General features: G+C 51.9%; 36 protein-coding genes (1 of these 36 cut by a window edge). 1 reads left to right on the top strand and 35 read right to left on the bottom strand.

The annotated features are described in order from the left end of the window. Positions 1 to 159: 159 nt before the first annotated feature. The 33 genes from BLR08_RS26295 to BLR08_RS26135 form a co-directional block, all read right to left on the bottom strand. Positions 160 to 729, bottom strand: coding sequence for a DUF6470 family protein (locus tag BLR08_RS26295; protein WP_072337216.1), 570 nt, complete (start codon positions 727 to 729; stop codon positions 160 to 162). A 12-nt stretch (positions 730 to 741) separates the two neighbouring features. Further along, a complete protein-coding gene (flgL, locus tag BLR08_RS26290; RefSeq protein WP_072337214.1) occupies positions 742 to 1,635 on the bottom strand; it encodes a flagellar hook-associated protein FlgL in 894 nt (297 codons plus the stop codon). A 32-nt stretch (positions 1,636 to 1,667) separates the two neighbouring features. Next, a complete protein-coding gene (flgK, locus tag BLR08_RS26285) occupies positions 1,668 to 3,125 on the bottom strand; it encodes a flagellar hook-associated protein FlgK (protein WP_072337212.1) in 1,458 nt (485 codons plus the stop codon). Positions 3,126 to 3,150: 25 nt separating this feature from the next. Continuing rightward, complete coding sequence (locus BLR08_RS26280; protein ID WP_072337210.1) at positions 3,151 to 3,654, bottom strand: flagellar protein FlgN; 504 nt, start codon at positions 3,652 to 3,654, stop codon at positions 3,151 to 3,153. A gap of 23 nt (positions 3,655 to 3,677) precedes the next feature. After that, on the bottom strand, positions 3,678 to 3,947 hold the full coding sequence (gene flgM / locus BLR08_RS26275) for a flagellar biosynthesis anti-sigma factor FlgM (protein WP_072337208.1): 270 nt from the start codon (positions 3,945 to 3,947) through the stop codon (positions 3,678 to 3,680). 93 nt (positions 3,948 to 4,040) lie between these two features. Continuing rightward, a complete protein-coding gene (locus BLR08_RS26270) occupies positions 4,041 to 4,466 on the bottom strand; it encodes a TIGR03826 family flagellar region protein (RefSeq protein WP_072337206.1) in 426 nt (141 codons plus the stop codon). Positions 4,467 to 4,676: 210 nt separating this feature from the next. Further along, positions 4,677 to 5,480 (bottom strand): ComF family protein, encoded by an 804-nt coding sequence (locus BLR08_RS26265; RefSeq protein ID WP_072337204.1) that lies wholly within the window; start codon positions 5,478 to 5,480, stop codon positions 4,677 to 4,679. After that, positions 5,453 to 7,438, bottom strand: a complete 1,986-nt coding sequence (locus BLR08_RS26260) for an ATP-dependent helicase ComFA (protein ID WP_072337202.1) — start codon at positions 7,436 to 7,438, stop codon at positions 5,453 to 5,455. The genes BLR08_RS26265 and BLR08_RS26260 overlap by 28 nt, the downstream gene beginning before the upstream one ends. Before the next feature lie 22 nt (positions 7,439 to 7,460). Beyond that, positions 7,461 to 7,859 carry a hypothetical protein gene (locus BLR08_RS26255; RefSeq protein WP_072337200.1) on the bottom strand — a complete coding sequence of 133 codons (399 nt, stop codon included), beginning with the start codon at positions 7,857 to 7,859 and terminating at the stop codon, positions 7,461 to 7,463. Between the two features lie 87 nt (positions 7,860 to 7,946). Further along, on the bottom strand, positions 7,947 to 8,672 hold the full coding sequence (locus BLR08_RS26250; RefSeq protein ID WP_072337198.1) for a response regulator: 726 nt from the start codon (positions 8,670 to 8,672) through the stop codon (positions 7,947 to 7,949). A gap of 4 nt (positions 8,673 to 8,676) precedes the next feature. After that, complete coding sequence (locus BLR08_RS26245) at positions 8,677 to 9,831, bottom strand: sensor histidine kinase (RefSeq protein ID WP_072337196.1); 1,155 nt, start codon at positions 9,829 to 9,831, stop codon at positions 8,677 to 8,679. 86 nt (positions 9,832 to 9,917) lie between these two features. Further along, a complete protein-coding gene (locus BLR08_RS26240) occupies positions 9,918 to 12,539 on the bottom strand; it encodes a stalk domain-containing protein (RefSeq protein WP_072337193.1) in 2,622 nt (873 codons plus the stop codon). A 220-nt stretch (positions 12,540 to 12,759) separates the two neighbouring features. Next, positions 12,760 to 13,965 carry a methionine adenosyltransferase gene (metK, locus tag BLR08_RS26235; protein WP_072337190.1) on the bottom strand — a complete coding sequence of 402 codons (1,206 nt, stop codon included), beginning with the start codon at positions 13,963 to 13,965 and terminating at the stop codon, positions 12,760 to 12,762. A gap of 257 nt (positions 13,966 to 14,222) precedes the next feature. Beyond that, on the bottom strand, positions 14,223 to 14,492 hold the full coding sequence (locus BLR08_RS26230) for an alpha/beta-type small acid-soluble spore protein (RefSeq protein ID WP_072337188.1): 270 nt from the start codon (positions 14,490 to 14,492) through the stop codon (positions 14,223 to 14,225). Between the two features lie 89 nt (positions 14,493 to 14,581). Further along, a complete protein-coding gene (locus BLR08_RS26225) occupies positions 14,582 to 15,094 on the bottom strand; it encodes a hypothetical protein (RefSeq protein ID WP_072337185.1) in 513 nt (170 codons plus the stop codon). A gap of 71 nt (positions 15,095 to 15,165) precedes the next feature. After that, positions 15,166 to 18,264: an S-layer homology domain-containing protein gene (locus BLR08_RS26220; protein ID WP_072337183.1), complete on the bottom strand. Its 3,099-nt coding sequence runs from the start codon at positions 18,262 to 18,264 to the stop codon at positions 15,166 to 15,168. 522 nt (positions 18,265 to 18,786) lie between these two features. After that, on the bottom strand, positions 18,787 to 22,665 hold the full coding sequence (locus tag BLR08_RS26215) for an S-layer homology domain-containing protein (RefSeq protein ID WP_072337181.1): 3,879 nt from the start codon (positions 22,663 to 22,665) through the stop codon (positions 18,787 to 18,789). Between the two features lie 253 nt (positions 22,666 to 22,918). Then, the gene (locus tag BLR08_RS26210; RefSeq protein WP_072337179.1) at positions 22,919 to 24,034 is read right to left on the bottom strand and encodes a glycosyltransferase family 4 protein; all 1,116 of its coding nucleotides are present in this window, start codon (positions 24,032 to 24,034) and stop codon (positions 22,919 to 22,921) included. A 261-nt stretch (positions 24,035 to 24,295) separates the two neighbouring features. Beyond that, positions 24,296 to 25,423: a polysaccharide pyruvyl transferase CsaB gene (gene csaB / locus BLR08_RS26205; protein WP_072337177.1), complete on the bottom strand. Its 1,128-nt coding sequence runs from the start codon at positions 25,421 to 25,423 to the stop codon at positions 24,296 to 24,298. After that, a complete protein-coding gene (locus BLR08_RS26200) occupies positions 25,396 to 27,459 on the bottom strand; it encodes a DUF5693 family protein (RefSeq protein ID WP_072337175.1) in 2,064 nt (687 codons plus the stop codon). The genes csaB and BLR08_RS26200 overlap by 28 nt, the downstream gene beginning before the upstream one ends. 18 nt (positions 27,460 to 27,477) lie before the next feature. Continuing rightward, positions 27,478 to 29,187, bottom strand: a complete 1,710-nt coding sequence (locus BLR08_RS26195; protein ID WP_072337172.1) for a phospho-sugar mutase — start codon at positions 29,185 to 29,187, stop codon at positions 27,478 to 27,480. A 72-nt stretch (positions 29,188 to 29,259) separates the two neighbouring features. Further along, positions 29,260 to 29,691: a 3-hydroxyacyl-ACP dehydratase FabZ gene (fabZ, locus tag BLR08_RS26190; RefSeq protein ID WP_072337170.1), complete on the bottom strand. Its 432-nt coding sequence runs from the start codon at positions 29,689 to 29,691 to the stop codon at positions 29,260 to 29,262. Between the two features lie 164 nt (positions 29,692 to 29,855). Beyond that, positions 29,856 to 30,377: a CDP-alcohol phosphatidyltransferase family protein gene (locus BLR08_RS26185; RefSeq protein WP_072337168.1), complete on the bottom strand. Its 522-nt coding sequence runs from the start codon at positions 30,375 to 30,377 to the stop codon at positions 29,856 to 29,858. A 90-nt stretch (positions 30,378 to 30,467) separates the two neighbouring features. Further along, positions 30,468 to 30,686: a DNA-directed RNA polymerase subunit beta gene (locus BLR08_RS26180; RefSeq protein ID WP_256257782.1), complete on the bottom strand. Its 219-nt coding sequence runs from the start codon at positions 30,684 to 30,686 to the stop codon at positions 30,468 to 30,470. Between the two features lie 28 nt (positions 30,687 to 30,714). Next, the gene (locus tag BLR08_RS26175; RefSeq protein ID WP_072337164.1) at positions 30,715 to 31,587 is read right to left on the bottom strand and encodes a flagellar hook-basal body protein; all 873 of its coding nucleotides are present in this window, start codon (positions 31,585 to 31,587) and stop codon (positions 30,715 to 30,717) included. 54 nt (positions 31,588 to 31,641) lie between these two features. Beyond that, positions 31,642 to 32,541 (bottom strand): flagellar hook-basal body protein, encoded by a 900-nt coding sequence (locus BLR08_RS26170; RefSeq protein WP_072337162.1) that lies wholly within the window; start codon positions 32,539 to 32,541, stop codon positions 31,642 to 31,644. A gap of 15 nt (positions 32,542 to 32,556) precedes the next feature. Next, positions 32,557 to 33,555 (bottom strand): rod shape-determining protein, encoded by a 999-nt coding sequence (locus tag BLR08_RS26165; protein ID WP_072337160.1) that lies wholly within the window; start codon positions 33,553 to 33,555, stop codon positions 32,557 to 32,559. 392 nt (positions 33,556 to 33,947) lie between these two features. After that, positions 33,948 to 34,235, bottom strand: a complete 288-nt coding sequence (spoIIID, locus tag BLR08_RS26160; RefSeq protein WP_072337158.1) for a sporulation transcriptional regulator SpoIIID — start codon at positions 34,233 to 34,235, stop codon at positions 33,948 to 33,950. A gap of 210 nt (positions 34,236 to 34,445) precedes the next feature. Continuing rightward, a complete protein-coding gene (locus BLR08_RS26155; protein ID WP_072337155.1) occupies positions 34,446 to 35,180 on the bottom strand; it encodes a M23 family metallopeptidase in 735 nt (244 codons plus the stop codon). Positions 35,181 to 35,244: 64 nt separating this feature from the next. Continuing rightward, the gene (spoIID, locus tag BLR08_RS26150) at positions 35,245 to 36,303 is read right to left on the bottom strand and encodes a stage II sporulation protein D (protein ID WP_072337152.1); all 1,059 of its coding nucleotides are present in this window, start codon (positions 36,301 to 36,303) and stop codon (positions 35,245 to 35,247) included. A gap of 448 nt (positions 36,304 to 36,751) precedes the next feature. Further along, positions 36,752 to 38,074, bottom strand: coding sequence for a UDP-N-acetylglucosamine 1-carboxyvinyltransferase (gene murA, locus BLR08_RS26145; RefSeq protein WP_072337150.1), 1,323 nt, complete (start codon positions 38,072 to 38,074; stop codon positions 36,752 to 36,754). A 127-nt stretch (positions 38,075 to 38,201) separates the two neighbouring features. After that, positions 38,202 to 38,540 carry a DUF1146 family protein gene (locus BLR08_RS26140; RefSeq protein WP_256257781.1) on the bottom strand — a complete coding sequence of 113 codons (339 nt, stop codon included), beginning with the start codon at positions 38,538 to 38,540 and terminating at the stop codon, positions 38,202 to 38,204. 66 nt (positions 38,541 to 38,606) lie between these two features. Then, positions 38,607 to 41,132: a S8 family peptidase gene (locus tag BLR08_RS26135; RefSeq protein WP_256328368.1), complete on the bottom strand. Its 2,526-nt coding sequence runs from the start codon at positions 41,130 to 41,132 to the stop codon at positions 38,607 to 38,609. Positions 41,133 to 41,495: 363 nt separating this feature from the next. On the opposite strand from BLR08_RS26135, the gene BLR08_RS26130 reads away from it, so the two are divergent. Further along, the gene (locus tag BLR08_RS26130) at positions 41,496 to 41,966 is read left to right on the top strand and encodes a hypothetical protein (RefSeq protein ID WP_072337147.1); all 471 of its coding nucleotides are present in this window, start codon (positions 41,496 to 41,498) and stop codon (positions 41,964 to 41,966) included. Positions 41,967 to 42,028: 62 nt separating this feature from the next. Here the strand turns inward: BLR08_RS26130 and BLR08_RS26125 are convergent, their stop codons facing one another. Then, positions 42,029 to 43,546: an NADH-quinone oxidoreductase subunit N gene (locus BLR08_RS26125; protein ID WP_072337145.1), complete on the bottom strand. Its 1,518-nt coding sequence runs from the start codon at positions 43,544 to 43,546 to the stop codon at positions 42,029 to 42,031. A gap of 13 nt (positions 43,547 to 43,559) precedes the next feature. Further along, a protein-coding gene (locus BLR08_RS26120; RefSeq protein ID WP_072337143.1) for a complex I subunit 4 family protein crosses the window boundary here: on the bottom strand, positions 43,560 to 44,078 show its 3' portion. 1,107 nt of this gene lie beyond the right edge of the window; 519 of the gene's 1,626 nt are visible here — the last part of the coding sequence; the start codon falls outside the window, past its right edge; its stop codon occupies positions 43,560 to 43,562.

Raw genomic sequence — 44,078 nt, 5'->3', positions numbered from 1 at the left:
TGGGATTTGTTCTTTGGACGGAACGTTTCCCAGTATACAAGAGGTGCTTTTTTCGTTCAAAGCTCAAATTACTTCATTACAGGAATGGCTCCTTATTGACAAAATTCATGGACAAGCCAAAAAGCCGTATCTCAGCTAAGATAGCTTCATTATACAGCTTTAGGCTTTATAATCAATTTGCGGCACGGATATTTCGACCTGCGGGTACTGCTGCATGTAGATGTCGAGCTTCCCGCGGATGTATTCGTATTCGGGAGCGTTCGGATGCGTAGTCAGATTGACCCTGCCGTCCGTCACCTGAATCTCGGGTTTCCTCGCCGTGTACCTAATGTCGACATTATCATAAGCGGCTTCCCCGACATAATTAAATTCGAAGAAATCAAATGTTAATTGCTCCGCTATATCTGCTATCGGATTCGTTTTCAGATGGATTTGGGCCATCCTGTTGCCATTCTCGACAATCCGCGCGATGCCTTGAAGAGCTACTTCCCTCGCTTGGGAATAAATCCGGTTAAAAGTTTCCAGAGCGGGCCCTTTGCCAAGCGCATCCCAAGCACGGGACTGATCAATGACAAGCTCACCCGCCGGCTGCCTAATCTCCTGCTGCGGCCTCTCGACGGACATTTCAAAAGTTGCCCTTGGCTGCTTGATATCCTGCCTGCCAAGGTCCGCATCAATCCCGATAAGTCCTGGAGTCTGACGGATCTGAATCTGAGGAACGGAGATCATCTCTCATTCCCCCTATCGCAGAAAATCAATGAGCGTAGGCTGAATAAGTTTCGAGCCTGCAGACAATGAGGCCTGATACACATTTTCATTCATTTTGAGATTGGTAATGACTATGGACATATCGGCATCTTCGGTTTTGGACTGCAAGCTCTGCAGGTTAATCCCAATATCCTTAAGCCGATCTTCCGCCAGTTGGATCCGGTTGGTCTTCGCGCCAATATCCGCACGCATCGCCAGCAGATTATTCATCGACTCGTCGATTTTGCCGATGGATGCTTGAATCGCCGAATAATTCTTCTTGCCCAGAGACTCGGACATATCGCTCAGAATCTTGAATATACTCGTGTCTCCCTCTCCGAACACTTCGTCCCCCGTCTTATTGATCGTCAGCTTGACCCCAACGCCGATTTCGAATTGAATCGGACCCTTATTGACCTCGACATCTGCTGCGGTAGCCAGCTCAGGATAAGGTTTAACATCGGTTTTTTGTCCGTTAAACACATACTTGCCATTGAAATTACTATTAGCAATAGTAAACATTTGATCTGCAAGTTGATCGATCTCAATCTTGACAGAATTCAGCGATTCCTCCGAGTTAGTGCCATTGGAGCCCAACACCGCCAGCTCCCGGGCACGCTGCATGACCTGACCAACCTGATCGAGCATCGTGTCCGTATAATCGAGCCAGGAAACGGAGCTGTCCACATTTCTTTGATACTGGTCATTGGCTGCAAGTTCACTGCGATATCTCAATGAAAAGCTGATACCGACAGGATCATCCGACGGCTTATTGATTCTGCGTCCCGTAGCCAGCTGATTCTGCAGATTATCCATCCGGTTCATGTTGGAGTTCAGATTGCGAAGCAGCTGCGTATTCAGCATGGATTGGGTTACTCTCTGTGTCATAAGCTACCTCCTCCTTTCCTTATCCGGCCCGATTAACGACCGACTACTCCCATTGAGTTAATCACTTTATCGAGTGCCTCGTCGAAAGTAGTTAAAGACCGTGCCGCTGCGTTATAAGCATGTTGGAATTTGATCATATTGGCCATTTCCTCATCCAAGGAAACTCCGCTGACCGACTGGCGGCGCGATTCCACTTGATCGACCAGTATCTTTTGGTTCTCTGTTTGTCTCGTAGCTTCCTGCGTCTGTACGCCGATCGTTCCGACAACGGCGCGGAGAAACTCGTCGAAGGTACCGCCGTTCAATATAATTTTTTGCAGACCCGATCCGTCAAAGTTGAACTTTACATTTTTCAGTCCAGCAATTTGCAGCGCAAGCTCGTTGTTGCCGCGCACTACCTTGTCAAAACCGCTTGCCGCATCCGTGAATATAGCTTTGGAGGCGGCAATGTTCTCGACGTCCTCTGTGATGGTCGAACTCACATTCATCAGCTCAGCCGCTCTACCGGCGTCCGCTTCGGCAATGGGATTAAAGAAAACGCCGCCCCTGGTTGCCTCTGGTCCCTTCAGGGTGTAGCCTTGGCTGTGGATCGCATTAACTTCCTTGATGATAGTTGAGGCCAGGGAGTTCATTTGATTTTTATATTCATTCACGTACTGCGTCGTCGACAGCTTTAGCGCATACAGTTCACCGCTGTTAAGATCGCTCGGGTAGGTAGTGTCGATAGTGTCCAGATTGAATTCGTTAGCCGTTTGTCCGGTGACAAGAACCGCGTTGCCCATTTGGACCGTATAGCCGGTCGGATCCTCGTTAACAGTTATATTAACAATTTTGGACAAGTCATCGAGAAGGACATCCCTCTGATCTCTCAGATCGTTGGCATCATTCCCAAGCCCCTCGACACGGAATATTTCCACATTGAGTGCTGCAATCTGCTTTAAGGTAGAATTAACCTGAGTTGCTTTGACGCTAATATTGTCGTTTAGATCCGTATTCAAGTCATTGAGCTTTGTAGCTATACTATTGAAAGCATCGGTAAGCGCTAATGCGCTTTCTTTGACCACCGCGCGGGTTTCCAGATTATCCGGCTGCTTGGTGAGCTCCTGCCAAGAGTTCCAGAAGTTATTCATAACCTGACTGAGTCCCGTATCAGAAGGCTCATTGATAATCGCTTCCAGCTTCTCCAGCGTGTCTTTGCGAATGCTCCAATCTCCGTACGATTTATTCTCGTTATAGTATTGCCTGTCCAAGAAGCCTTCCCGAATTCGGTTAATGGATGTAAATTCCACACCTTGTCCCATCTGGCCCGGAATATCGCTTCGCATCAAACCTACTGCTTCAATCGGTCTGGAAGCGACCATATTTACGACCTGCCGGGTATATCCGCGAGTATTCGCATTTGAAATGTTATGTCCCGTAGTCGTCAAAGCCGCTTGTTGTGTGAACAAGCTTCGTTTCGCAATTTCTATTCCACCGAATGTCGAGCGCATATGTCCTCCCCTTTACTCATCCAAATTAAGCGCGTGTGTCGAAAACACCCATCCGCTTTGAAGCCGATGACTGCTGCTGCTGAGGATTGTGGTAGAATACTTCGTCCTCCGGCGGACCTACCATCAGATCCAGGGAGTAGTCAATGAATGACAGAGAATGTTCGATCAACTGCTGATTCAGCTGATTTAATTCCCGAAGATCTCTGATTTTTGCCAGAAGCCGCTTCTGCTGATCGATCAGTTCTTTCTTATCCTCTATCGTAAAAATGATTTTAGCCAAGTCGCTGACGGTTACCCGAGGATTGGGCTTGTATCCCTTCTCCATCAGAAATGCTCCCGTAGCCTCGATCCGCTCCGCATCAATCTCTTCCAGGCGCCTTAGAAGCTTGTTCTCCTTCGTCACAATCTGCATAATCCGATCAACTTCATTATGGACCAGCGCATGTCTCTTCTTCTCAGCCATATCCAGCAAAGTGTCATGTATGTGATTTAACTCTGTCATGATGCCAAGTATGGCTTCCAAGGACATGACGGCCACCTCGATTCAGTCGATTATTTTAGAAATGGGAATAGCTTCTCCGCGAGCTTTCGAGAGTCAACCTGATAAGTTCCGGACTGAACGGAATGCTTGAGCTCATCGATTCGCTCTTTGCTGTTCAGGGCATGAGTCCCGCCCAAGCTGCTGAGCAGTTCCTTGGCCTCGCTGGAAATTTCCACTTGGTCCTTAGCCCTTTTTTTATTCGGGCCAGGCGTGTTAATGGCCTCTTGCGCTTTCTTGTATGGATTAACTGACCCTACCTGATCCGTACGATTAATTTTCATCGAATTCTCACCTCGAATTTCGGCAAAGTTAAACCCACCGAATCTGCTTTATTACTTTTATCGGTGGGTTAAATATAAAAGTTTAGTTGAAAATCAATTGGACCAGTCCTTAAAGCGGTCTTTAATGTTATAGGTGATGTTTTTCTCTTTTGCTTCCCGTTCCCTTTTCTTCTGCTCATCCTCCGCCAGCCCGGCTGTTTCCTTCTGAAATCTGGTCCTGCAAGGCTCACACAAATTCCCCTCTCGGATCGGAGCCGAACAAGATTCACAATTATAAGCCATATTCGGATTATTTTTAATCGATATGCGTCCCTCGCGAATAAACTTCATAATCTGCTTGACGCTTACGCCCGTTTCTTCGCTCAGCTCCTGGATCGTGCACTGACGGTGCTCGCGCAGAAACTTCAGGCATTTTTCATACTCCGCTTCAAGATCTCGTATACACGCAGGGCAGAGTCCATAATTATTCTTCATATATACTTTCCCGCAACGGTTACAGTTTGCCACATTCAGGCTCATCTCATACACTCCTTGCCCTGAAATGAAATAGTTATCCTTAGTGTAGCTTATAAACCGGGACAATGCACATGGTTTTTTCTTCGTATAGGGCCATTAGGCTTAATATGGCTGTTTGAGTTTCATCCAGCTGACCGGATAGCCTTCGCTTGGAGCCGCAAGTACCGTATATACTTCGGATTGCTCCTGTCCAGCTGTATTCTCCACTCTCGTTCACCTCGCCCAAGTAATTCCATATACCTCCACCGGCAACGCCTCCCGAATCACCCGGGAACAGGCCTGCATCGTGCTGCCTGTCGTATACACATCATCGATTACATACAGCTTCACCCGAGCACTCTGAGCTGCAGTCCGCAGCGTGTCCGCTCCGGTTCCGCCCAGCTCGAACAGTCCCTTCATATTCTCGAACCGTTCATTGCGGCTTTTGGAACTCTGCTTCTCCGTATGCCGGGTGCGGCGCAGCAGCGGAAGCACCGGAGCGTCGGTCAGACGACTCAGCTCTACGGCCATCTGCTCAGCTTGATTAAAGCCGCGGAGAGCGCAGCGCTCAGCACTCAGCGGCACGAACGTTAGGTACTCCCGCACTGAAGTCGGCCCCATGTGCGGCGCGTCGTCAAGCGCTCTATGCAGGTGGTACGCATGCAGCAGCATTCCGCCCATAACCGGGCGGAGCGATTCCTTGCGCTGGTATTTGTAAGCGGCAAGCCATTCCTTCATGCGTTCATTATAACGAACGGCGCTGCGGCTCTGGACAAAATCCGAGGCATGCCCTATCCGTTCGCAGTCCGGACAATACTCGTATCTCCCGCAGCGCAGACAGCGGATATGAGACGCGCCGATCCAAGGAATCCCCTCCGAACATTCCCCGCACAAGCGCAGCGAACCGAGTCCTTGCTTGCCGGCCATCAAACGCCCCCCGCATACCTGGCAGCTCTGCTCACCTCGCGACAACAGGCTTTCGCTTGACCGGAGCCATCCGATCATGCCGGTCATCCACGCTTCCAATCGTTTAGCCATCTTAGGAATAAAGGCATCCTCCTTGCCGGTTGCTGAATATATCCCCGCTGCCTCGCCAGCTTATTCATCGACTTGATCTGACGGATCGCCTCCGACTGTGAGCGGGTTTTCTCCTCGGAGGCAAAATAGACGAAGCCGTTCGGGTCCTGCGCTGATCTTCCCGCTCGCCCGGCCATCTGTACGAGCGCTGCCGCATCAAACAACACTGAACCCGCATCCACAATGAAAACATCGGATTTGGGGATAGTGACTCCGCGTTCGAGGATAGTCGTTGTGACCAAAATCCGGATATCTGCCGCGCGAAAGGACGCAACCTTCCGCGTTCGCTCCGCATCCTTGGAGGAAGTGCCTTCTATGACATACTCGCCATAATTGGAACGCAGCAGAGAAACAAATGGTTCAACGGATCGAATATTCGGGACGAAAATGAATACTTGTGCTCCCCGCTCGAGCGATTGCTTGATTGCACTTAAGATAACCCCGGGAAGCTTACCGGTCCTCAGCAGCTTGTTCAGAGGCTGGCATCGCAGCCATCGCGGCTCCGGGAGCGGATGCCGATGATACCTCGCCGGGACGCGCACATGAGCCAGCTTTCCCGCTCGAACCTCCCGCTGAAGCTGAACAGGCGGGGTAGCCGATAATAGAATGAAGGCTCCGCCCGGCTTGCATACCTGGTCCACGGCATACATCAGCATCGGATTATTGTGATACGGATAAGCATCGATCTCATCCACGATTACCAAATCGAATGCCTGGTGGAATCGCAGCATCTGATGCGTTGTCGCCAAGGTAAGCTGACCCTGCTCCCAGCGCTGCTCGCTGCCTCCGTAGAGGGTTACCCGCGATATATTCGGGAATGCCTTTGCCAGCCGGGGCTGAAGCTCCAGCACCACGTCTTTGCGGGGCGTGACCACCGCTACCCGCCCGCCTGTCTCCACCATGAACTGAATCATGGGAAAGATCATCTCCGTCTTGCCTGCGCCGGTTACAGCCCATATGAGAAACTTGCCTACAGGTTTTCCCCTTGTAAGGAGGAAATTTGCTTTCAAAAATTGCAATGCAGCATCTGATGCCGCCTCCTGTACGTCACTAAGTCCCCAAGCTTTCAGATAGCTGGAGTTGTCTTGGCCTGTGGCCGCTATGGGTGGCGTACCCACAGCCCGATACGATCCACCCTTCCTGCTGATCAGCGGGCTGCAGAACCTCACTCTACCCATGGTCAGGCAAGCCTCACAGTACGGACACAGCTCGCCGCAATCCGGACAATCTGTCCAGCGGATCCCCGTTTCTCCTCCCGCCGAGCTATTAGATATAGCGGCGGCGTCTGGAGTTGTTCCCCTGCTCCCGCAGCGCAGGCAGGCGGCTTGAACCGCCTGAACCGTACTTCCCGGCGCTCCGGACCCTTTGGAACGAAACTTCCAGCCCGCTCTTGCCGCTCGGAGCTCCACACCGGCATCCAGTGTGAGAGCACCGGACAACCACGCTCTCTGGATGAGGTAGCTCCTCGGCGGGGCTTGGGCTTGTCCTGTACCCGAGCTTCTGTCGGCTTCAGACAGCGACTCAAGCTCCTCCAACAGCAGCCTTCGTCCCTCCAGCGTCTGGAGCATGCTAACGCAGGATTCACGGATACCCTCTTCTCTTCGGTCATCCAGCCCTTCTCCGCCCCCGGGCGACCATTCCCATAACTTCCAGGCCTTATCGTCTACTTTCCGAATCCCGGCTCTTACGGCTGCATCCAGCAGGAGGGTACGATCCAAGCGAGCCAGGGCGGGTCCGGTTTCCTCAAGTACTCTCGCCATTCTGATAGCTTGTCCGAATGACAAAGACGGTTCCAGCACACCCAGTCGAAAGGCATGACCGTGTACCCGAACCCAGTGATCCCGATCCGCACTCAACTCTACCGACACATGCCAGGAAACGCCTGACGGTGTGTAAAGCGCATAGACATATGCTCTCATGATACTCCTTATCAGCTTAGATTCAAATCAACTTGTAAGCGGTTTCTAATTCCTGTTCCTGGTTAAGCCGAACGATCACAAGCTGCTCATTCTCATGCTGTCTGGCCCCTTGCTCCCAGCTGTTATCCGCATGCGTATAAATAGTCAAGTGATGTTCTTGGCTTAACCTCTCCGCGATGGCCACCGTATCATCGGTAGAGCCTTCGTCGGCTATCGTTACGGCGATGGCACGGCCTCTCATCCAGGAGAAGAAGTGAAGCGAACGCAGAACCCATTCGATCTGATGGCCGTTATTCCTTGTCTGGAGAATATAATGCATCATGCGGGCACCCGCTTGACGTTTCCTGCGCCAATGAAGGATATGAATGATCGCGATTCCCGCAGCATAGCAGCCCAAGATCCAAACCAAGCCTAGTATCATAGCGGCTCCCTCCCTTAAGAGCAGTATATGCCGCTCTCATCGGGATGGTGTCTGAAGATGCTTAAAATATGCGGACCCGCATTCCGGCTATAAAGTCACCCAGCCATTTTTGATCGCAATAATAACGGCTTGCGTGCGGTCATCGACTTCCATCTTCTGCAGAATGCTGCTGACGTGGTTTTTAACGGTTTTCTCGCTTATGTATAAAAACTCGCCGATCATCTTGTTGCTCTTGCCTTCGGCCATCAGCCTGAGCACTTCTGCCTCGCGGCGCGTCAGCGGGCTATTGTCCATATGTACATACTTGACGCCGGCTTCCTTGGTCGAGTTGCTGGCTCCCGAGACGCCTTGTTCATCCAGATATGTCATTCTGCGCAGCTGATTGATCAGCTTGCCCGTCACCTTCGGATGAATGTAGGCATGCCCGGCAACGACGGAGCGTATAGCGTTAATCAGCGACTCCGCCTCCATGTCCTTAAGAAGGTAACCGGATGCTCCTTTACGCAGCGTTTCGAATACATAGCTCTCATCATCGTGAATGGACAGAATGATGACTTTAATATCCGGGAAAATATCCTTTAACTTCTCGGTCGCCACCACGCCGTTTTCAACCGGCATATTAATATCCATCAGGACGATGTCCGGATGGAGTGAGTTGCACAATTCAAGGACCTGAATACCGTCGCCGCACTCCCCGACAACCTCCAGATCGCTTTCCATGTTAAGAATGCGTTTTACGCCTTCGCGAAACAGCTGGTGATCATCCGCCAGCACCAGCTTGATAGGTCGTTTGACATTGCCCATGATGTCCATAATGTTATTCCTCCTTGTTATCGGATTTGATGGGGATCACCATGGAAAATTTCGTGCCTGCTCCCAGAGCCGATTGAATGTCGAGTCTGCCTTCAAGCAGCTCCACCCTCTCTCGCATCCCCATAATCCCGTAATGACTGCCTCGGGTTATCTTTTTGTCTATGGTGTCCGCGGCGAAGCCAACCCCGTTGTCGCTGACCGTGAGCTTGATCATCTGCTGTTGAAAGGTCAGCTCCAGCGTAACATGAGTGGCCTGTGCGTGTTTCAGAACGTTGGAAAAAGCCTCCTGGACAAGCCGGTATACGGCAACCTCCATCCCGGAAGGCAGCCGGATTTCTTTCCCTACCATCTCGAACTTCGTACTGATCTTGGCTTTCTCCTCGAAGTCTTGAACAAACTTACGCAAGGTTGGCACAAGCCCCAGATCGTCCAGTGCCATTGGGCGGAGATTGAAGATAATTTTACGCACCTCTTCAATCCCGCTCCGCACACTGAACTTTAGATCATTTAGCTCTTCTTTGACAGCGGAATATGCCTCTTTGGCCAGCATACGTTCCGTGATTTCTGTTCGCAGCACCATGTTGGCCATATTCTGAGCTAGTCCATCATGAATTTCCCGGGCAATGCGCTTTCGTTCTTCTTCCTGGGCAAGGATAATCTTAAGCCCCAGCAGTTGACGGTTTTTGGCCGACTCCAACAGTCGGGTCACCTGGTTGAGGTCCCCGGATAAATACTCCAGCACCACATTGAATTGGGATACCAGCGTCTCCGCGCGCTCAAGCTGCCGGTCTACATTCTTGATCCGCTTCTGCAGATCATCCCGGCGATGCTTCAGATGTAGTTCTTTTTCCCTATGAATAGCCAGCTGCGCCTGGAGCTGAGTAGCCGCCTCATAGGCGGTTCTAATATCTTCCTCGTTAAATCTCTTAAAATCCCGGCTTACTTCCGTCAGACGGACTCGGGAACGCCGGTATTCGACCTCGAACCGGTCGACCGTATCGATCATGCGTTTCGTTTCTTCAATTACGAGCTGGAGTTCTTTATTAAGCGCTTCGCGCTCCGTCCGGACACTCTCGCATATCTCGAAGACCTGGTATTTGCTGTTCTCCATCACATCAATGGCATTCTTGATGACGCGGTCAAAGACATCGACTTGCATCCGGACAGTGCTCCTTCGCCATTTTTCTCATTTACTAGCAATATAGTACCATATTTTCGGAAGAATGTGAGAGCTACAAGAACTAATTATTGAAGCGTAATTTGTCTTGTTTTCGCATCCCAAGTCACTTTCCACCCCAAATTCTCCGATAAAATCCGCAGCGGCACCATAGTCAAGTCGCCTTTGATGACGGGAGCCACCTCTGCCGTCACCCGCTTGCCGTTCGCGACTAAGTCTTTATGATCAATCCATAGGTCGATCATCTTCGTTCCCCGGATAATGGTAACCTTGCGCTCCTTGTCATCCCAACGAACCGTCCCGCCCAGCGCGTCCGTTACGAACCGGATCGGAAGCAGCGTATTGCCTTCGTAAATGTACGGGGCTTGCTCCAACGTCATCGCCTTGCCGTTCACCGCAACCGATTTTTTATCGACTGTCAGCTCCACGGTGTTCAGCGCCGGCTGCTGGACAGCTCCCCGATACGTAAATACAATATCGTCAATACCGATACTTCCCTGTGCGGCACGCTCATCTTGTCCTATTTCCTCATTGACGAGATAAATGCTCTTCAAGCGAATGGGATAAGTGATAGCATACTCGGACAGATCTGCCGTCAGCTGCTTCCAACCTTTCCAGTTGACATTGCGGGCCAGATCGACACGGATTGTTTCACCCTTGTTGTCGACAAGCTCGGCGCGCAACCAGTTCAAGCTTTCATCCCCATTGACCTTCAGCTTCAGCGTCTGCGGCTGGCCCTCTACCAGCACACCGGTATCAAGCGTGGCGAATGCCCATTTATTACCTGTACCGCCGGTGAAGTCATACTTCAGCTCCAAATATTTATTCCCCGTATTGGACGGCTTGATGTATACCGCGGCTGTCACTTCAGCAGGCTTGTGGTCGGACATCGTCATGACTGCGGTGTTGTCCAGATCGTACCAGACTTTATCCACTCCTACAGGGATCGTCGTCATTGTGCTGTACCCATCATACCGAGCGATCAGTTGGGCACTCTGACTGCCCTTCAGACTGTTCACTGTCAGTTTGCCGTTAGCAGCGGTACCCTCTACCCCAATCAGCTCCCACTGGATCAGCTCAGGCGGAACTTCCCTTGTCTTGCCTGACACGGTAGTAGCCGTGACCGGAACTTTGTACGTCTCGCCTTCGGACAAAGCCATGCTGTCAGCCATAATCTTCAGACTGGCAATCTGATCCCGGCCTATGATCTCCAAATCGGTCGTATAGCTTGCGCCGTCTGCCGCTGCCGTAATCTTTGCCGTCCCCGCCTTCGCAGCAGTGAAAATATTGTCTTGGAATGTTCCGAACCCTCCGGCTACGCTCCACTGTGCTTTCACAGTACCCGCTGCGATAGGGTTATAGAACTCGTCATAGCCTCCTGTGCTAAGAGCAGCTGCTTCTCCGATAAAAACGGCCGAGGGAGCCTGCACGATCAACGCCTTGGGCTTGCCTGGAGGCGCGGTGGAAAATACCCCTACCCCGTTGACCACTTTACGCTGAATGCCGGTCTCCGTCTTGTTTGCCAGCACGGGCTCAAATTCACCGAGCGGCCGGGCGACCATCTGGGTGGAGCCTCCGCCGTCGAGATTCAATCCTTTCCACACGCCCACCTGGATCATAAACTGCTGCAGCTCTGCCATCGTCAGACCCTTGCTCTCGCCGCTGTAATCCGCCGTGATGATATAAGCATATCTCTCGTCCTTGGAATAGCCCAGCGCCGTCCTGGAGCGCGTGCAGCACAAGCTGGCAACCTCTCGTGAGAAAGCCGCAGGCTGTCCGCCGTCTACCAGAATCGTATGCCCTCCGATCATCATTTTAAACTTCGAGACGTCGTACTTCTTATTGGGGTCTTGCGCCATTACGCTATAATCCGCTTTAAGCGGGTCCCCCACCTTAAAGTGCGTACGCACAAAATCGGCCGCCTTCCCGGAAGCCCGAAGGATGTAACCGTCTGTCGGAGCGATCATTCGTATAATGCCGTTATCTGCAATCTGCTTGATGATGCCGTTTTGTACGAGGACCTCTGTAGGCACAGTAACTCCGTCATTGGAGCGGTCCTCTTGTCCCCAAGCGTTCGTATACATAAACATGCCGTCGATATGGCTGTGGATGCTGTCCGGCTCTGACCAATAATACGTTTTATTAATGCCTCCCAGCGGATAGGCAGCTCCGTCTTTTGCTATAATATTGCCCTGGAATGTGAACAGGTCCACAATGGGCTTGTTGTTCTGATCGAGCGCAAACGTATAAAAGCCAGGCAAATACGGGGGGGTTGCCATAAGCTGTCCGTTTGATATTTGCGGCCCCATCGGGACGCCTTCTGCTTGGGTGTTGTAAAAATCTCCATTTACGCCGCCTACGGCCTTTGTTTCCTTAGCCATCTGAAGAACGGTCTGCTTCTTGGTAAATTGATTGTTCGTACCAGTCATTACATCAAGCTTAACATATGGGTTCGTCAAGTCTACTTCAATGACATTGGCATTCACCTTAATATCCTTTTTGCTTCTTACTGTCTCCCAAGTATAGCGCTTCAGGATCGCGCCGGACGTCAAAATTTCTTCGCTCACCTTCGTCAAGACAGGCGCGGAATCAGCCGCTTGTACGGCTGGGGCTGGTGACCAAGCGGACAAAAACACCGTTGCTGCGAGTACTGCGCACGATAGCTTCTTCCAGTTTTTTTGCACAATCACGTAAGCTTTGCTCCTCTCTAGTTCTCTCTCCTCTACTATAGACTCTAGTGCGGCCGGAAAAGTTACGGAAAATTTCGGGTAAATCATGAACAAAACGCGAAAAGACGACCCGAATGCATCTTCGGATCGTCTTGCTTAGACAGATCATGGGTTATAGCTAATTTATTTGCTTTGCTGTAAATCTAATACGCTTGTGGGTACGCGTTTGCACACTTTTCGTTTAGAGCTGCGCGTCCGCTTTAAGCTGCTCGGCTTTATCCGTGCGCTCCCAAGGCAGATCGATGTCGGTACGGCCGAAATGTCCGTACGCTGCTGTCTGCTTGTAGATCGGGCGACGCAGGTCCAGCATTTTGATAATGCCTGCAGGACGCAGGTCGAAGTTATTACGGACAATTTCCACCAGCTTTTCTTCGCTGACTTTGCCTGTCCCAAATGTATCGACAGAGATCGAAACCGGCTTGGCCACACCGATCGCATAGGCGAGCTGAACCTCACACTTATCGGCAAGACCCGCTGCTACGATGTTCTTCGCAACATAACGTGCAGCATAAGCTCCGGAACGGTCAACCTTCGTCGGATCCTTACCCGAGAAAGCGCCGCCGCCATGGCGGGCGTAACCGCCATACGTATCAACGATAATCTTACGGCCTGTCAGCCCGGCATCCCCTTGCGGTCCGCCGATTACGAAGCGTCCTGTCGGGTTGATGAAGTATTTCGTATCCGCGTCGATCAAGTGATCCGGAACAACCGGCTTGATGACATGTTCTTTAATGTCAGCCTGGATTTGCTCCAGTGTAATTTCTTCCGCATGCTGCGTGGAAATAACGATCGTATCCACACGAACCGGCTTATTGCCTTCGTATTCTACCGTCACTTGAGTTTTGCCGTCAGGACGCAAGTATTCCAACGTACCGTTCTTGCGAACCTCGGACAAACGACGGGAAAGCTGGTGAGACAAGGAAATGGGCAGAGGCATTAGCTCAGGCGTTTCATTTACTGCAAAGCCGAACATCATCCCTTGGTCGCCTGCTCCGATAGCCTCGATCTGATCATCGGACATCTGGCCCTCACGAGCTTCCAGCGCTTGGTTAACCCCTTGAGCGATGTCAGGCGACTGCTCATTGAGCGAAACGAGAACTGCGCATGTCGAGGAATCAAAGCCATATTTCGCACGTGTGTAGCCGATATCTTTAACCGTCTGGCGTGCGATCGATTGAATATCTACGTACTCGGAGCGGCTGGAGATCTCACCGATTACCAATACAAGACCCGTAGCAACAGATACTTCACAAGCTACACGGGCATTGGGGTCATTAGCCAGAAACGCATCAAGCACAGAATCGGAAATCTGGTCACAGATCTTGTCAGGGTGACCTTCAGTAACGGACTCGGATGTAAACAAACGACGACCGGTTGGAATAGACATTAGTAATAACCTCCTACTGCTAGTATAGATAAATGAAACAAAATTATATCGAAGCCCTCACCGGGACGTGCGACCAAATACAGGATGTTCACATACAAAAAAATCAACCTTTTCCGAGTGGAAAAGGTTTCTTTAATGTTTACCTTCATTTTTTATGTTACTGGATTTGTCCCATAGTGTCAATGGATTGGAGGGCTGACGCGGAAAATTAACATAGAATAAACCTATTTTTTGAAATAAGGCCTTTGCTTGGTTTACTACAAGCTAAACAACGTTTCTTCCGCTTTTCTTATCAGCCTTGCCGTGATAGTCCCGCCCACAGCACCGGTATCCCTAGAAGCGATATGTCCCCAGTAGTCTTCTTTCACTGATTGGGAAGGGATCGCCCCCAGCTCTGTAGCAAATTCCACGTTTAAATTGGCCACTTGCTTCCCTACCGGCAATCCAAGCTCGGCGGCAATTTCATATTTGAGGATATCCAGCGCTTTACCACTTTCCGGTACGACTTTCTTGTTATTCTTGGCCATGTCAGAAGCCTCCTCGTGGATGATGTGGGCTTATTATCTCTTGTTATGGAGACACTAACACGTATGAACTTTTGGTCGTACGGGTAAAATTATGGAGTAACTTTTTTGCCATCTGCATCAACAATCGAATAGCTCCCGCGAACCATAACAAATATGTCCTGCTTGTTCTTGGGGTCTGGCTTAATGCCTCGTCCCTCACGCGGAACGATAAGTAAGTGGTTTAGCTCGACAGGCATGCCTGCCGTTATGTCTTTGCCGATAGTCACATCGGCCATACCGCTTTCATCCGAGCTTACGGCGAGAACCTTGCCGCTGCGTACGATGATTTCGGAGCCGGAACCTCCGTAGAGGGTTTGGTTTTGTTTCAATTCTACGATAGTTAAATTATTGCTTGAAACTTCGGTTTCGGTTGACGTTGATTTATCGACTTGTGATTTGTTCGATAGGATATCATTTAATTTTTGCTCTAAGTAACTCTTTGTCACCAATGGATCATCTACAGAACCTGGCTCACTGGTAGTCCCGCCACTTGCCTGTCCAAAAGCCGTAAACGAAATCAAGGATAAAAAAACAAAAAGCATAACAAAATGCTTAGTTTTCATTTAAGTCCTCCGAAAATTGTTCTTTTAATAAAAAGAAGACCCTTGCGGGTCTCCTCTTTAACTTAAGTTAATTATTTTACAGGGACGCTTACGGATTGACCAAGCGTGTTAGCTACGATGTCAAAGGAAGCAACATCAGTACCTGTGTAGGAGATAACGCCGTACTTATCGATCGTTACAGTTCCTGTTGCTTGCTCACCAGCTGCATTTCTTACGTTAGTTACAGTGAATACAACGCCGAGCAGGTAGTTGTACTTTTGAGCATCAGCTTTCTCATAAGTTACATCGTAGTTATCTGTAACTTTAATTTCTGCAGCCACGAATACGTTGGCGCCTTGTGGAAGATCAGACTTCTTAACGGAAGATTTAGCTGTAATTTTGGTAGTCTTGATAGCTTCGTCTTTAACATTGACCGAAACAGTTCTCAAAAGCGTTTCGCCCTTGTTGTTTTTAAAGCCAATGTTCAGAGTCGAAGTACCTTTCTTATAACCAATTACAAAGCCTTTGTTATCTTTTACGCCAGTTTTAACCACAGAGGAGTCACCGGTAATCGAAGTAACTGTTTTTGGAATAGCAACCTTGTTACCTGCTGCATCCGTAGCTACAACCTTCACTTCTCTTGCCAGTTTGCTTTCTGTTGCTTCTCTTTGTGTTTCACGAGAGATATCTTGGCCTGGACCATAAGTCGAAGCTACTACGGTACCATTGTCGACTGCATTGAACAGATCTTTCACTGCTTCAACCGAGTAGTTCAAAGACTCGTTAGCGGTGATTGCTTCGATCTTACGGCTAATTTTGGAGATTTCTACGTTGTTCTTAAGAATTTGCATAGTGATTTCAATGGCATCTGCTGTATTGCCTGCACCATTGTATTTGAACTTGTGCTCTTTGTTCAATTGCTCAACTTCAGCACCCGTTACAGTAAAGCTGTTACCACGGCTTTCGAACGCATCAGCATCAGTATGATAGTCGATCGACATACCACTGCCATAAGTTGCAGTTGTTACAGCAACTGTATAAGAAGCACCAGAGCTGGATACGTTGCCGTTTTGGTCAACATTTTTCAGTACTTTCAGTTCTTTACCGTATTGGTCAAGAACTTGAATCTTGAACGCGCTGTCCGCACCGGAAACGATCTTTCTAGCAGGATCAGTTACAACTTTGAAGCTATCTGGATAACGAGCAGGTTGTACAGTTACTTGCTTCCATTTGTTGTCGAACACGCCTGGCTCTGCGATTTGTGCGCTAACTGTAAATACAGTTTTCGAATTTGTCGGCAGTTCGCTCAGTCTGATTTTACCTCTGTTTTCACCTGCAGTTTCGATTGCAGCTTTACCAAAGGAGGAGGAAACTTTGATGCGTTTCAGGTTCTCATCGTTAGTCACGTCTTCAAGGCTCAGCTTGTTGCCATCTGCATCATAAGCAACGAGGTCCATGAACGCTTCTGTGTCACCAGCAGCTACGTTGGAATCTTTCAGTTCGCCCAGTTCAATCTTAGTAGCAACTTTAGTCGACTTGATTTGAACTGTACCTGTTACCCGACCTGCTTGGTTGTGTACGGAGAACGTGTATTCGCCAGCTTTGTCAACATTTTGGCTGAGGTACAACTTAACTTCGAGAATTTCGTCGCTGTTATAGTCGCCAACTTCCGATTTAAGATTTGGCTCATAACCGATAATTTGAACGTTTGTGTTGCTTTTCTCTGCTTCTGTGTTGTTGAAAGGTACGATGTTACCGTATTGATCGTAGTTAACTACGTCGTAGTATACGGACTCGCCTTTAGTTGCCAAGGAATCTTTATTGTTGGAGTATCTTGCATTGCCCAGTTCAATTTTGCTGATGAACGGAGAAGTACCAACTTTAAAGTTTTTAGTAGCATTGATACGGGAATCGTTCTCGTAGATGTTAACAGGAACGATACCGTAGCCGGATTGATACGAATCCTTGTCGATATCAAGAGTCAGAAGCAGTTCGCCTGCAGTGTTCTTTACAAGCTTCACGTATGCATCATTGTTGTTACCTGCATACACTGTGTAGCTGCCTGCGGACAAGGAAGCATTCTCACCGTATTGGTTGGAAGCTTTGATCTTAACAACCGCTTTTTTGGATTTAGCAAGTGTTTCGTTGCTGTTCAAGAAGTCGATTTTAACAAGCTTCTCGTTTTCGCCTTTGAACTCAGCAACTGTTTTGCCAACTGCCGCAGCATCGTAACCGGACAGAGTTACTGTGTAGTCGCCTTCGCGAATCTTCAGGTTGTCCTTCAGTGTCAAAGTTGCGGATTTTTTGTCATCAGCAAATTTAACATCAGTTGCCACAACGCTGGAACCAGCTTTCAGCTCGAGCTTAGCTTTATCAGTATCAACCGGTTTGTTGAAAGTTACTTCAACTTTTTGAACGCCAACTGCTTTAGCTTCAGTTACGTTCACTACGCCTTGTGGTACATAAGCCTTGTCAGCAGCGTAGGAGGAAAGAACCAAGATGTCACGAGTTGCTGCGGAAGTACCACCGAAAGTGCCGTCTTCGCCGCTAGTCATGATTTTCTTTTCGATCGCTACAGCTACATAGCCTTTAGCCCAGTCAGAAACTGTTTTGTCGCTTACGCCTGCGCTTGCTTTAGCGTCAGCTTCCCAGCCAAGACCGCGAACCAAGAAAGTTGCGAGTTCTTGCTTAGTAACTTCGCCAGCAGGGTTGTATTGTCCAGGAGCGTAGCCGTCAGTCAGGCCAGCTGCTTTCAGAGCTTCGATGTAAGGAAGAGCGTAGCCGTTAGCTGGATCTTCTGCTTTAACATCGGAGAAGCTGGAAGTTTTAACAGACGCGTCAACTTCAAGGTCGAAGATCAAAGCTGCAACCTTTGCGAATTGAGCGCGGTTCATTTTGTCCTTCAGGCCGAACTCTTTTTCAGCTACGCCGTCAAATACGCCAGCGCCGATCAGTTCGTCGAAGATTACTTTTTGTTCTGCAGTAAGATCTTTCAGATCGTCGAAGTCAGCGGACGATTTCTTAGCTGCAGCGTCTTCCGCACCAAATGCAACGGAAGAAAACATCGAGAATGCCATAGCCAGAGACAGGATTGCGGATAAACTTTTTTTCATAACCTTTTTTTCTCCTCCTCGAATATCTTTCGGTTGTTGAGAGTTTTCTTTAGATAAATTATAGCTCGATTCCCTCATTAGCCGATTCACCCCCTTCCCAGAGTTGAGCGAGCAAAATGAATTTAACTTAGTTAAGTCTGCAATGTATAAGATTGCAGAAACTAGTAAACACTAATAATGGACAAACCCAGGACTTGCATACCATTGAACATTATACACCGACTTGACAGCAAAGGTAAAGAGCGGATTTTGTGAATATTATCCAAACCTTACTCTTTCCTCGCGTTTTCCTCGCGCCCTGTGTTTCACTGTATTAAACGCAAGGTTCTTTGAAAAGTTGCGCTCTTTGAAAAAAACTTTTTTTATTTTTATCATCGGCGCTTTGCAAGCTCGGCCTCACTTTTTCCTATCTTTTCGTGCGCCGCTCGCTTACGAAACCTAGTATACACCTGATATATCAACTGCGTCATTACTAAGTATTTTCCATATGCCATACTCATCGTATAGATTCAGCTTGGCCCAGTCCTAATTATATCTCAACAGAAAAAAGACATCCGAAACGGCGAATGACTGCTCCGGATGTCTTTTCTTTGCGCCTTGTTATTTAGGGAATTTCTTTTGCTGTTGAAGGACACGATAAGCGATAGCGGCAGCTTGAGCTCTCGTAATGTTGGAGCCGCCGTCGAATCTAACCGTAGTCTTCGTCTGCCCTTCAAGCAGATCATTTGGAATGCCATCCATCAGCTTCGCTTTGGTGACCGCCTCGATAGCAGGAACGAACTCAGGATCAGTGATCGTCACGCCATCCGTAAATGCCTTCTGAAGAGCCTGCGAAGCCTTATTTACATCTGTAATAAGCTTTAAGTCAGACGCGCGGGCAATCATCAGCGCCGCTTGGGAGCGCGTCAACGTCTGGTCATGGCCGAAAATATTGCCAGCCGTCCCTCTCACGATACCTGCGCGGGCAGCCGCCTCAATATGCTTGAAGTCGTACAAGCCGAAGCCATCCCGCAGGTCACTGCCCCGCGGTACATCGAAAAACATACCATTATAGGTACGATCGCTTGTATCAACCCGCGTATCCGGGTTTTCCAAAGGCAGATCGAAGATGCTGACCAGCATTTGCACGAATTCGCCTCGGGTTATATATTCATCCGGAAGGAAGCGGTTAGGCTCCGTATCCTTGCTGCGCATAATCCCTTTGGAATACAAAGCTTCTATATAAAGCTTCGCCCAGTGCTTGTTGGAGGCTGTATCGAGATCGCCGAAGCCGTTATCCATGTACATGACCTGGAAGTAGCCAAACGAGTCGATGGACACCGTAATGGAATTATCCTTCGTATTCACGACACCCCCGAGGTTCTTCCACTCTCCATTAGGATAACGCGGCATCAAACCGCCATTCGGATTCTCAAATACATTGTATTGGAACACACTGAGATATCTCCAGGCTTCATCCCGAATTATCGAGTCAAATTTCAAGGTCAACGTCCCCGGCTTGCTGGGAACGACCAGGTACTTGATGTCGCGGTTATGGAATTGACCCAGCGCCGAGTTAATATCCGATCTTTCCGTCGGCAGCCGGCCGCCGCCCTTGACGAGCGCTTGCGTCATCAGATTCTCACGTTCGGGGTCCACATCGGAGATATCCTCGATTGTTCCCGCGTCGATCCAGTACCGCTTGCTCGCAGGGCGGAATCTACCCGTTTTTTCGACCAGGAAGTCCTTAAAAGCCGGGGTCTCGCTTTTCTCAACGCGACCATCCACCGTGCTGGCAATACCAAACAGCAAACTTCTCTCCGAAGTGATAAATTTATCGTTGCGGTCATTGCGAATAAGCTTCGTATCCTTAGGGAACGTCAGCTTGATATCGCCGCTGAATACATTGAAGGAATTCGCCATCTTGGCTTTATACTGCAAGCCTTCGATAGCCGTATTCGTATTATTCAGCACGATCGAACCCGCCTGCTGATTATCGCCTCGTACAATTGTGAATTTGATTTCATTAGCGCCGGCCTTCAGATTTTTTACATCATACCGGAACAAACCCGGGTAAGCCTTTTGCTCTGCCGCTTCTTCTTTGCCGACAAGAACCTTGGTCGCCTTCTCGGCATAGATGTAAAGCGTCATATAGTTTTTATTGATATTCAACTGGCTTTTACCCGCCGAGTTCTTCACCAATACAAGATCCTGCAGCGTCAGACCAACTGACAACGGATCAATGATCCGATACGGCTGCGGCTCGCGTTTGATGCGAACCTGCTGACGAATCTCGGAGCCGTTATTCGCCCTGGCCTTCAAAGTAAAAATAAACTCGCCGTAGGTGTTGGCCGGGAAATCATACTTGTCCAATCGAATCTGAACCGTTCGCGGCGTGTCGCTGATATTTGTCTCTGTCGTCGTCAGTACCGACTCTGTAGACGTACCCGGCAGTTGTACGCTCATCGTGATGACCGGATTCATCGTGCCCCTAACCACTTGACCGACAAGGTTGATTTGAGTTGCCGTGGTGGTGTAGCCGGTTGTGGTCTTCACAAATCTAGGATCGCTGACGTTATAGTCCAGATCGAACATCGTAATGGACGGCCCGTTGTCGGATATGATAAAAAACTCGTATTTGAATACAACTTCTTGCGTACCGACCTTGATAGTAAAGGTCAGCACTTTTTTTCCATCCTGCTCCAGCGCACCGCTCGCATTTAGCTGAGTATTAGATATTTTAAAGCTTTCCGGTGCAGCAGGATCAAAGTCAGGCGTCAGCGTATACCCGTTAAGCATGACGTCAACCGGAGCACCAGCCCGGTTCATCAGCCGACCGGAAATACAAGGCTGCTCCAGGCCGCATCTCAACTGATCCTTGTTCGTGATAACCATACCATTATATACGTTATCCAGGATCAGCAGCGGTGAAGAAGAGATTTGCAGGTTATACGTTTTCGTTGAAGCCGGCCATGCTCCGCTTCCGTCATAAGGAATGACTTCGAGCAGGGTTTGCCCATCCGATATGCCCTTCAGGGTAACCTCGGCCATTCCCGTCCCGCTTGCCACGTCATACGGAGTAATTGTGTATAAACCGCCGCTGTTAGCCGTATCCGGATCTTGGTCATCATAAGGCTGGCCGTTCACTCTTACCAGAACTTGCGTTGAATTTTTTGTCAACACACGCAGCTTGGAAGGAAACCGGTTAATTTGCGTGCTGCCATCAGGCTTATTCAAGGCCACGGTCCGATTGTTCGCCTCGTCGACGATCAATTGCACATCCCCGTCGATATAAGGCTTATTTTTATCAACAAAATCAAAGTAATACAGCTCTTCAACCGGATCCAAACGATAGTTCGTATCTTCGTACTGAACCTTTAGGATCTGCGTCTGGCTTCCGACAGCTATTGGAAGATCGATCTTAATATCGTGCGTAGCAAAATCACCGGACACGACGACCGGAGGCGTTAAGATGTTAGTCCCCGCATTCCCACTGTTTAGAACAGGCGAGGCCGAGCTGGACAACACGGAGAAGCTTTTATTAATGAAATCATAACGAACCTTGTATTGGCTCTCCATACCCGCCAAAGAAATATAGGCATATTCGTAATCGTATACCGCCGAAGTGATCGTCTTCAGCTTCATACGTACCGATACATCCGTGATGCCTTCCGTTTCAATCGAAGGCCTTTGAATCACTTCTTTCCAATTGAGCGGAGAAGTCAGGCCGGATACGGCGATGTCATAAGGATATGCAGCGCCGTTATCATAAATAAACTTTCGCTTCAGCGAGTACGTATTGTTCCCCTGCTTGGCGACAAAGGTAAGCTCATTATTCCCGGGCTTCAGCTTCATGTCGCTGACACGGCCCGTATTAAAATAGAAGGTAAATTTATTGCGGGCAAAGCTGGCTGGGTAATAAGCGTCCCCATTCAGATACAGGGTGATCTCATCTGCATTAGCCGCCGTTCCTGTGATGGACTGCAGATTGCCTGTTTTCAGCACGGTGGAGTTCTCCACGAGCGGCTGTTCGTTCAGCGCCAGGTCGCTGATCGACATGGCAGCGGAAAAGTTTGCCCAGCCTGGTACCGATGTGTAGCCGAAAGAATCATGCTTAAGCTCAATTTTATTGAGGCCCTGAGTCAGCAGCACATTACTGAAGGTAATCTCGCTGCCGTTTTGAACGGGCTTGATCGTTTTGTCCTCGGAAACCTTCAACGTCGTTGTATTCGTAATCCGAAGGTAAATACCCTGAACCTGATTATCCGGAATACCGGCAAAGTTAGCCGTGATCGTAATCGGATTGGTTGTAAATGTATCGATCGTATTGCCCGACGACGGTTTATTTTCGTCACCGGTCAGAGGTGCGGACACATTGTTCAGGTTAGAGATGGCAATCGTAACCGCAGTCGCCGCATTGGCTGTAAGTGGCGTCCAAAGCGTGAGCAGCATAGCGAGTATGAGCAATGCGGATGTTGTGCGGGTCGCTTGGCGTTTCAAGTTGTACTCCTCCTTGCTGAGCTAAATAATTTAAGTTCGTGACAAGCAGCTTTCATCGCCCGTTCCTCATAACGAACGATATCCTGTGCAGAATACAGGGGCCTCCCTTCAGCTCTTATCCCTATCGCCTCGGTCGAGGAAAAGTTTCATGTACCTTTGTTATCGGCTCATAGCCATCAAATATTTAGCATTTCCTCCGAGTCAACGACAAAAAATCCCGAGTCCATAGGACCCGGGATGTACGAAGTCTTATTTAATTGTTTCTGGACTTGGCGTTGATCAAGTTGGCTTTCAAGCCTAGTTTGTTCAAAAACCGCAGCACCGGCTTCTTCGTCTTGCTGATAATGCCGATTGCCTCGGCCCCAAGCACCAGCACACATAGAAGAATGACGACAAGAAGCACTGTTCCCCATAATGTCTCCTGCTGAGACATATACGATAGCAGTACCGCAGAAGAACCGAATACAGCAGCGATGCCATAAATAATCAAGACGGTCGAACGATGGCTGAAGCCCAGCTGCAGCAGGCAATGATGCAGATGACTCTTGTCGGCTACCGAGATCGGCAAGTTGTTAACCCAGCGCCGCATGATGGCGAAGAACGTGTCGGATAAAGGAACGCCCAGAATCATGATCGGCACCAGCAAGGAGACGACCGTCGCTTGCTTGAAACCAAGTACCGATAAGGTTGCCAAGGTAAATCCGAGAAACAACGCTCCCGAGTCGCCCATAAAAATCTTGGCGGGATGAAAATTATAGAATAAGAAGCCGCAGATGCTTCCCAGCAAAAGCGTACATAACAAGACGACAGTCACGTTGCCCATCATCAAGGCAAGAATAAGAATGGTTGTTGTCGCGATACCGGAAACGCCGGCCGATAGCCCATCGAGGCCGTCAATGAGATTGATGGCGTTGGTCACTCCCACGATCCAGAAGATCGTCAGCGGAACGGCGAGCCATTCCAGCGAGATCACCTGATCGCCGAAAGGAACATTGACCAGGTCGATGACAACGCCCGAGTATACAACAACGCTGGCAGCAAGAATCTGTCCGAGCAGCTTCACTTTAGGCGATAGATCGAACTTGTCGTCGAGCGCGCCGATCAGAACGACGATGGCTCCGCCCACCAGCAGCCCGAATACCACATCCGACTTGAGCGAGTCCATAGCAGGCGAGACAACAAAATAAGAAGCTACAAAAGCAATAAAAATCGCCAGTCCTCCGAGCCGCGGCATAATACGGCTATGTACCTTGCGGTGATTCGGCGCATCGACGGCTCCGACCCGGAAGGCAAAACGTTTGACAAGCGGTGTCATCAGTAGTGCGATCGTTAATGCAGCAGCGAATCCGATCACGTATAACCAATTCATATGCGTGTTCACAACCCCTTTTTTCTATGAAACCCCCAAACACTTCAAATTATACGCGCGCCGTTCACTAAATTCCATACGCATTTTCCGTGAATTTGGGCGGTTTTCTGGTGGTTTTCATAGTTTTTCAAGGTTAATTGACATTATCCTTCACGCCCGTCATTATCACTCCCGCTTGCGGCCGCAGAGAAGGATTTTGGAAAAAAGCTAATGCATCCTGCACCTTTTTACCCAACGTCCCCAGTCCGTGAATCTGGAAGATTATCCCTTCGGCGACTGCGAATAAAACCGGGCAATTCGCTCGGCAGGCAGCTGCGCCTCTTGCTGTAAACGGACAATCCTCTCATGCTTCGCGGCTATCCAGGACTCCCGGCTGCGCAGATGCTCCAGCAGTTCGGCGGCCATCGATTCACCATCGGGGCGCTGTGTACTAGCGGCAGGCTTCATGCCCAGGCGATTCAAAAACTGATCAATCTTCGGATCATAGGACAACCCGACCATGGGGACATATTGTCCCGCTGCATAAATCAGCGCGTGCAGCCGCATCCCAAGCAGGGTATGACAGCCCGCCACCTCCGCCAGCATATCCTGAGGATGCGTGACGCCGCCGGCTACAGAGATTCTTCCTCTATACATTTCCCCGAGACGCTCCTGCACATACAGCGATGCCTGTTCATCCGACGGAAGATGGAAAGGAAGAAACCGGATATGCGCGGAGCTCTGCTCCAGCACCCGCCGGAGCGCATCCGCTACGGCCTCCAGCTCGGAACGGTCTTCATTCCAATAACGGACGGATACGCCGACGACAGGAGCATCCTGCCCCTGCCCGCTCTTGCGAACATGCGCTCCTGCCTTCAGCGGCATGCCCATTACCGGGTCAGGCACGACGCTGATCTTCTGCTCCGCTGCTCCCATCCGCATCAGCAAAGCTTTGGACTCCTCATCCCGCACGGTAACAACCTCACAGCGGCTGAAGGCGGAACGGATAAAGCCGTAAAACAGCTTGCGGTGCACGGGTCCGATGCCCTGCGAGTAGATAAACACCGGCTTGCCCAGCCACTGCGCCATCCGTATGACGGCGATATAATAAGGAATCGTTTTGGCGCTTGTCTCATCCTGCAGCAGACTGCCGCCGCCGCTGATCAGTCCGCCCGCTCCTTGCAGAGTCCGCCATACTTCCCGCGGCCTCATCCGGTGCACGGCCTCCACCCCATAGGTCCGGGCCGTCCACTCCGGATTGACGGAGAGAACGACAGGGGTGAAGCTGATCCCCTGCCGCTCGCCCTGTTCCTTCAGGGCCAGCAATATCGATTGAAGCACCGCTTCGTCGCCGCTGTTGTTAAATCCGTAATACCCTGAAATTACGATGCGTTGATTCGCGGTACCCAACGACGCCAACTCCTTATGACAATCTCCCATACGAGGATCAGGCCGAGGCCGATCAAGATGCCGAACGCCAGCCCGTACACCACACGGATGGAGGAAATGACAAGCGGCGTATGCAGATGGGCGAACGTATCTACAATGGAAGCTTGCCCGATGACTCCGAGCAGAATCAAAATCGTGGCATTTCTGTACTTATAGCTTAAGTAGGCTCCGAGAATAAATATCGGATGCGCGAGCATGAACTCCTTGATCCGCGGTCTCACGCCGAGCGTGTTCTCCAGGAAGGAACGGAAGTAGCGTTCTACCCCTGTTGTCGTGCCTTCATTGCCCGTTCTGGATAAATAATAGAAACCGACCGCCGCGACAATAGCGACAGTGATCACCCAAAGCACGCTGATATGCTTGGACAATAATCCTCGTACCCGCACCAAGCGCTCCTTGTGGGTGATCGGTTCCGCGAACAGCAGCCAATACAGGCCGGCGATGACAATCGGGGCAAGGTGCAGCACGCTGACTCCCCGGAACTGCTCCAGTACAAGCGTATACGTAATTTGGTTCAATAGCCCGACAATAAATAATATCCCGATAGCCGATATAAGCGACGAGCGAATGAGGAGCAGCACGGCGAAGCCCACCAGCGAGCCTGTGGACGCCTGCTTCTCCCGCCTCCGCCGCGCAGCCTGCAAAGCGAACATAATGGCCAGCGATGCCGCGCATGTGCCCGCCCCTAGCGCCAATGCCTGCGAGAACAAGCTGGAACTCAGGACGAACAGTCCGGCTGATCCCAGCATCCCGAGCAGGAATGCCGCCAGAGCAAGCTGCGCTGCGAAATAAGACAACGTCAAGGCTATCAAGGCAACGGCTCCTGCCCATAAGAGCAGCTTGGCGGCTGTCTGCCAGCCGGAGTGGACAAGCTGGAAGCTTTGCGCCGTTCCGAACGTATAACCCGCCTTCTCAATCCGCGGCAGAGCGCCTTCCGGTCCGTCCAATGCCGCGTACATGGCTTCAAGCGGGTTCACGATCTTGCCTTTCTCCGCGCTTTTCACCGCCCGTGCATTGAGGAACAGCATCCGGATATTGCGGTCCTTCACCGCCAGCACCAACCGGTCCGCCATCCCCTGAATCCGGCCGTTCAGCTCCTCTTGGGTCAAGCTTTCGGTCAGCTTGGTCGAGTCGGACTCCGTAAAGGAATGCAGCCTGACCACCTGATGGTGGATGCGCTTGGCCAGCCCATTAAAGCCTTTTTGCGGCGTTTTCTGCATCTCGATAGCCGCAAGCCCGATATGATGCTCGCGCAGCATCTCGCCCATCTTATCCAAATACAAGGTATCTTCAGCGCTGACAAATCCCGGGACCGAATCTCCGTCGACGATCACCCACTTGACACCCAATCCCTGGAGATCGCCTAACAGTTTATCCACCCGGTTCGTTTGGAAGGTACGCCGATTGGACAGACGAGCGACAAGCGAGAAGCCTTGGTCCTTAAGCTTCTGCATGGTGATAAAGTCAGGGTCCAGCGTCTGCATCAACGCTTCGTCCATCGCCATCTGAATGATCATCCCCGGCTGATTCTTATAGCTCCAGGGGCGCAACTGAACGTTCAGCTGGGCAAAGCCGGCCTCGACCATTTCCCTCACACGCTGCTCCGATTCCTTATCTGTGAACAAAATATAGGTGAAATTCTCGTTGGGTGAAATCGGAGTTTGCGTCAGCGCCGAAGCATCATGAGAAGAAAAAACCTCAATGCGCCGGCTCAGCTTCAGCTCATTCAGCGTAGCCTCATACACGGCCAGAGAACGGACCCCATGCTGCTGCAGCAGCTTCAGCTGCTGCTCGATAAAGCCGCGGGGGTCAGGCTGCGTATCCGATATTTCGAGCAGATCCCGATAATCGAACACGACATCCACCTTGCGCCCGGATTGCTGCTCCGTCTGATGCCGCTCATACGCGACGGGAAGCGCCGCCAGCATCCCGAGAATGACCAGCCACCACAGCCCTTTAATCGCCAGCTTGTTCCATCTTGCATACCTTTCCTTCACGCTGTCAGCTCCCACTTGTCACTGAAATTGATCTACACGGGACATGACCTGCTGAGTCAGTCCGGCTATCGCTTGCGCAGCCGCTTCACCCGTCTCGCCGCGAACGGCGAAGTAGACTTTGATTTTCGGTTCTGTACCCGATGGGCGCAAGCAGAACCAGGAATCGTCCTCTAATGTATATTTCAATACGTTCTCCATCGGCAGCCCGTACAAACCTTGCGAGAAGTCCTCGACCTTCACAACCTTAAGACCATTCAGCTCTGCAGGCGGCTGAAGACGCCAATCCTGCATAATCGCCTGAATTTTCTCTACGCCATCCTTGCCTTTCAGCGTGCGGGACTCCAGCTTCTCCAAGAAATAGCCGTACTGGGCATACAGCTCCTGAAGCACGTCGTACAGCGTTTTACCTTGGCTCTTATAATAAGCCGCCGCCTCGCAGATGAGCATGGAGGCGATAACCGCGTCCTTATCCCGCGCATAGGTGCCTGCCAGATAGCCGTAGCTTTCCTCATAACCGAACAGGAACCGCGCTTCGCCCGTGCGCTCGTACTGGGTCATCTTCTCGCCGATATACTTGAAGCCGGTCAATGTATTGACGACATCCGCTCCGTAATTACGGGCGATGACCGCGCCCATCTCGCTTGTGACGATCGTCTTGACGACAACGCCGTTCGTCGGCAGCTCACCCCGCTCCTTCAGGCTGCGGAGCAGATAATCGACCATGATGGCTCCCGACTGGTTGCCCGTCAGCACGAAATATTCACCCTGCGGGTCCTTGACCACTGCGCCCATCCGGTCGCAGTCCGGGTCCGTGCCGATAATAATATCCGCATCAACTCGCTTGGCTTCCTGAATCGCAAGCGTAAACGCCTCGCGTTCCTCGGGATTGGGCGACTTGACCGTAGAGAAATTCGCGTCAGGCTGCTCCTGCTCGGCCACGACATGCACATGCTCGAAGCCGATCGTCGCCAGCGCCGCGCGCACCGATAGATTGCCGGCGCCATGCAGCGGTGTGAAAACGATATGGAAGTTGTCTCCCATCCGCGCAACAAGTTCGGAATTCAAGCTGACTGAGGTGACCGCCTGTATGTAAGCCGTATCGACGGCATCTCCGATCCACTCCAGCAGGCGGGCGCTCTCCGCCTCGCTCCGGGTCAACCGGCGCACATCGGCGAAGGACTGCACCCCGCGAATCTCGGCGATGACTTGCTCGGCTTGATCGGGAACCAGCTGCCCCCCGTCTTGGCCGTAAACCTTGTAGCCATTGTACTCGGGCGGGTTATGGCTGGCCGTAATGACTACGCCGGCTGTTGCCTGCAGGTATCGAACGGCGAAGGACAGCTCCGGAGTTGTCCGCAGCGATTCGAACACATAAGCTTTGATGCCGTTCCCGGCAAGCACCTTCGCTGTCTCGAGGGCGAATTCGGGAGATTGGTTGCGCGAATCGTAGGCAATGACGACCGAAGGAGAAGCCACCCCCGATTTCAACAGGAATTGGGCCAAGCCTTGCGTAGCGCGAGCGATCGTATAAGCGTTCATCCGGTTCGTTCCGGCGCCGATTACCCCGCGAAGGCCGCCTGTGCCAAACTCCAGATCCCGGTAGAACCTGTCCTCGATTTCCTTGGCATCCCCAGCGATAGCCTTTAGCTCCTCTTTCGTAGCCTCATCGATCGCCTGGTCGTTCAACCAGAGCTCATATTGCTGCTCCACATGCGTTTGCGTACTCATTCCTCATCCATCTCCTCTACCCGTTTATATATGTACCAGTCACTCCCCTGAAGCTATAACTTCTCTAGCTGCCTATTCCTTGTCGGCCAGCGCGAACATGATTTCGCCTTCGGCGACGACCTTGTCATTCACCTTGGCCGTAGCTTGACCTTTGCCGATGGTCCCCTTGAGCCGGGTGATGACCACTTCGAGAATCAGCGTATCCCCAGGCTTTACCTGTCCCCGGAAGCGAAAGCCGTCGATGCCGGCCAGCAGCCCGATTTTACCTTGATTGCTCTCCACTTTCAATAGTGCCACAGCCCCGACCTGGGCCAAAGCCTCCGTGATCAGCACGCCCGGCATAACCGGATAGCCCGGAAAGTGACCCTGGAAGAAGGGCTCGTTGATCGTCACATTTTTCAATCCGACCGCTCTTACGCCGGGTTCCACCTCCAGAATCCGGTCTACAAGCAGGAACGGATAGCGGTGCGGAATAATCTCCTGAACTTGCTGCGCATCATACATCAATATAAGAACTCCCTTCGTCGAATAAATAGGCGCTGCTTGGCAAAAAATAACGCTTGTCCCTTCATGATCTGCAGTAATGAAGGTTGATATAAGGGAGCTCATGCGTAAGGTTCTCAGCGGCAAGAGCTGGGAAGCTGGGCATGGGCTCTTCTTTAGCCTGATTATGGCTCGGCCTTGCGCTTGTTCAATAATTGGAATTGCAGGATATATAGTCCCGATGCCACAAAGGAAACGATGATCACAAACCAGAGATAAGCAGCGGCAAACGGCAGCTGGAACACGATCAGCAGGATAGCGACATAATAAAGCACCGTTGTCAGCTTGCCAAGCGCATTGGCCGGCACCGTCTTCTTGCCGCGGAAATGGAAGAAGGCCGAACCGACAATCATCCCCGCGTCACGCAGAAAGATAGCTGCAGCCGCCAGCCACGAGATCATGCCTGAAAATACCAGCGACAAAATAACCGTCAGCATCATCAGCTTGTCCGCCAGCGGGTCCAGCATACTTCCGAGAGCTGTCACCTGATTATGCCTGCGCGCCCAATAACCATCCAGCACATCGGTAATTCCTGCCGCGAGCAGCACAAAGAAAGCGCTCTTGATGTAACCTGACGCAAAAACCACCCCATATACGGGAATCAGGAAAAGGCGGCATAACGTTAAGGCATTGGGCAGATTCCACACAGCACTTGTTCCCCCCTACATCCATCCATTATACCTTTATCAGGAAAAAAATAAAACTCCCTGAGCGGGAGTCTTGATAAGCCTGGCTACTTACGTATTGGCAAATATAAGGTCGAATAAATGGCGCCAAGTGGAGAGGTGAAATACCTCGTTCATCGGCTGCTTGCCGATATATACATATCCAATCGAAAGTCCTATGAAAAGCGCTGCCACGCAGGCAATCGGGACCCACGTCCATCGTATGATCCCCTTGATCACTTTGACCCACGTTTTGGCTGCCGGCTTCGCCTTCTTTCGGTTATCGCTCAAACCGTCTACCTCGCTTTGCGTACGGCCATTACACGCGCAAATTATTGGCCAGATTCATCAATTGGTCGGCTGATGCGACAGCTCGCGCGTTAAGCTGGAAAGCCCGCTGCACCATCACAAGCTCCGTCATCTCTTCCGACAGATTAACGTTCGATTGCTCGATAAAGCCTTGCCGCACCGTGATCGGATCTACCGTATTGTTTTCCTCGGTCACGGTCTGCAAAATCTCTTCCCGCTGCTCGGGCGTTATGGCGGCTGACAAGGCATACAGATTCTCCCCGACCTGCTGAAGCAGCTGAGGACGGACGACCCGAACCGTCTTGATCTGGCCCAGCTCGACCGGCGGTGCGGTGCGGTCGGTTTCATCATAGGCGATGACCAGGCCATTAGGCTGTACGGTCAAGCGGTGGTTCGCCGGAACCCGGATCGGGTTATTATCCGTACCCACGATATAATGGCCGTCCTTGGTCGTCAGATAGCCGTCCGGATCTCCGGGATCGACGGATGGAGAGACGTCGAACGCCCCGTTACGCGTCCAGCGAACCGTCTGCACCGGCTCGTTGTTCGCATCCAGCGTGACCGTAGCGATTTCGAACAATCCGTTGCCCTCGATGGCGAAGTCAAGCGGATTCAGCGTGTTCTGCAGCGAGCCCTGCTCCATATTGATCTGGGCTTCCACCAGCTTGCTGCCCCAGCCCTGATTATACCCAAGCGGCGTCAGCCGGCCTTCCTTTTGAAAGCTTTGCGGCTGCTGCTTCACACTCGTAAGCACGTCCTGGAACGACGCTTCCTTCCGCTTGTAGCCGGTCGTATTCACATTCGATATATTGTTCGCAAGCAGGTCGAGTTTTTGCTGCAGGGCATGCATGCTTACCGAAGAGTTGATCATCGAGTTATTCATCTAAGCATTCCTCCTGATTAAAGCCTGGGGAAGGAAATCACAGGCCAAGCCTGCTTACACACGGCCGATCTCATTAACAGCCTTCTCCATGCTCTTGTCGTAATATTGCACCATCTTCTGGTTGGCCTCATACGCGCGCAAGGCGGACATCAGGTCAACCATCGATTGGCCGGCGTCGACATTCGAGCGTTCCATATAACCCTGACGCACCTCAACCTGATCCTGCTCGTCGATCAGACGAAAGCCGCCCTGATCGGGATCGGCGAGCCGATACAGACCGTTGCCTTCGCGCACCAGCGCATTAGGGTCTTCGATGCGGGTAATTCTCATCGCCATCGGCTGATTATCCAAGCCCAGGATAGGTTGTCCATCCACATTCGTAAAGACGCCGGACCGCGTGATCCGGAAGTTGGTTATCGGCGTCCGGGTTCCCGGCTCCACCAGCACGATAGGTTGTCCATCACGGCCAAGCACTTGGCGGCCATCCGAATCGATCAGTTGTCCGGTCGCGTCCAGAGAAAACTTGCCGTTCAGGGAATACCGCTCTTCCCCCCCGTTGCCCGCCACGGTGAAGAAGGCTTGCGGCTGAACGATTCGCTGTCCGTTCTCATCCACATACTTGCCCGAGCTGTCGAACTGAGCGCCCGGCACCTGAATGTTGGATACCAGCGCGAAGTCGAAGGGATTGTTCGTTTCCTGAATATCGCCCTGCGCATGCAGCGAAACGTTCTCCTCCGCCATCACTCCCGTGTGAAGGCGTCCGATCGAAGCGGAGCCCGGCTCATCCTGACCGCCCCGCACGCGCGAAATCAGCATCTCCGGAAATGACCGGCTGATGCCGTTGCCGCCCTTGAAGCCCGGCGTGTTGATGTTCGATATATTGTTCGTTACGATATCATGCTTGCGCTGCTGAGCGATCATTCCGGAAGCGGCGGTATACAAGCCTCTTAGCATGAATGGCGTGCCTCCCTAAAATTTGCGTTTCGAAACTTTATCCAGGTTGTCCAGCATAATGCCCGTTCCTTTGACCACGCAATGCATCGGGTCCTCCGCGATCAGCACCGGGACCTTCAGCTCGTCCGCCAGCAGCTGATCAAGCCCATGCAGCATGGCCCCTCCACCGGTCAGGATGACGCCCCGGTCGATAATATCGGCCGACAATTCGGGCGGCGTTCTCTCCAGCACCGTTTTGGCTGCCGTCACAATCGTAGAGATCGGCTCCCACAGCGCTTCCTTGATCTCGTGGGAGTTGATCGTCAATGTCAGCGGAAGACCGCTTACCATATCGCGTCCGCGAATATCCATCGTCTCGCGTTTCTGGTCCGGATGCACGGTTCCGATCTTGATCTTGATATCCTCGCTCGTCCGCTCGCCGATCAGCAGCTTGTACTTGCTTTTGATATACTTCATGATGGACAGGTCGAACTTGTCCCCCGCATTTTTGACGGAGGAAGACGTGACGATATCGCCCATCGACAATACCGCCACATCTGTCGTACCGCCGCCGATATCCACGACCATATTGCCGCTGGGCTCGAAAATATCCATCCCGGCTCCGATCGCAGCAGCCTTGGGCTCCTCCTCCAGAAACACTTCCCGCGCACCGCTGCGCTCGGCTGCTTCCCGGATCGCTTTCTGCTCGACGGACGTGATGTTCGTCGGAGCGCAGATAAGGATGCGGGGATGGCTGTACCAGTTTTTCCCGCCCACTTTATTAATGAAGTACTTCAGCATCATTTCCGTAATCTCGAAATCGGCAATGACTCCATCCTTGAGCGGACGGATGGCCACGATATTGCCCGGTGTCCGTCCAACCATGCGACGGGCCTCCTCGCCCACCGCCAGCACCCGTTTCGTATCGCTCTCGATGGCGACAACCGACGGCTCATCCAGGACTACGCCCCGACCTTTGACATGAATCAGGACGTTTGCAGTCCCCAGATCTATTCCGATATCCTTGCTTAACATCCTCAATTAATCCTCCCTAACCAACCGTCCAACCTTCCATGAAGAAGCGGAATTGCGACTGTTATACGATATGTAAGTAAATTCGCCATTCTCTTGGAAATTCCTCTTTTTTACGACTGATTTTTCGACAAATCTCGCTTGTGCCCCGTCTGCTTCAGAGTCCGTCCGATCCTCCAACCGCCATTGAAACCGGATATCCGAATCGCCATGTGTAGAAACACCAGGAATCCGGCTTCAAAGCGTATGCTTATTTAAGCCGCTTGCTGCAATTAGGCTTACAGGCAAGCGCTGGAGCCTTTCGGAATGCCATATATTCCTCCGCTCGTTACTGATTTTCGGATATGTTCCAAGGAAGGGCGGCCCAAATATAAGCCGTACTAGCCGCCGAATTGCTACTTCACCGTGACAAGCTTTTCCTGGTTTTTGGGATTACGCGTTTTCCGATACTTGATCTTGGTCGCTTCCCCCCCGCGCAGGTGACGGATGGACTTGTGGTATTCCAGAATATGCTTGACCTGATTGGCAAGCTCCGGATTAATTTCCGGCAGACGCTCCGTGAGATCCTTGTGCACCGTGCTCTTGGAGACTCCGAATTCCTTGGCTATGGTGCGGACCGTGTGCTTGGTTTCCACCAGGCAGCGGCCGATCTTGATGGTTCGTTCCTTGATGTAATCGTGCACTCCCCTCGCCTCCCTACTCGAGTTAGTTTGGTACAGTATATGAGGGGCGCACGCTTATATTCTTTGTTTCCTGACTGTGACAAGCTTGGAATGTACAATTATTTTCAAAGGACAAGCCGGGAACAGCCCGGAAATCCACGAAAATGCCCTAATCCGAAGAAAAAGCAGAGGAGCTCTTGCCCCCCTGCTTGCTGCTTCTCTGCTTACTGATTATGGCTCCGAGATGTATTGCTCGGGATTGAGCGCCGGTCCGCCCTGGCCTTGCCGGAGCTCGAAGTGCAGGTGAACGCCCTGATCCTTCTCCAGCTCGTTGCGGCCGGCTTTGGCCAGCACATCGCCCTTCTTGACTTCGGCGTCCTTGACGACCTTGACGTCGGCCAAGCTCTGATAGATCGATACGAGCCCGCTGCTGTGCGTGATTTCTACCAGATTGCCTACGATAGGGTCCTTCTGCACGGCTGTCACCTTGCCGCTGGCTACAGCCAGTACGTCGAAGGTTTGGTTGTCGGCGTTGGCAAAGTCCATCCCGATATGCGGAGTGAACGTATCGCCATACTCGACCATAGCGGCTTGACGCACTTCGTTAGATGCTTTGTTGTCGAAGAACTGCAAAATCACTTCATGCTCGGCGCGGTTGGCGACTGGCCACTGCATCGTCTCCTGCTTGGCGCTGGTGGCGACGGCATCCGGTCCCGTTACACTGTCCGATACCGTTCCCGTCTTCGTGGAGTCCGTGATCGCGGTTTTGTTCGCATCGAACGTTCCCGCTCCCTGGTACACCCACATTAACGTTAAGATGATTGCCGCTGCTGCCATGTACGTCGCCGGGAAAACCCACTTCTTACCGAGCAATCTCTTCCAGGATGAGGTATTGCCGTTTTGCGCTCCCTCGTTTGATTTAGGAGCTTCTTCTTGGACTTGGAAATCTTTCTTTTGTTCACTCATTTATATCACCTCGCTAACCAGTCTTGCCGGATTTGCGAGATTTATACGCGGCTCCTCCGTACGTCTAGAAACTTTTTCCTTTCCATAGATTAGCCGCTTGCTCGAGCTGCACGCCGGTATAATAGTATTGAATGATTTCCTTTGCCGTCCTTCCTTCCTTCGCCATTCCGTTAGCGCCCCATTGACTCATGCCGACTCCATGACCGTAACCCGTTGTCGTAAAAGTCCACTTCCCGCTCTGGTAGCTCCACTGAAATTGACTGGAGGCAAGACCGAGCTTTTCCCGAAACTCGCGACCGGTGAAGGTTCGCCCACCCGCCGTCAGCCGCTTGATCCGCTGGCCTTCGCTTCGCTCAAGCACGCTTAATCCGCTCTTGCCGCCCGTTGCCGCAGGAACAGCGGACGGAAGCCCCAGCTTCTGCTGCAGCTCCTTGGCCGTGATCGTGACACTGTCCTTGTATTTGGGCGACAGTCTCTCATCCCATGGACTCGGTACGCTGCGCAAGTAGGGAAGCTTCATATTCCAGTAATCTTCCGAATTTTCCGTATAACCGTTGCTTGTCGAGAAATAACTAGCCTCAATCGGCTGTCCTCCGTATGTGATGACGACGCCTCTGGTTGCTTCTACCGCCTGCCTAAGCTTGCTCCGGTTACTTTCATATTTCTCCGGGCCCCAACGACGCTTCAGCTCTTCATCGGTTAAGTAAGCCTGATGCTGGGTAGTGTCTGTCACGACTGCGGCTGTGCCGGCCATGTTCGCCGTCTCGCCATTCAATAGCCGGCGCACAATATACGTTCGAGCTGCCAATGCTTGTGCCTTCAATGCCTCCGGTTCGAATTCAATCGGCATCTCCGCAGCGACGACTCCCAGCACGTAGGACTCCAGCTCGATCGCTTCCGTCGCTTGACTGCCGCTGAGATGGACCTGGACCATCACCGCTTCGTTAGATGGATGGGCCCCGCTCTCTGCGGCTCCGATCTTCTTTCCCTGCTCAGACTCTCCGGTCGGCGAGCTTACCAAAAGCCACGGCACCAGAAGGACGACAGCCAGAAAGCCGAGGAGCCACAGAGAAAGCCAACGAATCCACGCGGTCTGCGTACGGGAAAGCTTGTACTTCATCATGCTTCTCTTCCCACTCCTCTTCCATTCTATCTGACTTTTCCTCTGCAGCTTGCTTCCTACTATCTACCGGCTATCTACCGGCGCTGCATGGGTAACATTAGCTTATGAGGGAAAAAGATAGAATAGAACCCGGCAGAAAGAGGTTCCGGCGCAACCGGATTGCTGCCAGGAAGAGCGGCTCGGCTAGGAGATGGATAGACTCGCAGAGAGCGGACGAGGATTGAGGAGCAGGTGGAGCTTGTAGGAGCGTGGAGCTGGGGGAGCGTAGATGGGGAGCATGGGGCTTGGGGGCTTGGAGGCTTGGAGAGCTGTAGGAGCTTGCAGAGCCTGAGAAGCCATGCAGCTCTTCAACCGGACCGAAGCGCCCTCGCAACGTTAAACAGCCGCCCCAATGAAGGGAGCGGCTGCCAGCGTGAAGGCTTCCAGATGAGCTTGCTTTATTTCGTTATTAAGCCAGCGTAGGCTGTACGGCGAACAATGGCATAGTTTCCGGTTCCAGCTCTACCTCCGGCTCTACGGACAAGCGGCGAATATCCGCTCCGAGCCGAGCCAGCTTTTCTGTGATTTCGACATACCCGCGGTCGATATGATGGATGCCCGTAATCTCGGTATCCCCTTCCGCCACGAGCGCCGCCAGTATCAAAGCCGCCCCGGCGCGCAGATCGGTTGCACATACCTTGGCGCCCTGCAACCTGCTGCCGCCGCTGATAACGGCAGTGCGTCCCTCGACTTTAATCTGGGCGTTCATATTGACCATCTGCTCCACGTGCATGAACCGATTCTCGAACACCGTCTCGGTTATGATGCTGGTGCCGTCAGCCGTGAGCAGAAGCGCCATCATCTGAGATTGCATATCGGTAGGAAAACCGGGATAAGGCAAAGTTTTCACATCGACCGAACGCAGCGGACGGCTCGCAAATACGCGGATTCCGTTTTCATCCTCGTCGATCTGTACGCCCATCTCCTGCATCTTGGAGATAACAGGCCGCAGATGATCGCCGATGGCTCCTTCGATATACAGGTCGCTGTTCGTGATTGCCGCTGCCATCATGTATGTACCTGCTTCGATCCGGTCTGGAATGACCGTATGTACCGCTCCGCCCAGCCGTTCGACTCCGTCGATGCGGATCGTCCCCGTGCCGGCGCCGCGGATTCGTGCGCCCATAGCATTCAAATAATTGGCCAGATCGACGATCTCCGGCTCCTTGGCCGCATTCTCGATCAATGTCGTGCCTTCCGCCAGTGTCGCAGCCATCATAATATTTTCCGTAGCTCCGACACTCGCCACATCCAGATAAATCTTGGCGCCCTTCAAGCGCCCTTGAACCCGAGCTTCGATATAGCCCTGTCCGAGTTCGATTTCGGCCCCCATGGCCTCAAAGCCTTTCAGATGCTGGTCGATCGGTCTCGTACCGATGGCGCAGCCGCCCGGCAACGATATGCGAGCCTGGCCCATTCGGGCAAGCAGCGGCCCCATCACAAGGAAGGAAGCACGCATCTTGCGGACCAGCTCATAGGAAGCCTCGCAAGTTGCGATACGCGTCGCATTGACCCGGATCGATTCATGCTTATATTCCACTTCGACGCCCAAGCTTTCAAGCACCTTATTAATGACCATGACGTCATCCAGAGGCGGCGCGTCATGAATGACGCTCTCCCCCTCCATTCCTAGAAGAGAGGCTGCGATAATGGGCAGCACGGCATTTTTCGCTCCGTGAATACGAACCCTGCCGGATAACTTTTTGCCGCCGCGGACGATAATTTTGCTCATCTGGATCCCCCTCCGCGTATCAGTATACGTGTATTTACATAGCATTCGTGGAGCGCGCTTATTTTCATACGGTTGTACTATCCATTGTTGACAAGATCCCCCTCAGTTATTCGGACAAGCGCTCATTTTAGAAGATTCCGGAGAACCATGTCGACCAGGCTAGGTAGTCGATGACAAACCGGGCGATCTGGTAACCAAGCGCAACCGAGATGAGGATTTGCAGCAGCTTAGCCTGCGGGCTCTTGGGGCGCTTGAACAAGCTTTCCCACTTCAGCTCCTGCACCGCCCACCAGGAGAATCCTATGAACACAAGGACCAGTACAATGTTCAGAACGCCTTTCATGCCAAGCGAAGCATTCACTTGATCCATATACTCCATAAACGAAAACCCGCTTCCCTTCTGTACTCCAATCGTGCGCGCCGACTGGGTATGCAGCCAACCGGGAACCGCTGTCTTGTTATGCATCTTTACCCTGCGGTCCCTACGGTTAATCGGTCTTAGGAACTAAAATTTCCGCAAGCCGCCCTTTGTTTACGAAAGAGCCTCCGCCAGCAGTCTGACAAACTCGGCTCTTGTAGCCTGTTGATCCGGACGAAATGAGCCGTCTTCATAGCCGCCGATCAAGCCTTCCGCCTTCATCTGCTTGAGCAGTCCGGCTCCCCAGTAGCTTTCATCTATATCGGTAAAAGGAAGCTGTCCCCTTAGCTTGCCGGTCTTATTCATGCTTCTCGCCAACATCGCCGTCATCTCCATCCGGGTAACCGGCTGGTCCGGAGCGAAGCTCCGGTCAGGATAACCATCGATAATACCGGCTTGAGCCGCTTTGGCAATATAAGCATAGGCCCAGTGCGAAGCAGGCAGATCGGTGAACGCCAAGCTGCGCTGCTTATCCAGCTCGAAGGCGCGGGAGAGAACGGCCGCGGCCTCCGCCCGGGTAATCGGACGGTCGGGCTGGAACGTATAGTTGTCGTATCCCTCGATAATCTTTTTCCCCGTTAACGCCAGGATCGACTGTACCGCCCAGTGATGCCGGATATCCGTGTATCCTCCCGTCAGAGGCTTTGCGTCAACAAACACCTGATACATGCGATTGTCGAAAGTCCGGTTGGCCGACAGCTTCATGTAATAGGTGCCCGGGGCGAACCTGCCGGACAACGTCTGGCTGGTCTCCGAAGCTTCGTTCATAGAGCTCCCCATCGGCCTTAGCATGCCGTCATAGAGCGACATGTAGAGACGGACCGGGGATGGAATATCCGATACGCCGATCTGTACGTAGCTTTCCTCTTCCGTTTTGAATTGGAACCAATCCACATCTCCTACTCGGTCAAGCAAGCCGTTGTAGGGAGTATTCAGCGACATAAAGGTCGCCTGATACGATCGGTCATTCGGTTCATTGGGGTCGATCAGCTTCGCATCGTAATCTATACGAAGCGTGTACTCCCCGACTATCGGATTTTCATATTCCTTGACATTGGCGACCCGGAAATAGTAGCTTCCCGGAAATACTTCCGGCAGCTCATAGGTTTCCGCTTCCCCGTCTTCGCCTTTATCAATCACAATCGACTTCTCCCCTTGCCGCTGCACCAGAAGCACGGGGTCCATCCTTGCCGTGTCGACCGTCAAAGTGAGCTTGAGCGAGCCGGATTGTTCCACGGGGAACTCAAACCAATCGGCATCATGATACTGATGGAAGGTGCCTTTGATCGTCTGGCTCCGCCCCGGCAGCACATACGCTTTGTACTGCTTATCGTTATCCTCGAAGGGATCGCGGTATATATCGAACAGCACGGAGAGCTGGTAAGGCACGGTTGCCGTATGATTGCGGTCTTTGAGCTGCAGCTGGACATAGCTGCGGCCTTTCGTGACCTTAAAGGGAACGGTCTGGCCATTCTCCACCGTTTTGCTGGATAACGCGCCTGACGCATCCGTATGCTGGACGGTCACCGATTGCCCTGCTTCGATATCGAACGATAGATTGATCGTTCCGTCGTAAGGCGCATCCAGCATAAACCAATCCGCATCGGTCCCGCCCTCAAAGGCGGCGCTTATTTTTTTGCTCGGAGAGATGAGCTTAGCCTGATCTTTCCGCTGATTCGGCTCATACCCGTCCTCTATATACGGCTCCTTCAGCAATCTGTCGACGCGCAGCATGCCATATCCTGTGGACGGGTCCCAGCCCTTCGGGCCCAGATCGTCGGCCGTCTGCCGAATCCACTGACGGATCTGATAAGCCTTCAGATCCGGACGCTGCCCCCAGGCAAGCGCCGCCGCCGCCGCTACCTGCGGAGCCGCCATGGAGGTGCCGTCCTTGCCCTCGTAAGAGCCGCCCATCGCTGTCGTAAATACGTTCCACGGAGCGACCACGTCGATCTCCAGGCCCGTGTTGGATCTGCTATCCGCCTTGCCGTTCTCTCCGGCCCCGCCGACCGCAAGCACGGTCGGATAAGCAGCCGGATACTTGACCCGATTGCCTTCGTTGCCTGTTGCCGCTACGAGCAGAACATCCCGTTCCTCCGCATACCTGACGATGTCGCTGAGGTATGCGGAATATTTATTCAGCCCGAGCGACAGCACGACAATACGCGCCCCATGGTCGACCGCATAGCGAATCGCTTCGCCCAGCATCTGTTCGTCACCGGAGCCGTCCGCCTTCAGCGCTTTGATCGGCATCATTTTCGCATTCCACAGCATGCCCGCGACGCCTCGGTCATTATTGCCTACAGCCCCGATGATACCCGCTACATTCGTGCCATGGCCATTGTCATCTTCCGGGGGAAGCGACGGATTCAGCAGATTCGCGCCGTTTACGAGATTCCGCTTCAGGTCAGGATGAGACAGCTGAACGCCCGTATCGACGATTGCGATAATCATGCCGGTATTGCCTTGAGAAATATCCCAGGCCTCGCTCATATGAATATGTTGTAGGTTTATTTGCTTAGTGTAGAACGGATCATCCGCATCAGCGGCGTACACCGTCCCGCAGCCTATCAGGAGAAGCGCCAGACCTGTGAACGATGTGATTATGTTTTGTTTGAGCGTACGTGTATGCATCGCCATCAAAATCCTTTATCCTGAATTCTCCTGCCTAACTCCATTACTCCATTCTAAGCTTTATACCATGTGGCTGCAACTGGAATCTTTTCTCGAAAACGCTTACTAATTCAATAAATTTCTAACGCGTTAGGTCATTGAGAAAAAACGCAATTTGTCATTTCTTTTTTCTACATAAGGTTTAGTTTATGATTAGAAATAAAGCCAACTGCTCTCCGTTTAAGGCTTCACGAAGCGCTGAATTCGGACCCATTTTTTTTATAGAGAGGAGTCGATCTTGAAGCAGCAGCCTTCCGTATATCGGAATATAGCGCCCCCATACTCTTGAAGAAAGTTGACCTATAGTCAAATCAAAGAGGAGGAATCTGCTTGGGAGCGATGATTAAGCGTTTATCTCTCATTTTAATCACCTTATTGCTTTTTTGGGTTGCGGCGGCTCCCGGGTTTCCATATAAGCAACCGGAAAAGATGGAGGGAGAGTATCGACAATGTGGACGGGAGAATTGGGATGAATACAGTGAGGCAGGGAGGAGATGTCTGCTCCGCGCCTATAAACATCACGAGAAAGCCGAGTTTACTTCGTTGAAACAAGGCATTGAAACAGAACCGATGCCAGTTACGCTCCGAACTACCGGTACGCAGGACATACTATATATCCTTGACCGAAGCGTAGATAAGCTGGGCGCCATTGAAGATCAGCGGTTGTTTATATATACATGCAAACGGATGGACACCACCCATCGCATGTCCGTCCGGCCCCTGGTTAAAACGTTTTTTACTCTCCAGCATTGTACCGGAGAAAATGAGCCCGGTCCCGCCGATGTAAATGGAGGAATATAATGATAAATTCTAAAAAACCCGCTGCCAGCCTCCAGAGGCCGAGCAGCGGGCTATTGGCATGCCTAACTGAACATAAATAAATCCTGACTAATCGAGAAGATCCGCTCCAGGTAGGCGAGCACGCCCTGCGGGTAAAGACCGAGCAGGACGCCGATCCCCGCGCACAGCCACACGGTGATGCTGAGCGGCAGCGTCGGGCGAAGCGGGCCCGCTTCGTCGTCGCTGCGCATGAACATCTGGCGGATCAGTCCGAAGTAGTAGTAGAAGGACACGACGCTCGTTACGATCATGATCGCGCCCAGCCAGTAGTGTTGGGTTTGCATCGTGCCGAGCAGAATGTACAGCTTGCCGAAGAAGCCGCCGGATAACGGCAAGCCGGCCAAGGACAAGACGAGCAGCACCGTCGCTATCGCAAGACCGGGGGCCCTGTAATACAGGCCGGCAAAGGACTTCAGCTCCTCGCTGCCCCCCGACCGCTCGACGATCATCAGCATCGCGAACATGCCCACATTCATAAACAGATAGGCGATCAGATAGAAAGTAAACTCGGCAAAGTTCGAGAAGTGAACGATCGTAAACTGTACGGCAATCGGAATAAGCAGATAACCGGTATTGGCAATCCCCGAGTAAGCCAGCAGCCGCTTAAGGTTCGTCTGGCGCAGCGCTGTGAAGTTGCCCACGATCATGGCCGCAGCCGCTACAACCATCAGCGCCAGCAGGAAATCATTGTGAATCGGCATCCCCATCATGCCCGGCGAAGCGAATACCGTGTACATGACACGGAACAGGATAGCGAAAGCGGCCGCCTTCGATACGACGGCGAGAAAAGCCGTTACCGGCGTAGGCGCACCCTGATACACGTCCGGCGCCCACGTATGGAAGGGAGAAGCCGCTACCTTGAATCCGAAGCCGGCCAGAATCAGGAAGAAGCTGAGGTACATCATCGGCTGCAGCCCTTCCCCGCCCTGCTCCAGCATCGCCGACAGCTGCGGGATGATGGTTGTGCCGGTCATTCCGTACAGGAAGGACATCCCGTACAGGATCAAGCCTGATGATACACCGCCGAGCACGAGATATTTGAATGCCCCTTCATTCGACTGCAGATGCTTCTTGCGCATCGCCACCAGGATGTAGGAGGTAATGCTCAGCAGCTCCAGACCGACGAACAGCGTAATCAGATCGCCGGATGACGCCATAATCATGCCGCCCAGCGTAGCCGGGAGCAGTAGATAATAATATTCGCCGACGTGCGGAATTTCGCGTTCATTTATCGATCCAATGCTCATGAATGTGATAAGTCCCGCACCTGCCAAAAGAATCAGCTTCAGCACGCTGGCAAAATCGTCAATCCGGTAGCTGAAGGCCAGCAACTGCCTTGGCTCCACCGGATTCAACTGATACATCACGATAAACACAGCCGACAAAGCGATACTGATCAGAGACAACCAGCCGAGCCACGTACGGTTGCTCTGGCGGGGCAGCAGCAGATCCAGCAGCGACAGAATGACGGCAGCAGCAACCAGTGTGAGCTCCGGTGCCAGCAGTCCAAGATCGTGGAATTGCAGACGTATTGGTTCCATTGGTGCCACCGGCTTAACCTCCCATCTTCGTTACGCTGCGAATAAATTGGTCGAACCCGCTGACGGTCTGATGCATCGGCTCATTCAGGATGCTCGGATACACGCCCAGCACGATAATGAAGGCTGCCAGCGTAATCATAGGCACAGCCTCGATCAGCCGCGCGTCGCGCATCGGAGGCAGCTCTGGCCGCGATGGGCCGTAGGTGATGCCGAGTACCCCGCGCAGCACGTAGACGGCTGCGAGGATAATCCCGAGCGCCCCGACGGCGGTCACAATCTTATGCGATTCAAACAAGCCTACGAATGCCAGAAACTCGCTCACGAAGCCGGACAAGCCCGGCAAGCCCAGCGACGCCATGCCCGCCAGGAGCAGGATGCCGGATATGAAAGGTATCGATTTGGCCAAGCCCCCCAGCTCATCGAGCCGGGTCGTATGCGTCCGCTCATAGATGCTGCCTACGATCAGGAACAGCAGCGCGGAGATCAGACCGTGCGACACAAGCTGGAACACGGCTCCTTGAATCCCGATCGT

It is taken from the genome of Paenibacillus sp. cl123 (assembly GCF_900101595.1).
Lineage (GTDB): Bacteria > Bacillota > Bacilli > Paenibacillales > NBRC-103111 > Paenibacillus_G.
This window is presented reverse-complemented; position numbering and strand designations above follow the sequence as displayed.

Excerpts from the sequence above, each read along its gene's own strand:
- BLR08_RS26195 (WP_072337172.1), bottom strand. The coding sequence starts at position 29,187 with ATGAGTACGCAAACGCATGTGGAGCAGCAATATGAGCTCTGGTTGAAC.
- BLR08_RS26245 (WP_072337196.1), bottom strand. The coding sequence starts at position 9,831 with ATGCAAGTCGATGTCTTTGACCGCGTCATCAAGAATGCCATTGATGTG.
- flgK (WP_072337212.1), bottom strand. The coding sequence starts at position 3,125 with ATGCGCTCGACATTCGGTGGAATAGAAATTGCGAAACGAAGCTTGTTC.
- BLR08_RS26230 (WP_072337188.1), bottom strand. The coding sequence starts at position 14,492 with ATGGCCAAGAATAACAAGAAAGTCGTACCGGAAAGTGGTAAAGCGCTG.
- murA (WP_072337150.1), bottom strand. The coding sequence starts at position 38,074 with ATGAGCAAAATTATCGTCCGCGGCGGCAAAAAGTTATCCGGCAGGGTT.
- flgL (WP_072337214.1), bottom strand. The coding sequence starts at position 1,635 with ATGACACAGAGAGTAACCCAATCCATGCTGAATACGCAGCTGCTTCGC.
- BLR08_RS26220 (WP_072337183.1), bottom strand. The coding sequence starts at position 18,264 with ATGAGGGAATCGAGCTATAATTTATCTAAAGAAAACTCTCAACAACCG.
- BLR08_RS26170 (WP_072337162.1), bottom strand. The coding sequence starts at position 32,541 with ATGCTAAGAGGCTTGTATACCGCCGCTTCCGGAATGATCGCTCAGCAG.
- spoIID (WP_072337152.1), bottom strand. The coding sequence starts at position 36,303 with ATGATGAAGTACAAGCTTTCCCGTACGCAGACCGCGTGGATTCGTTGG.
- metK (WP_072337190.1), bottom strand. The coding sequence starts at position 13,965 with ATGTCTATTCCAACCGGTCGTCGTTTGTTTACATCCGAGTCCGTTACT.
- BLR08_RS26265 (WP_072337204.1), bottom strand. The coding sequence starts at position 5,480 with ATGGCTAAACGATTGGAAGCGTGGATGACCGGCATGATCGGATGGCTC.
- BLR08_RS26280 (WP_072337210.1), bottom strand. The coding sequence starts at position 3,654 with ATGTCCTTGGAAGCCATACTTGGCATCATGACAGAGTTAAATCACATA.
- BLR08_RS26250 (WP_072337198.1), bottom strand. The coding sequence starts at position 8,672 with ATGGACATCATGGGCAATGTCAAACGACCTATCAAGCTGGTGCTGGCG.
- BLR08_RS26270 (WP_072337206.1), bottom strand. The coding sequence starts at position 4,466 with ATGAGCCTGAATGTGGCAAACTGTAACCGTTGCGGGAAAGTATATATG.
- BLR08_RS26225 (WP_072337185.1), bottom strand. The coding sequence starts at position 15,094 with ATGAAAACTAAGCATTTTGTTATGCTTTTTGTTTTTTTATCCTTGATT.
- BLR08_RS26260 (WP_072337202.1), bottom strand. The coding sequence starts at position 7,438 with ATGAGAGCATATGTCTATGCGCTTTACACACCGTCAGGCGTTTCCTGG.
- BLR08_RS26175 (WP_072337164.1), bottom strand. The coding sequence starts at position 31,587 with ATGAATAACTCGATGATCAACTCTTCGGTAAGCATGCATGCCCTGCAG.
- fabZ (WP_072337170.1), bottom strand. The coding sequence starts at position 29,691 with ATGTATGATGCGCAGCAAGTTCAGGAGATTATTCCGCACCGCTATCCG.
- BLR08_RS26255 (WP_072337200.1), bottom strand. The coding sequence starts at position 7,859 with ATGATACTAGGCTTGGTTTGGATCTTGGGCTGCTATGCTGCGGGAATC.
- BLR08_RS26155 (WP_072337155.1), bottom strand. The coding sequence starts at position 35,180 with ATGAGTGAACAAAAGAAAGATTTCCAAGTCCAAGAAGAAGCTCCTAAA.
- BLR08_RS26140 (WP_256257781.1), bottom strand. The coding sequence starts at position 38,540 with ATGCATAACAAGACAGCGGTTCCCGGTTGGCTGCATACCCAGTCGGCG.
- BLR08_RS26125 (WP_072337145.1), bottom strand. The coding sequence starts at position 43,546 with ATGGAACCAATACGTCTGCAATTCCACGATCTTGGACTGCTGGCACCG.
- BLR08_RS26135 (WP_256328368.1), bottom strand. The coding sequence starts at position 41,132 with ATGGCGATGCATACACGTACGCTCAAACAAAACATAATCACATCGTTC.
- flgM (WP_072337208.1), bottom strand. The coding sequence starts at position 3,947 with ATGAAAATTAATCGTACGGATCAGGTAGGGTCAGTTAATCCATACAAG.
- BLR08_RS26295 (WP_072337216.1), bottom strand. The coding sequence starts at position 729 with ATGATCTCCGTTCCTCAGATTCAGATCCGTCAGACTCCAGGACTTATC.
- BLR08_RS26210 (WP_072337179.1), bottom strand. The coding sequence starts at position 24,034 with ATGAATTGGTTATACGTGATCGGATTCGCTGCTGCATTAACGATCGCA.
- BLR08_RS26165 (WP_072337160.1), bottom strand. The coding sequence starts at position 33,555 with ATGTTAAGCAAGGATATCGGAATAGATCTGGGGACTGCAAACGTCCTG.